Origin of the sequence: Streptococcus sp. 1171_SSPC (assembly GCF_001069335.1) — a bacterium.
Classification (GTDB): domain Bacteria; phylum Bacillota; class Bacilli; order Lactobacillales; family Streptococcaceae; genus Streptococcus; species Streptococcus xiaochunlingii.
The window spans coordinates 1-43,015 of record NZ_JWAK01000019.1; the positions used below are offsets into that span (position 1 = coordinate 1).

The 43,015-nt window shown below is 44.0% G+C and carries 33 protein-coding genes, 1 tRNA gene, 1 other RNA gene and 1 pseudogene; 29 read left to right on the plus strand and 7 right to left on the minus strand.

What is annotated here, in order from left to right; all coding sequences use genetic code 11:
* Positions 1-210: 210 nt before the first annotated feature.
* On the minus strand, positions 211-1,131 hold the full coding sequence (locus ADF75_RS03890; protein WP_048789216.1) for a KPN_02809 family neutral zinc metallopeptidase: 921 nt from the start codon (positions 1,129-1,131) through the stop codon (positions 211-213).
* 126 nt (positions 1,132-1,257) lie between these two features.
* Between ADF75_RS03890 and rpmG the strand changes: the two genes are divergently transcribed.
* The 3 genes from rpmG (at position 1,258) to nusG (ending at position 2,318) form a co-directional block, all read left to right on the plus strand.
* Positions 1,258-1,410, plus strand: coding sequence for a 50S ribosomal protein L33 (rpmG, locus tag ADF75_RS10165; RefSeq protein WP_006595433.1), 153 nt, complete (start codon positions 1,258-1,260; stop codon positions 1,408-1,410).
* 9 nt (positions 1,411-1,419) lie between these two features.
* Positions 1,420-1,596 (plus strand): preprotein translocase subunit SecE, encoded by a 177-nt coding sequence (secE, locus tag ADF75_RS03895; RefSeq protein ID WP_006595434.1) that lies wholly within the window; start codon positions 1,420-1,422, stop codon positions 1,594-1,596.
* Between the two features lie 185 nt (positions 1,597-1,781).
* On the plus strand, positions 1,782-2,318 hold the full coding sequence (gene nusG, locus ADF75_RS03900; protein WP_006595435.1) for a transcription termination/antitermination protein NusG: 537 nt from the start codon (positions 1,782-1,784) through the stop codon (positions 2,316-2,318).
* 156 nt (positions 2,319-2,474) lie between these two features.
* Here the strand turns inward: nusG and ADF75_RS03905 are convergent, their stop codons facing one another.
* Together ADF75_RS03905 and ADF75_RS03910 are read right to left on the minus strand one after the other, a co-directional pair.
* Positions 2,475-3,185, minus strand: a complete 711-nt coding sequence (locus tag ADF75_RS03905) for a hypothetical protein (protein WP_048789217.1) — start codon at positions 3,183-3,185, stop codon at positions 2,475-2,477.
* 121 nt (positions 3,186-3,306) lie between these two features.
* Positions 3,307-3,377 (minus strand) — tRNA-Cys (locus tag ADF75_RS03910).
* Between the two features lie 314 nt (positions 3,378-3,691).
* On the opposite strand from ADF75_RS03910, the gene rpsB reads away from it, so the two are divergent.
* Positions 3,692-4,474, plus strand: a complete 783-nt coding sequence (gene rpsB, locus ADF75_RS03915; protein WP_006597010.1) for a 30S ribosomal protein S2 — start codon at positions 3,692-3,694, stop codon at positions 4,472-4,474.
* Between the two features lie 78 nt (positions 4,475-4,552).
* Positions 4,553-5,593: a translation elongation factor Ts gene (gene tsf / locus ADF75_RS03920; protein ID WP_048789218.1), complete on the plus strand. Its 1,041-nt coding sequence runs from the start codon at positions 4,553-4,555 to the stop codon at positions 5,591-5,593.
* Positions 5,594-5,916: 323 nt separating this feature from the next.
* Here tsf and ADF75_RS03925 read toward each other — a convergent pair whose 3' ends face one another.
* On the minus strand, positions 5,917-6,387 hold the full coding sequence (locus tag ADF75_RS03925) for a COG2426 family protein (RefSeq protein ID WP_048789219.1): 471 nt from the start codon (positions 6,385-6,387) through the stop codon (positions 5,917-5,919).
* Positions 6,388-6,773: 386 nt separating this feature from the next.
* Here ADF75_RS03925 and ADF75_RS03930 point away from each other — a divergent pair, with 386 nt between their 5' ends.
* The 10 genes from ADF75_RS03930 (at position 6,774) to ADF75_RS03975 (ending at position 25,170) form a co-directional block, all read left to right on the plus strand.
* Positions 6,774-13,598 carry an Ig-like domain-containing protein gene (locus ADF75_RS03930; protein WP_048789220.1) on the plus strand — a complete coding sequence of 2,275 codons (6,825 nt, stop codon included), beginning with the start codon at positions 6,774-6,776 and terminating at the stop codon, positions 13,596-13,598.
* A 106-nt stretch (positions 13,599-13,704) separates the two neighbouring features.
* Positions 13,705-17,400: an alpha-L-fucosidase gene (locus ADF75_RS03935; protein ID WP_048789221.1), complete on the plus strand. Its 3,696-nt coding sequence runs from the start codon at positions 13,705-13,707 to the stop codon at positions 17,398-17,400.
* A gap of 229 nt (positions 17,401-17,629) precedes the next feature.
* Positions 17,630-18,088 carry a CtsR family transcriptional regulator gene (locus ADF75_RS03940; RefSeq protein WP_048789222.1) on the plus strand — a complete coding sequence of 153 codons (459 nt, stop codon included), beginning with the start codon at positions 17,630-17,632 and terminating at the stop codon, positions 18,086-18,088.
* 7 nt (positions 18,089-18,095) lie between these two features.
* Positions 18,096-20,525 carry an ATP-dependent Clp protease ATP-binding subunit gene (locus ADF75_RS03945; RefSeq protein ID WP_048789223.1) on the plus strand — a complete coding sequence of 810 codons (2,430 nt, stop codon included), beginning with the start codon at positions 18,096-18,098 and terminating at the stop codon, positions 20,523-20,525.
* Between the two features lie 11 nt (positions 20,526-20,536).
* Positions 20,537-21,025, plus strand: a complete 489-nt coding sequence (locus ADF75_RS03950; RefSeq protein WP_048789224.1) for a hypothetical protein — start codon at positions 20,537-20,539, stop codon at positions 21,023-21,025.
* Complete coding sequence (locus ADF75_RS03955) at positions 21,006-21,410, plus strand: DUF4430 domain-containing protein (protein WP_023024640.1); 405 nt, start codon at positions 21,006-21,008, stop codon at positions 21,408-21,410. Before ADF75_RS03950 ends, ADF75_RS03955 begins: the two co-directional genes overlap by 20 nt.
* A 162-nt stretch (positions 21,411-21,572) precedes the next feature.
* Positions 21,573-22,316, plus strand: coding sequence for a hypothetical protein (locus ADF75_RS03960; RefSeq protein WP_065426869.1), 744 nt, complete (start codon positions 21,573-21,575; stop codon positions 22,314-22,316).
* 202 nt (positions 22,317-22,518) lie between these two features.
* Positions 22,519-23,577 carry an AAA family ATPase gene (locus ADF75_RS03965; protein ID WP_048789226.1) on the plus strand — a complete coding sequence of 353 codons (1,059 nt, stop codon included), beginning with the start codon at positions 22,519-22,521 and terminating at the stop codon, positions 23,575-23,577.
* Positions 23,578-23,589: 12 nt separating this feature from the next.
* On the plus strand, positions 23,590-24,372 hold the full coding sequence (gene pnuC / locus ADF75_RS03970; protein ID WP_048789227.1) for a nicotinamide riboside transporter PnuC: 783 nt from the start codon (positions 23,590-23,592) through the stop codon (positions 24,370-24,372).
* On the plus strand, positions 24,373-25,170 hold the full coding sequence (locus tag ADF75_RS03975) for an NUDIX domain-containing protein (RefSeq protein ID WP_048789228.1): 798 nt from the start codon (positions 24,373-24,375) through the stop codon (positions 25,168-25,170).
* 317 nt (positions 25,171-25,487) lie between these two features.
* Here the strand turns inward: ADF75_RS03975 and dusB are convergent, their stop codons facing one another.
* Together dusB and hslO are read right to left on the minus strand one after the other, a co-directional pair.
* On the minus strand, positions 25,488-26,468 hold the full coding sequence (dusB, locus tag ADF75_RS03980) for a tRNA dihydrouridine synthase DusB (protein ID WP_048789229.1): 981 nt from the start codon (positions 26,466-26,468) through the stop codon (positions 25,488-25,490).
* A complete protein-coding gene (hslO, locus tag ADF75_RS03985) occupies positions 26,455-27,327 on the minus strand; it encodes an Hsp33 family molecular chaperone HslO (RefSeq protein ID WP_048789230.1) in 873 nt (290 codons plus the stop codon). The genes dusB and hslO overlap by 14 nt, the downstream gene beginning before the upstream one ends.
* A gap of 111 nt (positions 27,328-27,438) precedes the next feature.
* Here hslO and ADF75_RS10455 point away from each other — a divergent pair, with 111 nt between their 5' ends.
* Positions 27,439-27,567: a hypothetical protein gene (locus ADF75_RS10455; RefSeq protein ID WP_006595453.1), complete on the plus strand. Its 129-nt coding sequence runs from the start codon at positions 27,439-27,441 to the stop codon at positions 27,565-27,567.
* Positions 27,568-27,819: 252 nt separating this feature from the next.
* Here the strand turns inward: ADF75_RS10455 and gshAB are convergent, their stop codons facing one another.
* A complete protein-coding gene (gene gshAB / locus ADF75_RS03995) occupies positions 27,820-30,075 on the minus strand; it encodes a bifunctional glutamate--cysteine ligase GshA/glutathione synthetase GshB (RefSeq protein ID WP_048789231.1) in 2,256 nt (751 codons plus the stop codon).
* A 296-nt stretch (positions 30,076-30,371) separates the two neighbouring features.
* Between gshAB and ADF75_RS04000 the strand changes: the two genes are divergently transcribed.
* The 13 genes and pseudogenes from ADF75_RS04000 to ADF75_RS04055 all read left to right on the plus strand — a co-directional run bounded on the left by ADF75_RS04000 (position 30,372) and on the right by ADF75_RS04055 (position 42,879).
* A complete protein-coding gene (locus tag ADF75_RS04000; protein WP_048690732.1) occupies positions 30,372-31,664 on the plus strand; it encodes an adenylosuccinate synthase in 1,293 nt (430 codons plus the stop codon).
* 220 nt (positions 31,665-31,884) lie between these two features.
* Complete coding sequence (gene tadA / locus ADF75_RS04005; RefSeq protein WP_048789232.1) at positions 31,885-32,397, plus strand: tRNA adenosine(34) deaminase TadA; 513 nt, start codon at positions 31,885-31,887, stop codon at positions 32,395-32,397.
* A gap of 38 nt (positions 32,398-32,435) precedes the next feature.
* An RNA gene (gene ffs, locus ADF75_RS10035) (signal recognition particle sRNA small type) lies at positions 32,436-32,531 on the plus strand.
* Positions 32,532-33,016: 485 nt separating this feature from the next.
* Positions 33,017-34,366, plus strand: coding sequence for a glucose-6-phosphate isomerase (locus tag ADF75_RS04010; RefSeq protein ID WP_008808173.1), 1,350 nt, complete (start codon positions 33,017-33,019; stop codon positions 34,364-34,366).
* A 186-nt stretch (positions 34,367-34,552) separates the two neighbouring features.
* Positions 34,553-35,353: an SDR family oxidoreductase gene (locus ADF75_RS04015; RefSeq protein ID WP_001000837.1), complete on the plus strand. Its 801-nt coding sequence runs from the start codon at positions 34,553-34,555 to the stop codon at positions 35,351-35,353.
* A 62-nt stretch (positions 35,354-35,415) separates the two neighbouring features.
* A complete protein-coding gene (locus ADF75_RS04020) occupies positions 35,416-37,242 on the plus strand; it encodes a BglG family transcription antiterminator (protein WP_080713450.1) in 1,827 nt (608 codons plus the stop codon).
* Complete coding sequence (locus ADF75_RS04025) at positions 37,242-37,739, plus strand: transcriptional regulator GutM (RefSeq protein WP_001086645.1); 498 nt, start codon at positions 37,242-37,244, stop codon at positions 37,737-37,739. The genes ADF75_RS04020 and ADF75_RS04025 overlap by 1 nt, the downstream gene beginning before the upstream one ends.
* On the plus strand, positions 37,736-38,281 hold the full coding sequence (gene srlA, locus ADF75_RS04030; protein ID WP_001015684.1) for a PTS glucitol/sorbitol transporter subunit IIC: 546 nt from the start codon (positions 37,736-37,738) through the stop codon (positions 38,279-38,281). Before ADF75_RS04025 ends, srlA begins: the two co-directional genes overlap by 4 nt.
* A 13-nt stretch (positions 38,282-38,294) precedes the next feature.
* Positions 38,295-39,275, plus strand: coding sequence for a PTS glucitol/sorbitol transporter subunit IIB (srlE, locus tag ADF75_RS04035; protein ID WP_020992831.1), 981 nt, complete (start codon positions 38,295-38,297; stop codon positions 39,273-39,275).
* 98 nt (positions 39,276-39,373) lie between these two features.
* On the plus strand, positions 39,374-39,745 hold the full coding sequence (locus ADF75_RS04040; RefSeq protein WP_008808177.1) for a PTS glucitol/sorbitol transporter subunit IIA: 372 nt from the start codon (positions 39,374-39,376) through the stop codon (positions 39,743-39,745).
* A 439-nt stretch (positions 39,746-40,184) separates the two neighbouring features.
* Positions 40,185-40,661 (plus strand): annotated as a pseudogene (pgi, locus tag ADF75_RS04045) (glucose-6-phosphate isomerase); the annotation flags it as partial.
* Between the two features lie 184 nt (positions 40,662-40,845).
* Entirely contained in the window at positions 40,846-42,054 is a 1,209-nt protein-coding gene (locus ADF75_RS04050; RefSeq protein WP_048789233.1) for a hypothetical protein, read from the plus strand.
* Between the two features lie 21 nt (positions 42,055-42,075).
* A complete protein-coding gene (locus ADF75_RS04055) occupies positions 42,076-42,879 on the plus strand; it encodes a hypothetical protein (protein WP_048789234.1) in 804 nt (267 codons plus the stop codon).
* Positions 42,880-43,015: the final 136 nt, after the last annotated feature.

Here is a 43,015-nt window from a genome sequence, read left to right on the forward strand (position 1 = left end):
TGACTTTATCCGCAGACGCCCTTTGTATCTTAATAAGTCATGGAACTTCTTCGAAGTTCGCTGACGTCCGTACTCACCTAAGGAAAGTTTCTGAGAAGATGTTGAATGAAAAGAATTTTTTCAATACTTTTCGATGCTCAGACAGCTGTCGATAGGGTAACAAAAAAGCCTTTCAGATGATAATCTGAAAGGCTTTTGTTTTTAGTTTCATTACAAGTCTTCATCGGAGACGCTGAAGGTATCTCCGTGTTCAAAGTCGCCGTATTGGTAGCCCCGTTTGAACCAGCGCATGCGTTGTTCAGACGTCCCGTGGGTGAAGCTATCAGGGACGGAGTAGCCATAGGCTTGTTCTTGAAGGGTATCATCTCCCACGGCATGAGCAGCATTGAGCGCTTCTTCGATATCTCCCGTCTCCATGAGGCCTTGCTCTTCAATGTAGCGAGCCCACATACCCGCATAGTAGTCAGCTTGAAGTTCCAAACGGACATTGAGGGCATTTTTTTCTGTCTCGCTTTTCCCTCGGATGGCTTTTTGGTAACTCTGAAGAGTCCCTAATTCGTTTTGGATATGGTGGCCGACTTCGTGAGCGATGACATAAGCCATGGCAAAATCTCCGCTAGCCTTGTATTTGGTGGTCAACTCTTTGTAGAAGCTGATGTCTAAATAGATCTTTTGGTCTGTCGGACAATAGAAGGGACCTGCAGATGCTTGACCTACACCACAGCCAGTACGAGTTTGTCCGGTATAAAAAACCAGGGTTGGCTTGTGATAGGTCCGCCCGTCTTTTTGGAAGGTTTGCCCCCAGAAATCCTCAGTGGTTCCAAGGACTTGACTGACGAATTTGCTATCTCCATCACTCACCTGGGTATTACTTTGGCGCGTGACTTGTACTGAGTTGTAGTTCTGTGTGGTCTGACCCTGGTCAAAGAGCCCGCTCAATCCAGCTCCCCCGCTCAAAAAGATGAGAACGAGGATTAAGATTAATTTGCTCTTAAAGCTTCCAGGCGAGAGGAGGATCTGTAAAATACCACCCCCTAAATTCCCACCAGACCGGCCAGATGAGTAGCTCCCGCCACTTTGCCCGCGACGGTCTTCAATGTTTTTACTTTCTTTCAGATGATCGCTTTTCATAATTTCTCCTTTATCCTCTATATTGTATCAAATCATAGAGAAAAGCCAAATAAAATGCGCTCCCTTAGAGTAGAAGAGCTTGTCAAATAGTGGAAAACTTGCTATAATAGTGTGAATGGAGGCGTTATGGCATTAAAAAAAGCAAGTCTAGCGTGTACGGTTTGTGGGTCACGCAACTACTCAATTAAGTTGAGTGCGACGCCAAAACCAAAACGTCTAGAAGTTAATAAGTTTTGTAAACATTGTAGTAAATATACAATTCATAAAGAAACCAGATAGGAGAATGTTGTGAAATTTTTTAAAGATATTTTTGTCTTGCTTAAAAACACGACTTGGCCAAATCGCAAGGAAAGATGGAAAAATTTTATCTCAGTGATTGAGTACACCGCTTTTTTTGTAGCTTTGATTTATTTGTTTGACCAAGTAGTGGCTAAAGGTATTTTGAAGCTAATCGATATGTTCTAAAAAAGAAACAAATTTGCGTCCCCTGTGGATGCTTTTTTTCTTATCTTGCTGAAGAAAAACAAGAGAAACTGCTTTGTTTTCTCCGGTTTTATGTTATAATGGAGCTAGGAAAACAAGAGCCAGAAGGCTTTTTTTAGTATCGTGATGAAACGATGGACCTCTGGTAGATAAGAAAGGAAACAAAAATGGATAGTTTTGACAAAGGCTGGTTTGTCCTACAGACCTACTCAGGATATGAAAACAAAGTGAAGGAAAACCTTCTTCAACGCGCACAAACATATAACATGTTGGAAAACATCTTGCGTGTAGAAATCCCTACTCAAACTGTGCAAATCGAGAAGAACGGGAAAACAAAAGAAATCGAAGAAAATCGCTTCCCTGGTTATGTCTTAGTAGAAATGGTCATGACTGATGAAGCTTGGTTTGTTGTTCGGAATACACCAAACGTAACAGGATTTGTTGGATCACACGGGAACCGTTCAAAACCAACTCCACTTTTGGAAGACGAGATTCGTAACATCTTGATTTCGATGGGACAAACAGTTCAAGATTTCAACATTGATGTGAAGGTGGGAGATACTGTACGCATTATCGATGGTGCCTTTGCAGACTACACTGGTAAGATCACAGAAATCGATAACAACAAGGTGAAAATGATTATCACCATGTTTGGAAATGACACTGTGGCAGAAGTCAACCTCAATCAAATTGCAGAATTGTAAGGAATGAAAAAGGGGCCTTCCCCTTGATACAAAGAAATCCTCCAAGACGCTGGTCTTGGAGGATTTGTGTTTGTTGAGAAGGGATTCTATCCCATCAGTGTGAAAAGCAACTGAATGCTTGAATAGGATCAGAAATGATTCTCGAAAAGGGCAACTTTATGTAGGCTCAGAGATTTGGAAGACTGTCTCTTTGTCAAAACCAACTGAGTAGTCTTTTCCGTCTTCTCCCTTCCAACTAAAGATCGTCGCGTAGCCAAAGACGAAAACAGTTTCTGGACGGCCGTGTTTTTCGACGACTTCTTTAGCCGTCATTCCAGGTTGAATATCCTTGAGATTCGTAACCTTTTTAGCGTTAGGCAGGGTTGCAATTTTGTTAGATACCTGATTTTTTTCATTAAATCCAATCAAGATACTAAAGTTATCTCCATGCCAATAGAAATCATCAGCAGTATCAGTATCAGCAGATCCCAACTTTCTGAGGACTTCTTCTTTTGAAGTAGGAGTAAGGTTCTCATTGCCAATGAGGGCCTCCATTTTAATTTCTTTGAATGCAACCCATTTTGGCATTTCGGGGATATCTCCGATAGATTCAAGAGCTTCCCCTTGGTCCATCCAGCTCATTGTATAGTTAGGATCCTCGCGCGTGTTAGAATTTGAAGAACTAGAAGAACCATCGTCATCGAAGTCTGATGGAAATTCTTTTTTGCTGGTTGATTTTTTAGAGGATGAACTTCTAGAGCTCTTAGAGGTTTTTTTAGAACTGCTAACAAGGGGCTTTCTTTGGTGAGTCTCTGGTACAGCGGGTTGGCAAGCGGTAAGCATGGCAAAAGAGAGGATGCTGAGAGTATACAAGGTAACTTTTTTCATAATCATCTTTTCCTTTCATGAGTGGAGAACAGAATCGCTCGCAAAGGAGCGATGGTGCAGTCCAATCCAGTGATGGTATCAAAAAAAGCCCATTGCTGGGCTCATTGATATTTGTTTGTGAAGGCGGTAGACGGATTTGAACCGACGATCAAGCTTTTGCAGAGCCGTGCCTTACCACTTGGCTATACCGCCACAACATATTCTATTTTATCTTAAAAATCAGATAAGGTCAAGAAAAAATTTCGGACAAAAGGCTTATGAAAGGGAAAGAATGAGAATCGTGCAGAAAAACATAAAGGAAGGAGAAAAAAGACCTGAAGAAAAGCAGGAAAGTCTAGGAATTTCTCTCAAATGACTTGCAAAAAGCTTCTAAATCTGCTATACTGATAAAGTTGCGTAAAGCAATAAATACTCATCCTGGAACCATTGTGGCACCGTTGCCCTTGTGGTCGTGTTGCAAGCTGACGTCTGGGAGAGGAGAAAAAAACAAAAAGGAGAATTTACTCATGGCAGTAATTTCAATGAAACAACTTCTTGAGGCTGGTGTACACTTTGGTCACCAAACTCGTCGCTGGAACCCTAAGATGGCTAAGTACATCTTCACTGAGCGTAACGGAATCCACGTTATCGACTTGCAACAAACTGTAAAATATGCTGACCAAGCATATGACTTCATGCGTGATGCTGCTGCAAACGACGCAGTTGTATTGTTTGTTGGTACTAAGAAACAAGCTGCTGAAGCTGTTGCGGAAGAAGCTGTTCGTTCAGGTCAATACTTCATCAACCACCGTTGGTTGGGTGGTACCCTTACTAACTGGGGAACAATCCAAAAACGTATCGCTCGTTTGAAAGAAATCAAACGTATGGAAGAAGAAGGAATCTTCGACGTTCTTCCTAAGAAAGAAGTTGCACTTCTTAACAAACAACGCGCTCGTCTTGAAAAATTCTTGGGTGGTATCGAAGAAATGCCTCGTATCCCAGACGTAATGTACGTTGTTGACCCACACAAAGAGCAAATCGCTGTTAAAGAAGCTAAGAAATTGGGTATCCCAGTTGTAGCGATGGTCGACACAAACACTGACCCAGACGATATCGATGTAATCATCCCAGCGAACGATGATGCTATCCGCGCTGTTAAATTGATCACTGCGAAAATGGCTGACGCTGTTATCGAAGGACGTCAAGGTGAAGATGCAGTTGCTTCAGTTGAAGCTGAATTGGCAGCAACTGAAACTCAAGCAGATTCAATCGAAGAAATCGTTGAAGTTGTAGAAGGCGACAACGCTTAATTATCACAATCGTAATTACCTAGGAGGGCGGGGCTTAGCCCGGCTCTCCTATTTTTAAAAAAATATAGGAGAATCAAAATGGCAGAAATTACAGCTAAACTTGTTAAAGAGTTGCGTGAAAAATCTGGTGCTGGTGTTATGGACGCTAAGAAAGCCTTGGTTGAGGTTGATGGTGACATCGAAAAAGCAATCGAATTGCTTCGCGAAAAAGGTATGGCTAAGGCAGCTAAGAAAGCTGACCGTGTTGCCGCTGAAGGTTTGACTGGTGTTTATGTGAACGGTAACGTTGCAGCAGTAGTTGAAGTAAATGCTGAAACTGACTTCGTTGCGAAAAACGCTCAATTCGTTGAATTGGTAAACGCAACAGCGAAAGTCATCGCTGAAGGTAAACCAGCTAACAACGAAGAAGCTCTTGCTTTGACAATGCCTTCAGGTGAAACTCTTGAAGCAGCATACGTATCTGCAACAGCTACAATCGGAGAAAAAATCTCATTCCGTCGTTTTGCTTTGCTTGAAAAAACAGATGCACAACACTTCGGTGCATACCAACACAACGGTGGACGTATCGGTGTTATCTCTGTTGTCGAAGGTGGAGACGAAGCACTTGCTAAACAAATTTCAATGCACATCGCTGCAATGAAACCAACTGTTCTTTCATACAAAGAATTGGATGAGCAATTCGTAAAAGATGAGTTGGCACAATTGAACCACGTGATCGACCAAGACAACGAAAGCCGTGCAATGGTTGGTAAACCAGCTCTTCCACACTTGAAGTATGGTTCTAAAGCTCAATTGACTGACGAAGTGGTTGCTCAAGCTGAAGAAGATATCAAAGCTGAATTGGCAGCTGAAGGTAAACCAGAAAAAATCTGGGATAAAATCATCCCAGGTAAAATGGATCGCTTCTTCTTGGACAACACGAAAGTTGACCAAGCCTACACTCTTCTTGCACAAGTTTACATCATGGATGACAGCAAGACAGTGGAAGCTTACCTTGAATCAGTAAATGCTTCAGTTGTTGAATTCGTTCGCTTTGAAGTTGGTGAAGGTATTGAAAAAGCTTCAAATGACTTTGAAGCAGAAGTTGCAGCTACAATGGCAGCAGCTCTTAACAACTAAGAATAAAAAATAAGAGGTTTCGATGGAAACCTCTTTTTTGCAAGATAAAGTCATATAAATAACTTTCCTTAGGTGAGTACGGACGTCAGCGAACTTCTACGAAGTTCCATGACTTAGTTTTGAACCTAAAGTTTCAAAACTCCCGAGTGCCAAAAAAAATTGTATTTCAGGCACTTTTCTCACAGCGGAAAGTTTTTTAATCTGCTTCAGTGACCCAAAATAATAGAAGTTATATTTCTGAAAAATCATCTAGCTATTTTATGTAAAAACTAGTTGTCTACATTCTAAAAGGACTGAAACAGCTGTTTCAGTCCTTTTTGTGATTAATGCGCAAAGGTATCTAGTCCAAAGAGGAGCGAGAGAGATCCCATGATGAGACCTGCTAGGACAACTCCCAGCATGACAGCAAGGACGCTCCGTTTGAAGCCCCAGTCTAGAATAGAAGCGGCAAGGGTTCCAGTCCAGGCTCCAGTTCCTGGCAGGGGAATGCCGACGAAGAGGAGTAGTGCCCAAAAGATTCCCTTATCTCCTGCAGCTTCTTCCAATTTTTGACCTCCACGATGTCCCTTGTTGAGACACCAGGTAAAGAAATTCCCGATAATAGGCTTTTCTTTCCCCCACTCCAGGATATGGCGAGCGAAAAAGAAAATGATAGGGACAGGAAGCATGTTGCCAACGACCCCAATCAGGAGAGCTTGCCAAAGAGGAATTCCGCTAGAGATGGCGTAGGGAACGGCTCCACGAAGTTCTACCAGAGGAATCATGGAGATTAAAAAAGTAATAATGTAGTTCATGTGTCATCCTTTCAATTCATCCTTTTCATTCTACCTTATCTCCGCTGGAATGACAACTATTTCAAACAGGAGAATTCCTTTTGAAGGCATGGAAATAGAGGGAGCTCGAATCCTTTATATTAAATTGGGATCAACTCACGATTTGTTTCTCAAGTTCTCGTATATGAAAGAACTGTTATTATAGATTAATTCTCCAGACAAGGCTATTTTATGCTAATAAGAATCAGTTCGACAAAGTATAGTTCTTTTAGTACAAACTATATATTCTTAGCTAGCTCTCTTGTTTAAGCCCCAACTTTTGGTATAGTTAAAATGTAGAGTTTCTTTTTTTGCAAACGCATTTTAGAAAGCGCTTACATTATTAAAATCCCAAGAGGAGGTTAAATATGGGAAAGTCTTTTTTTGAAAAGCGCAGTGTATTTAGTATTCGCAAGCTCGCGGTTGGAGCTTGTTCTGTATTAATCGGTGTATCTTTTTTTGGAGCTCCATCTGTCTTAGCTGAAGAAGAAGGAAGAGCTGTAACAGAAGAGGAGATGACAACCACAAGGGAAGCGTCAGAGGTGACGAATGGAGAGGTTGTGACAAGTGATAAAGCTTCAACAACCATAGAGGCGCCTGCTGTCATTACTCCTGAAAGAAATGAGAGCGAAGTCGAACAGCCACAGGTGGAACCTCAAACAAGTGTACGTTCTGCTGGGGCTACTGAAGAGGCTACGAAAGACCAAAAACAGGTAGCGGAGGATATGGTGCAAGATCGCGAACGAGACTTTAACAAGGACTGGTATTTCAAGTTAAATGCAGCTCCTGGTGCAGAAGGTCGCCAGGTGGATGTTAAAAACTGGAAAAAATTAGATTTACCCCACGATTGGTCGATCTTCTTTGACTTCGATCACAACTCTCCGGCTCAAAATGAAGGGGGACAATTAAACGGTGGGGATGCTTGGTATCGCAAGACCTTCCGTTTGGAAGACAAGGACCTCGATAAGAAGGTGCGTTTGGAATTTGGTGGAGTTTACATGGATTCGAAAGTCTATGTAAATGGGCAATTTGTTGGTCATTATCCAAATGGCTACAATGCTTTTTCTTATGATATTACTCCTTATTTGAATGCGGATGGAAGTGAAAACACCATCGCGGTTCATGTGGTCAACCAACAACCAAGTAGTCGTTGGTATTCTGGAAGTGGGATCTATCGTGATGTCAAACTGAGTGTGACGGACAAGGTTCATGTGGCTAAGTATGGGACCACCATCACGAGTTCAAAATTAGAAGAACAACAGAATGGGGCAGTCGATACTCTTGTGAAGAGTCGTATTGTCAACCAAGATGATCAAGCCCACAGTATTTATGCAGAATACGAAATCGTCGATCAAAATGGTCAAGTGGTCAGTGAAAAGGTACGTAGTGAAGTTCAATCCGTTTTGGCTGGTCAAGAGATCAACCTGTCTCATACCCTTCATGTTGAAAAACCGACCCTCTGGGATGTGAAGACCAATAACCCAGCCCTCTATACGCTGTATACGCGGGTCTATCGGGATTCGCAGTTGGTCGATGTGCAAAAGGAACGCTTTGGCTACCGCTATCTGAACTGGACACCAGAAGGGGGCTTCTTCCTTAACGGAGTGGCTACCAAATTCCACGGTGTTTCCCTTCACCATGACCATGGGGCCCTCGGAGCTGAGGAAAATTACAAGGCTGAATACCGCCGCCTTAAACAGATGAAGGACATGGGAGTCAATGCCATCCGGACGACCCACAACCCAGCCAGTGAACAAACCTTGCGAATTGCGGCTGAGTTGGGCTTGATGGTCCAAGAAGAAGCTTTTGATACTTGGTATGGTGGTAAGAAGCAATACGATTACGGTCGATTCTTTGAAAAGGATGCAACGCATCCAGAAGCTCGAAAAGGGGATAAGTGGTCTGACTATGATCTTCGGACCATGGTAGAGCGAGGAAAGAACAATCCTTCTATTGTGATGTGGTCGATCGGTAACGAAGTTGGTGAAGCAGATGGATCTGATAAGTCTGTCGCAACCGTTCGTCGGTTGGTCAAGACCATCAAGGAAGTGGATGCAACCCGCTATGTCACCATGGGAGCTGACAAATTCCGCTTTGGTGATGGTTCGGGAGGCCATGAAAAGGTAGCGGCAGAGCTCGATGCAGTTGGATTTAACTATTCAGAGGCCAACTATGAAAGCCTACGAGCTAAACACCCAAACTGGCTCATTTATGGTTCTGAAACCTCTTCTGCGACGCGGACACGAGGCTCTTACTACCACCCTGAAAGAGAATGGGTCGGAAGCAACCAAGAAGATCGCCACTATGAACAATCAGACTACGGCAATGACCGGGTTGGTTGGGGTCGGACAGCGACAGCCTCTTGGACCTTTGACCGTGATCATGCCGGCTATGCAGGTCAATTTATCTGGACAGGTACAGACTATATTGGTGAGCCAACACCATGGCACAACCAAAATGATACACCTGTGAAAAGTTCTTATTTCGGTATCGTGGATACTGCCGGCCTTCCGAAGAATGATTTTTACCTTTACCAAAGTCAATGGTTGTCAGCTGAGAAACATCCAATGGTCCATCTCTTACCACATTGGAACTGGGACAATCCAGAATTAGCCAATCGTGTCATGGATGAAGCAGGTCGGATTCCTGTTCGTGCCTTCTCCAATGCCCACAGTGTGGAATTGATTGTCAATGGGGAATCACAAGGAGTGAAGACCTTTACTAAGAAGACCACAGCTGATGGCCGGACCTATCAGGAAGGGGCAAATCCGGATGAACTCTATCTAGAGTGGTTGGTTCCTTACGTGCCAGGTAAGGTGGAAGCCATTGCCCGCAACGAAGCAGGGGAAGTGATTGCCCGCGATCAGATTGAAACAGCTGGGAAGCCAGCCGGTGTTCGTCTGCTGAAAGAAGAACACGCTATTGCGGCAGACGGCAAGGATTTGACCTATATTACCTATGAAATCGTCGATGAAGCAGGTCGTGTCGTCCCAACTGCCAATAACTTGGTGCATTTCCATTTGCATGGCCAAGGCCAAATTGTCGGTGTCGACAACGGGGAACAAGCTAGCCGGGAACGCTACAAAGCACAGGAAGATGGCTCATGGCAACGTCGGGCCTTTAACGGCAAAGGGGTGGTCGTTGTCAAATCAACTGAGCAAGCAGGATCCTTTACTCTTTATGCAGACTCAGATCGCTTGCAATCAGACCAAGTCAGCCTCTTTACCGGCAAGAAGGACCAGGAAGAACGCTCTATCTTGGGAGTAGAACCGGTTCGGACACAAGTTTACCTAGGTGAGGTACCCGAGCTTCCAAGTCACGTATCTGTCGTCTATAGTGATGGCAAGGCTCAAGAAGAAGCCGTTGAATGGGAAAGAGCAGACTATAGTCGGACTGGCCAAGTTCGTGTGACAGGTCATGTTCAAGGACGCACGGTCGAAGCTCTGGTTGATGTGATCGGCGTAGAGCAAGTCCTTCCAGTTATCAAACAAATCCCGCAGGGAGCAGACCTAGCGACAGTGGATAAGACTGTGCAATTGGTCTTCACAGATGGCCGAACAGTTAGCTATGAAGTTGATCAATGGACCTTGGAAGCTGGTCAAGAGGAGCAATTGTCTACACCAGGTGCTCGCTTGAAAGCTACAGGACTCCTAGGCAATGGGGAAGCAGTCCAAGCGACGCTAGTGGTTGCAGGTGGAACAGTCAGCAAGGCTAAGAAACCAACGGTTCAGCTAGATGGGGTAGCCCTTCCAAAATTTGGTAGTGGCAACCATACTATTTTCCGCCCATTGGCTTATGGGCAAGAGCCTGGTCAAGTCACAGCAAGTGCAGAAAATGCCCAAGTGACGGTCCTACAAGCTAGTCGTGAAAATGGTTTGAAAGTTCAAATCTTTGTGACTGCTCAGGATACGGGAGCTGTTCAGACCTATGTGGTGCAATTCCAAGAAGAAAGTCCACAGATCCAGCGCCTAGAATTGCGTCTGCCAGAAGGGCAAGAACTCAAGGAAGACCAAACGGTAACGCTTGATGTCTTGGCTCATTACCAAGATGGCAGTGTGGCTAGCCTCCAAGCAGATCAAATCGATGTGGCAACAGTAGCCGGCAGTCAAGGAAAAGCAGTCGCAAGCAAGAAAGGTTTGGAACTACGGGAAGCAGGATTGGTTCATTTACAAGCTAGCTTCCAAGGAAAAACAGGGGAATTAACCTTTACCATCACGCCAAATCCAGAAGAAAAGACAGTTGTCAAGGTGCGTCCTGTACGGATCAGCACCGATCGAAACGTTTTGCCAGCTCTTCCAGAGACAGTCTTGGTCGAGTATGATAAGGGATTCCCGAAAGAAAAACGCGTGACCTGGGATGCCGTAACAGCAGATCAAGTCAAGGATTACCATAACTTTACAGTCACAGGTCAGGTAGAGGGGGTGGAGAAAGAAGCCCAAGCCCAAGTCACAGTTGAAGGCATTATCGCTGTAGAAGAAGTCAGCACCACAACTCCAGTCGGTGAAAAACCAGCACTTCCAGAAAGCGTGCGGACCTATCACTCTAATGGCAAGACCTATGCTGCTAAGGTAGCCTGGGATGCGGTCGATCCACAACTCTTGGCCCAAGAAGGAGAAGTTGTTATCTCCGGTCGTGTAGAAGGAACCAACCTTCCAACCCGTCTCCATATCCGTGTTTCCGCAAACACAGTCAAGGGAGCCAACGTAGCAGAACAATGGACAGGCTCAGTCTTGCCACTTGCCTTTGCAAGTGACTCTAACGATGCAGATCCAGTTGCTAAGGTCAATGATAAGGTCGTCTCCTTTACCGATGCTCCAGCTAACCGTTGGACCAACTGGGGCCGTGACAATGCGGAAGATTCTGTCGGTATCTTGTTTGGGGACTCTGGTATCTTGACCAAGCGTGCAGTGGATAACCTCCATGTTGGTTTCCACGAAGACCACGGTGTTGGGGCTCCAAGTGAATATGTGATTGAATACTATGTGGGTGAGCAAATCCCAGCAGTACCAAGCAATCCAAATCGCGTCAAAGACGAAACAGACCATCCATTTAACAACCCAGCTAACTGGAAAGAAGTCAGCAACCTAAGCGTTGACGAAGCAGTGACAGCTGGCAAGATGAATCATTTTAGTTTTGATAAAGTCGACACCTATGCCGTTCGGATCCGAATGAAGACACCAGAAGGTAAACGTGGAAGCTCTATTTCAGAGATTCAGGTATTTGCAAATAAGGTTGCGGCAGAAGAAAAGAGCCAGGTGACCATTCGTGTCAATGGTGAGGTATTGCCAGGTGTCAACCCAAGTGTGATAGATTACTACATCGATGCGCGTGATCGGGCTTATCCACAAGTGGAAGCAACAGCTAGCCATCACGGTCTTGCAACAGTTGTGCCAAGCGTCCATGAAGGTGAGCCAATCCGCGTCATCCACAAAGCAGAAGATGGCACCATCTTACAAGAATACCGCCTCCATCTCACAAGCGATGCAGAAAAACTGAAACAATCTGCTCCAGTAGCAGTCGAAGCAGGTAGCCGTTTTGTGAAGATTGGTCAAAATCTAGTTTTACCATCTACCGTAGGCGTCTACTTCAAAGGGGCTACAGGCTATGAACGCAAGGAACTGACGGTGAACTGGCAAGCTGTACCAGCTGATGCGCTTTCTCATGAAGGTAGCTTCACGCTAGAAGGAAAAGTCATTGGCTATGATCTGACGGCTCAGCTGACCGTCCGGGTGTCAGAAAAAACCGGAGAAATCCTCTCTGTGAACCCTGACTACAATGCAGAGGATACCAGAGCATTTGCCAGTGAAACCAACGATCTCGATCCAAATCAAATTGACTATATCGATTACATCAATGATGGTGGCTACAACGAGTACTATCGTTGGACCAACTGGAAGAGAGAACCAAATCAAACAGAAGTGTTTGCCGGTCTCATCTTCAAGAAAAATGGTCAAGTAACAGAGCGTTTAGTCAATAAAGTAGCAGTCGACTTCTTTGCAGATCAGGAAACAGGTCTGCCAACCAAGACGGTTCTTGAACGCTACGTTGGACCAGACTTTGATGTTCCGGATGATTATGGCAATCTAAAAAAACTTCCAGATCATCCATTTAACCAAGCCTCTAACTGGGAAGAAATTCCTTACAGCTTGGATTATGCCTTTGAGCCTGGTTATATCTCTAACCTCAGCTTCAATGAAACCAGAACCAAAGCCATCCGTTTAAGAATGGTTCGTGATGAAAATCTTAAAGGTATCGGAATCATTGAATTGAGCGCCTATGCCCCAACTGAAGAGGCTCAGGCGACAACAGACGTCACCATTCAAGTGAATGGCAAAGACCTAGAAGGATTTAACCCAGATGTGACAGATTATCATCTAGAGTATGAGGGAGAACGTCCAATCGTTTCAGCACTTGGCAAGAATGGGGTAGCTGTTACAGTTGTTGATGCTAAAGGTTCTGATACACCTGCTCTTGTCAAGGTTGTCTCAGAAGATGGCAAGCTAGAAAAAGTATATCAAATCTCACTCATAGCAAAAGCACCAACAGGAACAGCTATTCCTGAAGAAGGAGTTAAGAATCTGGTCCATACCAAGCCAGAGTTGGTGATTGAGCCAGAAGAGTTGGACTTTGAACGCCTAGAACGTCCAAATGCGGATCTTCCAAAAGGTGAGAAACGTGTGGTTCAAGTAGGTCAAAAAGGCCGCAAATTGCGCTTAGTGGAAGTCTCTCAAGAAAATGGAGTGGAAAGCCGGAAGGAACTGGATGCCTTTGTAGAGCAAGATCCAGTGGCAGAAATCACAGAGGTGGGCACGAAAGAAGTGCTTCCAGAAACTCCACAACCACAGCCGCAACCAGAGCCAGAGCTGCAGCCACAACTACAACCACAACCAGAGCCACAACCGCTTCCGAGCCCAGAACGTCCTCATGTCTCAGAAAGACCAGAGCCAGCAGAAACTTCTAAGTCATCTGTTGGAGTGGAACCTGTCAGTCAGAAAGGAATCGTTTCAGAAGGGAAGGCAGTTGAGAAAATAGCTCAGGCGCCAGCAGTTTCGAATGCTCCAGTTTCCGAAGGTACATTACCAAATACAGGATCAGAAGAAAGCGTCGCAAGCCTTGTTGCAGGTCTCCTAGCAGCAGGACTTGCTAGTGCTGTGCTGGATGATAAGAAAAAAAGAGCCGATAAGGCCAAGTAAAAAAACTGGATAAACCAGTAAACATACGGTGAAAAGTTCACAGGTAACAGAAAGAGGATGGGGGGAGTCTCCACCCTCTTTACCTGATGACAAAAAGGAATGGAATATGGGAAAAAGATTAGTTGATAAGAGAAATCGATTTGGTATTCGTAAACTCTCAGTAGGCGTCTGCTCTGTAGTCGTAGCGACTTGTTTTTTAGGAGTCACTACCAGTTACGCAGAGGAACAAGCTGAGAGGAGTGAGACTCGTGAAGAACGAGTCGACACAAGTGATGCCGAGCATCAAGGGGAGGAGGAAACAGCTGTGAAAGAGCACCAAGAAGAATCAGAACATTCCTCACCCGCAACGAGTGAGAAAGAAAGCCGAGCAGTCAGCCAAGGGACAGAAGCAACCCAACCAGGCACTTCTCTAGATGAGGAGCCTGAGATTGCGGATTACGGACCGCTTCCAAGTAAGGCACAAATGCAATACCACCGCGAAGAACTAGCAGCCTTCATCCACTTTGGGATGAATACCTACTACGATCGTGAGTGGGGAGATGGGCAAGAAGACCCTTATTATTTCTATCCAGAGCATCTGGATACCGATCAGTGGATCAAAACCCTGAAAGACGCGGGCTTCAAACGAACCATCATGGTCGTCAAGCACCACGATGGCTTCCTCTTGTACCCATCCAAATACACCGACCATACCATTGCTAAAAGCGGTTGGAAGGAAGGGAAAGGCGATATCCTAGCCGAGGTTTCTGCTTCTGCCAGCAAGTATGACATGGATATGGGGGTATACCTCTCCCCTTGGGATGCTCACAGCCCGCTCTACCATGTGGATACAGAGGACCAATACAACGAATACTATCTCAACCAGCTAAAAGAAATCCTTGAAAATCCAAAATATGGAAACAAGGGCAAGTTCGTGGAAGTCTGGATGGATGGAGCGCGTGGCGATGGGGCTCAAAAAGTCACCTATACCTTTGATAAGTGGTTTGATGCCATTCGTAAGGCCCAAGGAGATATTGCCATCTTCTCAGCTGAGCCAACCAATGTTCGTTGGATCGGAAATGAAAAGGGGATTGCTGGAGATCCAGTTTGGCATAAGGTCAATCCGGATAAGATTCGCAACAATCCATCCAACAGTTACCTCAATCACGGGGATCCGGAAGGGAAGCAATACTCAGTGGGAGAAGCTGATGTTTCTATTCGCTCCGGCTGGTTCTACCATGACAACCAAGAGCCTAAGTCCTTGCGCGAATTGATGGACATTTACTTCAAATCGGTCGGCCGTGGAACCCCGCTTTTGCTCAATATTCCACCGAATCAAGATGGGAAATTTGCGGATGCCGATGTAGCCCGTTTGAAAGAATTCCGCCAGACCTTGGATCAACTCTACAGCGTGGACTATGCGGCGGGCGCTTTGGTAGAAGCTGACTCGACACGGCGCAATTCTCATTACTCAGCCAGCCATTTGACGGATGGAGATGAGAAGACCAGTTGGGCACCTGCCGATGATGCCAAGACTGGATCTTTTGTCCTCGATCTTGGAAAAGAGCAACATTTTGATGTAGTAGAGCTCAAGGAAACGATTGAGAAAGGCCAACGGATTTCCGGTTTCACCATCGATGTAGCGGTGAATGGGCAATGGGTTCCTTTTGGGGCTGGGTCAACCGTGGGATACCGCCGTTTGATCAAGGGTCAACCAGTTGATAGTCGCTACCTCCGGGTGTCCATCACCGATGCCCAAGCCACTCCAATCTTGAACGGCGTCTCTGTCTATAAGACGCCAGCTAGCATTGAAGAAACGGATGGCTATCCGCTTGGTTTGGCCTATCATTCTGACCGGACTGCTGATCGGGCCAATAGCCAATGGAATGAAGAGGGAGAAGGCGTTCGAGGTACCTCTATGTGGACCAAGGAAAAGGGAGCTTCGGTGACCTATCAGTTTGAAGGCACCAAGGCCTATGTGGTCGCAACTGTGGACCCTGGTCATGGGGAAATGGATGTCTATGTCGATGGCCAAAAGCTAGCGACGGTCAATACCCAAAGCCCAAGCCGCAAACGGAGCCAAAAGGTTTATGAAACACCGGATTTGAAAGCAGGAGCCCATACTTTGACCTTGGTCAATAGCAAGGGAGATGCAATCGCAACGGAAGGGATTTATGCCCTCAATAACCAAGAAAAGGGTCTCTTTGAGTTTGCCCAGCCAACCCTAGCCGTTAAGAAAGGCGACCCAGCGCAAGTCGTCGTCAAGAGAAAAGGTGGCTCTAAAGGAAGTGCAAGTCTTAAATTAATCACAGAACCAGGAACAGGGGTTCATGGCAAGGTTTATAAAGATACCAATGTCACTCTCGAGTTTGCAGATGGAGAGACAGAAAAAACAGTCCAAGTCCCAACCCTTGATTTTGCAGGCAAGGCGACAGATGTCTATGACTTTAAGGTCAAATTGTTGCATCCGGATCAAGGAAGTCTGGTCGGCTTTATTCCAGAGCTGACAGTCCAAGTGATGAACGAGGACCTGCTTCCAGAAAATCGTAAAGAAGTGGATGACCAAGATCCAAAACTGCACTACAGCCAAGGCTGGCATCATGAGACAGATAATCAAAACTTCTCAAATGGAACAGAATCCTGGTCTAGCTTTAACCAAGTGACCGATGAGGAAGGCAAGAAACACATTGATGTGACCATCACCTTTAAGGGAACTGGAGTGGAGGTTCGAGGCGTGGTTGATCCAAGTCATGGTCTCTACAGCGTCACCCTAGACGGAAAAGAAATCGCCTTTGAAGAAGGGCGTGGTCATGATTATGAGATCGAAGGCGATCATTACTTCAGTGGCTACGGAGATCAACGCAAACTCGACCAGAGTTTGGTCAATCTGCAAGGCCTAGCAAAAGGATACCACCAGCTACGCTTGCACCTAGATCCAGCCCTCAATGATCCTCAGTCATCTAGAGCCATCCAGGTAGACCGGTTTGTCCTATCAGGAAAAGATAGTCAGTTGCTCAGTCAAGAAGAGCTACAACAGATTATCAAAGAAGGAGTAGAAAAGATCAAGGCTACTTCTCTCGATCGCTTGAAAGCAGACCTCAAACCGACTATTCAACATCAATTGACTGAATTGACTCAGTTGTTGAATCAAGAGCGACCAGATTTGGTTGCTGCAGCGAATCAAGTGGAAGCCCTTGAAACCATCTTAAAAGATGCTCACAATTATGAACCGCTGACGCAGACACGCCCAGAAGAAGGTGTGCGGGATTTGATTCTTGAAAAACCAGAACTTCTCATCGAAGCGGAGGAGATTCCATTTGAAAGTCAAACGCGTGAAAACAAGGACTTGGCCAAGGGCGAAAGCCGGATCCTTCAATCAGGGAAGGTTGGACGCCGGTTGAAGTTGATCGAGGTCCGACAAGAAGAAGGCAAAGAAATTCGGACAGAAGTCGATGCCTTTGTCGAAGTAGAAGCCCAGGACCAGATAACAGAAGTCGGAACAGGAGTGGTAAAAGAAAATCCAATTATTCCGGATGTGCCGCTACCAGCAAGTCCAAGTGAAGACTCACAAGAAACGAAACCGCTCCTTCCGCTAGAAGACAAAAAAGAAAGTGGAATTTCTCGGATATTGACACCGACGGCGCTAAATGCGACTCCTCTTTCTCCTGTGTTTACATCAGAAGCCGTAAATCCAGATGCTGTGCAGTCGGAAGAAAAACTGCCACAGACAGGATCAGAGAAGGCAAGTTTCTTAGCTTGGATCGGACTTCTCGGCTTAGGTTTCTTAGGCGGAAGAGCAAAATTCGCTCGTCGGAAATCCTAATGCCCCTTCTATAAGAGGTTAGCAATCACTAGCCTCTTTTTTGTTCCTTCTAACTACCAGTAAGGGGGCTTCAGATTCTATCTCGACGTAGTCTTTGCTTTATTTACAGGCGTAAAAATTGTATAATAGTCAGATAAGGTCAATAATGACATCGTGGATGATGAGACCATTTTTTACCCTCTGAAGAGCAGAGAGCTCATCTAGAATGAAGACGTCAGAAAGGAGCATCATGGCAAGTAAAAATACATCAGATAGCATTGAGGCCTATATCAAGTCGCTACTGGCCCAAGCAGGAATCGCAGAGCTCAAGAGAAGCGAATTAGCGGATGTTTTCCAAGTTGTTCCTAGTCAAATCAATTATGTGATCAAGACCCGCTTCACCGAAAGTCGAGGCTACATTGTAGAGAGCAAGCGTGGAGGTGGGGGGTATATCCGGATTGGCAAGATTCAATTTTCAGACCAACACCAGATGCTAAAAGAGCTAGGCGCAAGTATCGGAGAACAAATCAGTCAGACTGTCTTTTGCGATATCCTCCAGATGCTATTTGAAGAAAAACTCCTTACAAAGAGAGAGGCAGAGCTCTTGTCAGTGACGACAACAGACGAGGTTCTGGGAAGTGAAGCCCATCGCTTACGAGCCAATATCCTACGAAAAATTATCCAACAAGTCGATAGAAAGGGAATGTAATCTCCTTATGAACTATTCAAAAGCCCTATTAGAAACGATTGAAGCCGCTCAAATCTTGGCGGGTCATTTTGATTCCCAAACACTAGATACCTGGCATATCCTAGTGGCTCTAGCAAATAACCCCTATAGTGTAGCTGGTTCCGTCTTAAGTGACTATCCCATGCAGATTGATGATTTTCAAGATGCAGCAGAGCACATTACGGGTCAGGTCTACCAACGAGATGGCCGCTATGAGGTATTTCCTTTTTCTTTCCGTGTAGAAGAAATCATGAACCGTTCCCAAGAGATTGCCCAAGCAGTCCATGCCAAAAGTCTGGGAACAGAGCATGTCCTCTTGGCGCTTTTACTAGAGCGGGGAACCCTAGCTTCTCAAGTGTTGGAGTATGTTGGCTTCCGCTATGATGATCAGGAAGATGGCATAAAAATCGTCGAACTTCGTAAGAGTTTGGAACAGCGAGCAGGTTGGGACAAGGAAGCTGTCAAGGCTATCCGTTCTCTCTATCGGGCCCAGCAACCAAACCGTCAAACCATGGGAAATATGATGGGCATGCCTGCCTCTACCAGTGGTGGTTTGGAAGACTACACCCGAGATTTGACAGAAATGGCTCGCAATGGCAGTTTGGAACCGGTGATTGGCCGGGGGCAAGAAATCTCGCGGATGATTCAGATTTTGAGCCGCAAAACAAAAAACAATCCGGTCCTCGTTGGAGATGCGGGTGTCGGAAAGACTGCTCTAGCTTTGGGCTTGGCCCAACGGATTGCCAGTGGAGATGTCCCAACGGAGCTGGCTAAGATGCGTGTCTTAGAGTTGGACTTGATGAATGTTGTCGCAGGGACGCGGTTCCGTGGAGATTTTGAAGAGCGGATGAACAACATCATCAATGATATTGAAGAAGATGGACATGTCATTCTCTTCATCGATGAGCTCCATACCATTATGGGATCTGGATCAGGGATTGACTCCACCCTGGATGCTGCTAACATCCTGAAGCCAGCCTTGGCTCGTGGGACCTTACGGACCGTAGGAGCGACTACGCAAGAAGAATACCAAAAACACATCGAAAAAGACGCCGCTCTGTCACGCCGCTTTGCTAAGGTCTTGATTGAGCAACCATCTGTTGCGGATAGTATCGCGATTTTGCAAGGGCTCAAGAAGACCTATGAACGTCACCACCGTGTCCATATCACGGATGCAGCCATTGAGACAGCCGTTGTCTATGCCCATCGGTATTTGACCAGTCGCCTCTTGCCAGACTCCGCCATTGACCTCTTGGATGAAGCGGCAGCGACCGTGCAAAACAAGGGGCCTCAAGCCGGGCTTCAGTCCGATTTGACAGCTGCCGATCAAGCCTTGCTCAAGGGACAGTGGAAAAAAGTTGCTCAGCTACTAAAAGAAGACGCCAGTCCGAAAGGTTACCAGCTAGAAGTCAAGGAAGAGGATATCCTGAAGACGCTCAGTCAGCTTTCTGGCATTCCTGTGGAAAAACTAACCCAAACAGTGGCTAAGAAATACCTGGAATTAGAAGCGGAACTTCATAAGCGCGTGATTGGTCAGGATCAGGCAGTCTCAAGTATCAGCCGAGCGATTCGTCGCAATCAGTCTGGAATCCGGTCTCACAAGCGACCAATTGGTTCCTTCCTCTTCCTCGGTCCGACAGGAGTCGGGAAAACCGAGCTCGCGAAGGCCCTTGCAGAAGTTCTCTTTGATGACGAGTCCGCCTTGATCCGTTTTGACATGAGTGAGTACATGGAAAAATTCGCGGCCAGTCGTCTCAACGGAGCTCCTCCAGGATATGTCGGTTATGAAGAAGGGGGCGAGTTGACGGAAAAAGTCCGCAACAAACCTTATTCAGTCCTCTTGTTTGATGAGGTGGAAAAAGCCCATCCGGATATCTTTAACGTTCTCTTGCAAGTCTTGGATGACGGTGTCTTGACCGACAGCAAGGGACGCAAGGTAGATTTCTCCAATACGATTATTATCATGACCTCAAACTTGGGAGCTACCGCTTTACGAGATGATAAGACAGTTGGCTTTGGAGCCAAGGATATTCGCTTTGACCAAGCCAATATGGAGAAACGCATCTTTGAAGAGTTGAAGAAGACCTATCGCCCAGAATTTATCAACCGGATTGATGAAAAAGTCGTCTTCCATAGCTTAACCAGTGACCAAATGCACGAGATTGTCAAGATTATGGTGAAACCGTTGGTTCAATCCTTAAGAGAGAAGGGCATTACTCTGAAATTCCAAGCGTCTGCCCTTAAATGGTTAGCAACTCACGGATATGATCCAGAGATGGGCGCGCGTCCTTTGCGTCGGACCATCCAGACCCAGGTGGAAGACTACTTGGCAGAAATCCTCTTGAGAGGAGAAGTTGCAGAAGGTCAAACCCTCAAGGTAGGTGTCAAGTCTGGTCAGCTGAACTTCACGATTGACTAGGAGGATCTGCAGTGCCTCTCAAACGCTTGACCCGAATCACCCTCTTAGCAGCCCTCTGTGTGGTGCTGAGACAAGCTTTTGCCTTTCTACCCAATGTCCAACCCATTAGTGCCATCTTCTTTTTACTGGTGCTATTCGAAGACTGGGCATTCTCCTGTTTGGTGATGGCGGTCACCATGTTCACCTCGGCCTTTCTCTTGGGGATGAGTCCAGTGGTACTTGCTCAGATTCTAGTCTTTGCCCTCCTCTTGACTCTTTGGCGGGGGCTTTACCGCCATCTGTCTTTGCAAGTTCAGACTCTAGTGGTCGGCACCTTATCCTTTCTCTACGGGGTGCTGATTGACAGTCTTTATGCTGTTCTCTACCACATGCCTTGGTGGACCTATGCTCTGGTGAATGGCTTTAGCTTTAACTTGGCCCACGCCCTTTCCACCGCCTGTTTTTACCCTCTACTTTATGTAGTATTTAGGAGATTGTATCATGAAAAAAACACTTTATAGTTTCTTTGCTGTCCTAGCAGCTCTTGTATTGGTCAGTTGCGGACAAAGCAAATCATCGACTACGGAAAGCTCAGCTTCTAGCTCACAAGTAGCGAAAGAAAAACAAATTACCATTACGGTCAGTATCGCCCCTGAAGGGCAAGAAGCTCAAAGCAAGACCTTGAAGGTTGCTGAAAAAGCCAACCTGATGGAAGTCCTGAAAGCTAACTACAAGATTGAGGAGAAGAGTGGCCTCATCACCTCGATCGATGGCGTAGCCCAGGACGAAAGCAAGGGACTCTATTGGATGTACAAGATCAATGGAGAGATGGCACCAAAAGGGGCAGCAGAAACAACTGTCCAAGATGGAGATACCATCGAATTTTATCAAGAAGTTTATCAATAAGAAAAAGAGTGAATGCTTGGAGTAGAGCTCCAATCATTCACTCTTTTTTTGAAACTAGTTTCTATTTTTTATAAGTATCGGAAATCCTCTTGACTTCCCTATAGATAAATGTTACAATCGTATTACAAAATGTAACAAATGTTACAAAGGAGAGGTATTGCCATGAAAATGAAAGGAACCTTATTTAGTCTGTCAACCCTTGCTTTAACAGCTGCTCTTTTATTAAGTGGCTGTGGATCAGAAAAGAAAAAGGAAACCAGTCCATCTTCAACTAGTAAAATTGAGCAAGTGAAACAAAGCTCTACGAGTAAAAAAGAAGAGAAAAAGGCTACAGGCAAAACCACACAAAGCCAACAAAGCGCAGAAGTGGCAAAAACTCCTGCCATCGCTTCGAGTGAAACACAAGCGAGCCAAGAGAGTCCGTCAACTCCGGTGACACCAAGAGTTCCAGAAGTCAGACAAGGCCTGGCCCCAACTCCTTCCAAAGAAACACATCCAGCAGTGACTCCAGCACCTGAAAAACCAAAACGTCCTAGCTTGGAAGAAGGTCGCACGACTGCAAAAGAGCAAGCCTCTAAGACAGAGAACCCACGCTATAAAGGTGTATTAGCTTATGCCTTAGGGGATTATTCTGGAGCAATAGGTAGTTGGACCGACGGTCGCGATACAGCTGTAACGATCGGGCAAGGAGGCCAAGTGACCATACAAACTCCAGGTGGCGATGCAGTGGGCTATACGATTGGAAGCTATGAATACAACTTGGATCAAGGTCATTATCATGCTGGCTTGATTTCCGCCCAAGATGGATCTGCAGCTAGCTTGGATATAGTCGTTGGTCAAGATGGCCAACTGGCAAGTGTTCAAGTGACAGAAAATGGCCATACGCATGCCTTGGTTCGGGAATAATGGCTCGCCACTGAGAAAATTAAAAAAATGATTGAAATCAGAGATTCAATTCTGTATAATAACATACAGAGTTGAATCTTTTTAATTTTCGTTTTACAAAATTATATTTTTTTATAAAAAGGTATTGACAGATTGAAATTATAGTTTATAATAAAATCATAAGCAAAACATGTTTTGACATTATGATAAAGGAGCCAGTTAGATGAAAGAAAGAGTGGCAGTGGTATTTGGAACGTTTGCCCCCCTTCATCAAGGGCATATTGATTTAATTCAACGGGCAAAACGCCAATGTGACCGCGTTTGTGTGATTGTCTCTGGTTACAAAGGTGACCGAGGAGAAGAAGTTGGCCTTCCTTTGCAAAAACGTTTTCGCTATATTCGAGAAGGTTTTTCAAATGATGAACTCACTCAGATTTATAAACTCGATGAGACAGAACTTCCTCGCTATCCCTTGGGATGGGAACCTTGGTTGAAAACCGCCTTAGAAACGATTCAATATGATTCTAAGAGAGAAGATTTAGTCTTCTTTGTTGGAGAGAAGACTTACCAAGAAGAACTTGAAGCGCGAGGATTTCAAGCTCACCTACAAGAACGTCAGTTTGGCATCTCAGGGACCCTCATCAGAGAGAACCCGAGTAAGTATTGGAAATACATTGCCCAACCCTTCCGTCGTCAGTTTACCAAAAAAGTCCTCATCATGGGGAGTGCCAGTAATGGGAAAACGACCTTGGCAAAAGATTTGGCCCGCTTCTATGATGCACCAGTGAGCTTAGAATATGCTCGCGAGTACCAGATTAGAAATAATGTACGGGATGATGAGCTGACACCAAAAGATTACTATTACCTCTTGTTGGGGCAATACGATCAGACTTCTAAATTGATTGATAGTAGCGCCAATCGAGGGCTAGTGATTGCGGATACGAATTCTCTGGTGACGAAGGGCTATTACGACTACTATATGGAAGTAGAAGGCCCAGAGACCAGTATGACGGATACTTTTGACAACCTCTTCGTCAGTATCCTAGCTAAGGAAAAATGGGATCTAATTTTATTTGTTCAACCCATTGGATCCTATGTCAATGATGGCTTCCGTGATATGACCATGGCAGATGATGAAATTCGCAACAGTTTTTCAAATCACCTGGATCAGCTCCGCCACCAATACCTCTCGGATATCCCTACAGCTTATCTCGGGCAAGACTACTTGGGGAATTACGAAGAAGCGAAGCGTGTCATCGATACGATTTATCAAGCTGATTAAAGGAGAAGCAGCATGAAACGACTACAAGAAAAAATTCAAACATTTGGGGAGCATTTAAAAAATGTCCATCGAGAAGCTGGCAAACGTGGCTTCGTAGGGATTATGAAACTCCTTTGGAAAGACCTATTCGCTGGTCGCACTTTGACACAATGGCTCTATTTGCTTGCTTTATCTAGCGTGCCCTTTGTCCTAGAGTTTACCAATCAGGAAGCAAGTCACGATTGGTTAGGGCTCTTTGCCTCCTGGACAGGAATCGTTTGTGTTATACTAGTAGCAGAAGGTCGGGCTAGTAACTATCTCTTTGGAGCAGTAAACTCAGCGATTTACCTCGTCCTAGCCTTGAACAAAAACTTCTATGGAGAAGTTCTGACAACCCTGTACTTCTTCGTGATGCAACCAATCGGCCTCTATGTCTGGTTGTCGAATCGGATCAATGACCAAGGAGGGACAGAAGAATCTCACTTTGAGGCCAAGAAATTAACCTTAATGGAATGGATCAAGTATTTGGTCCTAACCGCTCTCATTTGGATCGGGATGGGCTACGCCTATAAAAGCATCCACAGTGCTCGCCCTTTCCGTGATAGTATAACAGATGCGACCAATGGTGTCGGACAGCTTCTCATGACCGGTCTCTATCGCGAACAATGGATTTTCTGGATTGCGACCAACCTCTTCAGTATCTACCTCTGGTGGGGAAAGAGCATCCATATTCAAGGCATGTACTGGGTCTATACCCTTAACAGTCTTGTCGGTTGGTATCAGTGGAGTAAAGCAGTAAAAAAGGAGGTTGCTTAGATGGCAACAATCAGCATTCCGGAAGGGATGAACGAAAAGGAATACTACGAGACGGTCGTCAGCGAGGAAGAATTCCTCCGTTGGTATAAGGAGCAGGATCATCCTACCTATGAAAATCCAAGCGTAACTGCCGATATGGTGGCCTACTGCTTTGTGGAGGGGCGTTTGAAGCTCTTGGTGATTCGCCGAAAAACCCACCCTTGTCAGCATCGGGTCGCCTTGGTTGGAGGATTCTTGCAAAAGCACGAAGATGCTATCCAGGCTTGTATCCGTGAAGTCCAGGAAGAAGTTGGACTAGAATTGACCCCTCAAAAGGTCGAGCAACTAATGACAGTTTCTACTCCTGGTCGGGACCCTCGGGGTTGGGTCATTACCATTGCTCACTTGGTTTATTTGCCAGGTGAAGCAGTAGATATGGTCCGAGCTGGAGATGATGCCAAAGAAGTTCTCTTTCTCGATGTGGACTTCAAACATGGGGAATGTTCCCTAGATGGACGTGTCTTGACGGCTGAAGATTTTGCCTTTGACCACTATGAGATTGTCCAAGAATCCATCAAGCGGATCCAAGGGCGCTTGGCCTGGAATCCAACCTTCCTCCATCTCCTAGAAGAGCCTTTCACCGTATACGAAGCAACCGAGTTGGTGAATTTGATCCATCCAGATAAAGAAATTTTGACCAATAATTTCCTTGTAACCTATGGCTCTTACGTTGAAGAAGTGGGTGTCAAGCGGGTACCTAAGAAAAAACCACGCAAGACCTATCGCTGGAAAGAAAGCGAGTCTCAAGCGGATCAATAAGATACAAAAACAGCATCAAAAAGTTGATGCTGTCAAATGAAGATAAGTTCTTCTAAAAACTTTCCTTAAGTGAGTACGGACGTCAGCGAACTTCTTCGAAGTTCCATGACTAATTATTGAGCCTAAGATCTCAATAATTCCGAGTGCCTGAAACATTTGTGTTTCAGGCGCTTTTCTCACAGCGGAAAGTTTTAGATTTACATAACTGACTAAAAAAATAAGTCAGTTTTTTTGAAAAACCAGCTAGCTATTTTATGTTAAAAATAGTTAGTACATATTTTAAACAGCATCAATATTTCGATGCTGTTTTTTTGTCATTAAGCTTTTTCTAATTGAAGAAGTTCTTCAATCTCAGCTAGAGTGCTAGCTTGCGAGATGGCTCCGCGGAGTTTGGCTGCGCCAGATGTTCCACGAAGGTAGTGAGGGGCTAAGCCGCGGAATTCGCGAACGGCAATGTGCTCACCCTTGAGATCGATCAAGCGCTTCAAGTGCTCATAAGCAATCTTCATCTTGTCTTCAAAGGTCAAATCGGGCAGGATTTCTCCTGTTTCAAAGTAGTGATTGATTTGATTGAAGAGGTAAGGATTGCCCATGGCTGCACGGCCGATCATGACCGCATCTGCACCAACTTCTTCGATGCGTTGCTTAGCGTCTTGAACTGTACGGATGTCACCATTGGCGATAAATGGAATCTTGGTCAGAGCTTGTGCAACCTTATGAAGGGTCTCAAGGTCTGCATGACCAGTGTACATTTGCTCCCGGGTCCGTCCGTGCATAGCAAGGGCAGAAACACCTGCAGCTTCTGCAGCAAGGGCATTCTCAACTGCTAGAGAAGGGTCAGACCAACCTGTCCGCATTTTAACAGTGAGGGGGATATCAAGGACGGATTGAACCTTGTTAATGATAGAGTAGATCTTGTCTGGGTCCTTGAGCCACATGGCACCCGCCTCGTTCTTGACGATTTTATTAACTGGGCAGCCCATGTTGATATCGACGATATCGGTCTTGGTATTTTCTTGGATAAATTCAGCTGCGCGTGCCAGGCTGTCCTCATCGCTACCAAAGAGCTGAATCGATACAGGATTTTCACCTTCATCAATATGGAGCATATGCAGGGTCTTTTCGTTATTGTATTGGATTCCTTTATCAGAGACCATTTCCATGACTACAAGCCCTGCCCCGAGTTCTTTAGCAATCGTGCGGAAGGCTGAGTTGGTCACACCGGCCATAGGTGCAAGGACCGTCCGGTTTGGGATCTCGACATTCCCAATCATAAAAGGTGTATTAAGATTTGTCACGAATGAGTTCCTCCAAGTCGTTTTTATCAAAGTGATAAGCCGTCTGACAGAATCGGCAAACAATTTCTGCTCCCTGGTCCTCGTCCTTCATTTCTTGAAGGTCTTTGGCTGGCAAGCTAGCCAAGGCATCCATGAAGCGTTCCTTGCTACAGTCACATTGGAAGCGGATCTCTTCTTCAGAGAGACGTTTGTAGTGATCTTCGCCATAGATGGCAGTAAGAAGGGCTTCAATATGGTCGTCAGAGGCTAAAAGGGTAGAAATGGCCGGCATTTCTTGGATCCGTTTTTCAAAGCGGGCAATTTCTTCTTCCTTGGCATTTGGCAAGACCTGCACCAAGAAACCACCGGCAACCTTGACCTTGTCTTCTTCATCAAGAAGGACATTGAGCCCCACTGCAGATGGAGTTTGTTGGCTTTCAGTCAAGTAATAAGCTAGGTCTTCACCGATTTCTCCAGTGACGAGAGGTGTCATGGAATGATAAGGATTGCCTGTGCCGTAGTCGGTAATCACTAGGAATTCCCCGTTTCCGACAAATGGTCCGACCACGACTTCACCGGTCGCTGTTTTCTTGATATCCACACCAGGATTTTGCACGTAGCCTTTGACGTTTCCTTGAGTATCTGCCACAGTGATGATAGCACCAAGTGAGCTAGTACCGAGGATTTTCACCGTTATCTTGGTGTTTCCCTTTTCATTGGCGGCGAGAATTTGACTTGCGATCAGGGTCCGACCGAGGGCCACAGTTGAGCTTGCTTGTGTCTGATGGTATTCTTGGGCTGCTCGCACGGTCTCTGTACTGTCTAGTACAAAGGCACGGAAGGAGCCACTTTCTGAGATAGTTTTAATAATTTTGTCCATAGCTTCTATTTTAGCATAAAATAGAAAAACAAGCGCGGGCCTGCGCTTGTTTTTGGGGATTAGGAAGAATTTTAAGACCAAAAATAGTATAATAAAACAAAGGAGGCTAGCATGAACCAATCTTTGAAAACGGCAGTCTATGGTTTGGCGGTAGCTGATGCATTAGGGGTTCCGTATGAATTTTTAACCCGAGGCAGTTTTAAAGCGGTTGAGATGGTGGGCTATGGAAGCCAACAGTAACTGGCTGGAACTTGTTCAGATGATACTAGCCTTGTATTCGCGACCTATGATTCTTTTTAGGAAAAAGGGAAGATTTCCTCTGCTATATGCAGGAGAGGTTTGAAATTTGCTTGTTAGAGGATGATTTTACAGCAAATGACTTGCTATTTTAAACTTGTAGGAGGACCATGCTTAATCTTTTTAGGTTATCATCTAAAACTCTACCTCGGTTACAAAACAAAAACGCAGAGACATCTTCTGCGTTTTCTTACTTTATAGGTCCATTTCTGGGAAAAGTTTAGCTAGTATTTTCGGAGTAATGCTTTGTCCCGGCCCCTCAGCACAATAGGTGTGCATATACATAGAAGGATTGAAGTTGAGCTCGATGCAGGTACAGTTGGGATTTTCCTTTGTGGAAATAGCAGAGCTGTCAGGGATGATGAGATCAACGCCACAGGCCCAGGCTCCCATAGCCTTTGCCATGTCCGCAGCGAGTTCCTTATAAGATGGGTGCATGCTGTCTGTGACATCAATCGAGTCTCCGCCAGTAGAAATGTTGGAATTGCGCCGCAAGTCAACCTTGACTCCAGCAGGCAGGATATCATCTGGTCCATAGCCTTGCTGGTCCAGCATGAGCAGTTCAATGTCCCCCAGTTCAATGATTTCAAGCGGTGAACGATGATCTCGGCCCCGCAGAGGATTGTCATTTTTGATGGCAATCAATTCTCTCACGGTATGCTGACCGTCTCCGACGACATTGGCCGCCACTCGCAAGAGGACTGCTTGGCATTGTCCGTCTAAGACAAAGAAGCGGTACTCCGTTCCAGCGATAAATTCCTCCACTAAGACGGCGACATCTTCTGAAAAAGCAATCTCCAGAGCCTTGTGATAAGCTTCCAGGCTAGCTGGCTCTTGGAAGATAGAGATGCCCAGTCCGAAGTTAGTTGACTTGGGTTTGACAACAATTTCTCGGTTCTTAATCAAAGGGTAGTAGGCCAGTCCCTCTTCTAGAGAAGAAAATTCTGCTCCAGCCGGAACGGGAAAGTCAGCTGCTGCCAAAATCTTTTTGGTGACTGTTTTATTGGCCATGGCCAAAGGGATGACATAGTTATCCTTGGAGGTCATATTGCCGTTCTTGACATATTCTACATGACTACCATGCCAAAGCTTGAGAAATTGGTCCTTTTCATCTAAAATTTCGACATTTAGCCCCTTTTGAATAGCATCAAAGAGTAGCATCTGGGTGGACAGTTCCATATTTTCGTAGCCTTTGAGGGCATAAGGAGCAGTCCAGGCATAGCGGTGGTATTCTTCTGCTTTTTCTAGACCAAAAGCTGTTAAGGAATCTTGCTGGATATGGGGCAGGAGCTGTCCTGACAGTGTCAGCTGAGGATGTAAGAGAGCCTCTCTCATCTGGTCCAGCAAAGTTTGATAGTAAGTTGGCAGTTCAAAATGCTGGATGAGCTCTTCCATGGCTTGGAGAAGGGCTGAGCTGTCTGCCTCATCTGGCAGGGCAGTCAGCGGGTGGCTACAAGCAATTTTCTGGTTCAAATCATGGGCAGCTTTTAATACTGCATCAACATTTTCTACATCATCTAGCCAGAGCAGGCCCAGTAAAAAGAGATGGACAGTATCTAAGGTCTCTTGGCTAATGCCCAAATGGTCAAAAGGATTGAGATCGAAGCAGCGGAATTCCAGATAGGTGATACCCTGCTCCAGATAGGCGCGATTGTGCTTCTGTCCACGGAAGCGAACGGCTGAGTAAAATTCTTTTTCAGCACTGAGCTCGCCAGACTGAACGTAGTTTTCAATATCGGTTACATATTGCTCCAAAGAAGTGTAGGACACCTGAATATTCTCGTCATTGACATAGCCATAGTCGCTGTTGCGAAAAGAGCGGATAGGCTGCGGGTATTCCTGACTGTAGAAGCCGGCTTCTGCCAGAGGAGCAGCACCGTAGAGATAGGTTAAGAGCCATCGGAAACGCAGAAAGTTTCGAGCCAGTTTGAGATAGAGGTCATTTTTAAAGTCCTTGAGTAAATGATAGGAGCTGACTTGAAAGAGAGCAGCGACCAGATCTTTCCCTAGCTCCATGTTGTAGTGGATGCCAGAGATGGCCTGTAGTTTTTTGCCATATTTTTTCGCTAAACCCTCTCGGTAGTAGCGTTCGTATTCGTTTTCCAGACGGGCGATGATAATATCTTCTTCAGTCAGCTGCGGTGGCATGGACAGAGGCCACAGGCATTCACTCTGGTCAATTGAGCGGCCTGCCACATCGCTGATAGCTCCCAGTAAGCGCCGCGCTTCCTTAGTAGAGTGAGCAATAGGTGTAATTAGTTCCAGTTGTTGTTCGCTGAAGTCTGTTTGGATGGTCGGGTGGAAATTGCGGGAACCAAGCTGACTCGGATGAGCAGTTTGAGCTAAGTGTCCATCAGTTGTCACTCGCAGATTTTCCCTCTCCAGACCAAAGGTCGCTTTGAGAATAGGGCTTGATGTATCCAGTTTCTGCAGTAATTGATTAATCGTCATCGTTTCACCGTCCTATGGTAGTTATTTTAGTCTATTACAAACGGAAAAAGAAAGCAAATTTCCGCTACGATTTTACAAAAATTCCGAACTTTTATTTTAAATTAAGTACTAAAATTCAGAAAATACATATTTTGTAAAAATGTAATTCGTCTACATAAGAGAAAAAACAAATGAAATGATGAACCCTCCTTGAAAAATTGTCAAATTTTTCATATAATGAGGTATAAAACATAATCGCAGGTGAGATTCCTGCCTGCTTTTCAAGAAAGGACGAGCTATATAGCTCAGACAAAGATATGACATCAGTAGTTGTTGTAGGAACCCAGTGGGGAGATGAAGGAAAAGGGAAGATTACAGACTTCCTATCAGCCAATGCAGAAGTCATTGCTCGCTACCAAGGTGGGGACAATGCCGGTCACACCATCGTGATTGATGGCAAAAAGTTCAAGTTGCACTTGATTCCTTCTGGTATCTTCTTCCCTGAAAAGATCTCTGTGATTGGAAATGGGGTGGTTGTCAACCCGAAATCATTGGTCAAAGAGTTGGCTTATCTCCATGAAGAAGGGGTATCAACAGACAGCCTTCGCATTTCTGACCGTGCCCATGTCATCCTTCCTTACCACATCGAATTGGACCGTCTCCAAGAAGAGTCAAAAGGGGACAACAAAATCGGAACGACCATCAAAGGGATTGGACCAGCTTACATGGACAAGGCTGCGCGTGTGGGAATCCGGATTGCGGATCTTTTGGACCGTGACGTCTTTGCGGAACGCCTTCGCATCAACTTGGAAGAAAAGAACCGTCAATTTACCAAACTCTATGAAGCAGAGGCTCTTTCCTTTGACGATATCTTCGAAGAATACTATGAATATGGTCAACAAATCAAGCAATATGTAACCGATACTTCTGTTATCTTGAACGATGCTTTGGATAACGGCAAGCGCGTGCTCTTTGAAGGAGCACAAGGGGTTATGTTGGATATCGACCAAGGAACTTATCCATTTGTAACCTCTTCAAACCCTGTTGCAGGTGGGGTGACCATCGGATCAGGTGTCGGTCCAAGCAAGATCGATAAGGTTGTCGGTGTATGTAAAGCCTATACCAGCCGTGTTGGAGATGGCCCATTCCCTACGGAGCTCTTTGATGAAGTGGGTGATCGGATCCGTGAAGTCGGTCATGAGTATGGGACAACAACTGGTCGTCCCCGTCGTGTCGGTTGGTTTGACTCAGTTGTCATGCGCCATAGCCGTCGCGTTTCAGGAATTACCAACCTTAGCTTGAACTCAATCGACGTTTTGTCAGGTTTGGATACAGTGAAAATCTGTGTAGCCTACGACTTGGATGGAGAACGCATCGATTACTACCCAGCAAGCTTGGAGCAACTCAAACGTTGCAAACCAATCTATGAAGAATTGCCAGGTTGGTCAGAAGACATCACCGGTGTGCGTCACTTGGATGAGCTTCCAGAAAACGCCCGCAACTATGTTCGCCGGATCGGTGAGTTGGTTGGTGTGCGCATTTCAACCTTCTCAGTCGGACCAGATCGTGACCAAACCAATATCCTTGAAAGTGTCTGGTCAAGTAAATAATTCAATAAAAGTTGGGAGTCTCTCTCAACTTTTTTGAGTCTTAAGCTTACTTTAAGACACAAGGTCTATACTAAGACCATAAACAAAGACCTCCCAACTTTGTTTAGAAACCAAACTTTTTTTCATAAACATCTCCCTATAAGAAGTCACCCATTGGTGGCTTTTTTTGTAGCTTCATCATATAATAGAACAAGAACATAAAAAGTAAGTGAGTGTACAAGTGAGAGACTATACCCTAGAAGAGAAAGAAGCTTTTATGCGAGAGGCCTTAAAAGAGGCAGAAATCGCCTTGGCCCATGAGGAAATTCCTATTGGCTGTGTCATTGTCAAAGACGGCGTGATCATTGGACGTGGCCACAACGCGCGAGAAGAACTACAACGAGCGGTCATGCATGCGGAGGTAATGGCGATTGAAGAAGCCAATCAGCACGAAGAGAGCTGGCGCTTGCTAGATACGACTCTTTTTGTGACCATTGAACCCTGTGTCATGTGTAGTGGTGCCATTGGACTGGCCCGGATCCCTCAGGTAGTCTACGGTGCGACCAATCAGAAGTTTGGTGGAGCAGGTAGTCTCTACGACATTTTGGCAGATGAACGCCTCAATCACCGAGTCGAAGTAGAAACAGGAATCTTGGAAGCAGAATGTGCAGCCATCATGCAGACCTTCTTCCGCCAAGGTCGAGAACGAAAAAAACAAGCCAAACTCGCAGCCAAGGCCGAAACACAAGAATAAAAACCGGACCTTTGCAAATCGAACAAATTATGATATAATACCTATCGGAGCAACAGTTCTGCGTGAAGCGGGTCAGGGGAGGAATCCAGCAGCCCTAAGCGAAGTGAACTGTGTGCTCTTTTCTATTGCTCTTGATGCGTCAAGTCCAAGGGACGCAGACGAATCCTAGAGCAATGGATGCAGTTTTTCCCGTTAGGGAAAAAGCTGTAAACCTATGATAGCCCTTAGTGAATCAAGTCCAACGGACGCGGATGAACTTAGGTGCATTGACGCAGTTCGAACAAAGTGAGAACTAGGTTCCGAAGTATAATGAATCAAGCCTAAAAGGTGCAGATGAATATTGGAGCAGCGAATCTAGTTTGAACGGACCTGAAATGAATTCAGCTGACATCCAATCTTAAGAAGCGTATTTGTTTTCTTGTCAATCAAAATTGTTCTTCTCAATAGGCCTAAAATTTGTTGACTTACGCAAACGAGTGCTCTCGGTTATGTCCTAAGGTTAGCTTATTTAGAAAAATAGTATAGAATATAAAATGTAAACGTTTTAAAATAGTGAAAGCACTTGCTTATTTTTTCTTAAAGCGTTATCATAAAAGAAAAGAACAATTGGAGGATAAACATGTCACATATTAAATTTGACTACTCAAAGGTGTTAGATAAATTTGTAGCACCACATGAACTAGATTATATGCAGCCTCAAGTGACTGCTGCAGATTCTGCTCTGCGAAATGGTACAGGTCCTGGGGCAGAAATGACTGGTTGGTTGAACTTGCCTGAAGAATATGACAAAGATGAATTTGCTCGTATTCAAAAGGCTGCTGCTAAAATCCAATCTGATAGTGAGGTATTGATCGTAATCGGTATTGGTGGTTCCTATTTAGGAGCTCGTGCAGCTATTGATTTCTTGAATAATTCTTTTGTAAATCTACAAAGCAAGGAAGAACGCAAGGCACCTCAAATCCTCTATGCTGGAAATTCTATTTCTTCAAGCTATTTGGCTGATTTGGTAGACTATGTATCAGACAAAGATTTCTCTGTCAACGTTATTTCTAAGTCAGGAACGACTACAGAGCCTGCTATTGCTTTCCGTGTCTTCAAAGAACTCTTGGTTAAGAAGTATGGTCAGGAAGAAGCAAATAAACGGATTTATGCAACTACAGACCGCGCTAAAGGTGCAGTTAAGGTTGAAGCAGATGCTAATGGCTGGGATACTTTTGTAGTGCCTGATAGTGTAGGTGGTCGTTTTACAGTATTGACAGCAGTGGGACTCTTGCCAATCGCAGCTGCAGGGGCTGATATCAGCAAGTTAATGGAAGGAGCAAATGCTGCTCGCAAGGCTTATGCTTCTGATAAGTTGGCTGAAAATGAAGCATATCAATATGCAGTTGTACGCAATATCTTGTACCGTAAAGGTTATCTGACAGAAGTTCTAGCTAACTATGAACCATCTCTGCAATACTTCTCTGAGTGGTGGAAGCAACTGGCTGGTGAGTCAGAAGGGAAAGACCAAAAAGGGATTTACCCAACTTCAGCCAACTTCTCAACAGACTTGCACTCTCTGGGACAATTTATCCAGGAAGGTACCCGTATCCTCTTTGAAACAGTTGTACGTGTAGATAAACCTCGCAAAAATGTGCTGATTCCTGAATTGGCAGAAGACTTGGACGGTCTTGGCTACTTGCAAGGAAAAGATGTTGACTTTGTCAATAAAAAAGCTACAGATGGAGTGCTGTTAGCACACACTGATGGTGGAGTTCCAAATATGTTTGTGACACTGCCTGAGCAAGATGAGTTCACTTTGGGCTACACTATTTACTTCTTTGAGTTGGCTATTGCTCTTTCTGGCTACCTGAATGGTATCAATCCATTTGACCAGCCTGGAGTTGAGGCTTATAAGAAAAACATGTTTGCCCTTCTTGGAAAACCAGGCTTTGAAGAGCTGGGTGCTGAGTTGAATGCACGCCTTTGATTCTTATATGCCTTGAGTTCATTTAGAGTATAAAAAGAGATCCACAAGTTCATTTCTTGTGGATTTTTTACTACAAGCCTCATAATTAGTTTATTATTTTTTTGAACAGTATAAAAAAGAGTGTCTTAATTCTTTTATGAAAGCGCTGTATAATTGCCTTGTAAATAAAATTTGAGAGGTATCAAAATGAATGATTGGTTAAACATAAAAGGCAAAACAGTTCTTGTGACTGGCGCGTCATCTGGGATCGGTAAGGCAATCGTTGAAGAATTGCTGGAATTAGGTGTCAATGTAGCGAATTTCGATCTTAGCGACAACGATTTGCGTCATCCAAATCTATTATTTGTGAAAGTTGATGTAACTTCTCGCTCTGAAGTAGAAGAGGGTGTTGCCAAAATAGTTGAAAGATTTGGCAATATTGATGCAGTGGTCAATAATGCAGGGATTAATATCCCTAGATTATTAATCGATGCAGAAAATCCTAAAGGTCCTTACGAATTGGACGATGAGACGTTCGAAAAAGTAACGATGATTAATCAAAAAGGTTTGTATCTGGTTAGTCAGGCAGTGGGACGTATTTTAGTGAAAAATGGAAAAGGTGTAATTGTGAACATGGCTTCAGAAGCAGGCTTGGAAGGTTCTGAAGGACAAAGTGCCTATGCTGCCACAAAAGCAGCAGTCTATAGTTACACTCGTTCATGGGCAAAAGAGCTGGGTAAGCATGGTGTACGTGTGGTTGGAATTGCTCCAGGAATTATGGAAGCTACGGGACTTCGAACTCTTTCTTATGAGGAAGCTCTTGCTTATACCCGTGGAAAGACGGTAGAAGATATTCGAGCTGGTTATGCTTCAACTTCAACAACTCCTTTGGGACGAAGTGGTAAACTACGGGAAGTAGCTGACCTTGTAGCATTCTATATTTCAGACCGTTCTAGCTATATAACTGGAGTCACTACAAATATTGCCGGAGGGAAAACTCGCGGTTAAAAAAATGAAGGTGAGGAAGAGAGTTGACCATAGTAAATCGATGGTATAACATTTTAGAAAAAATGGTCTCACAGCCAACTTATTCCTTAGTAGATATGCGCTCAGAGCTGGATATTAGTATGCAAACCTTGCAAAAGAGTATCCAACAATTAAATGATGTTTTGGCTCCGAGTATCCAGATTATCTCACAAGATGATAAGTTAATGTTAGAGGTGTATGACTATACTGAGTTGGAAGGGATTTTATCTGGTAGTTTAAAACGGGAGAGTGACTTCAATTCTTCCAGTAAAAGAATTGCCTATTTACTAAAACGTTTAATTAAGTCAACCTCCCCTCTTCTTATTGACGACTTGGCTGAGGAAGCAGGTGTTAGTAGAAGTACCCTTAATAAGGATTTAAAACAAGTAAAATCTTTGGCAGAGAGTTACTCTATCACTATTTCAGGAAAGCCCAACCGTGGGCTGGAGGTCTTGGGGTCCGAGCTGAATTTGCGCTTGCTCTATATTCACCAAGTGGCCCCTTACTTTGAAGGAAAGACACTCACCGAGGCAACATCTTCTTTTCTGGAGACGCTACTCCAGGAGTATAAAATCCCGAAAGAAACAAAGGAACTCCTTCGAAAGACAATTTCAATTATGGTGGAGCGTATTCATGCATCTAGGGTGTTGAGTTGCCCTATTCCTTACTATAGGAATGATTTAACAGAGACACCTTTGGTTGAAAAATTAATCTATCATATTGAGATGACTTATAAGATTTCCCTCAGTCAGTTTGAAATAGACTTTTTGTGTTTTCCGTTTAATATCCGTTTTATTGACACTTTAAGCAAGCCGTCTTATCAATCTGAACAGCTTGCAAACATTTTTCAAGGGATTGTCAAGAAAGTCAAAGAAACAATGTTGGTTAACTTTGATGATGAAGAATTATTTGAAGAAATCAAGTCTCATCTAGGCCCCTTAATCAATCGACTGATTTTCCATGTGCAAGCTAATGATATATTCCATGGCGAGGTTCAAACTCAATATCCTTTTGCTTTTGAAATGGCGAAAATTGCTGGAGAAGAACTATCTGCAATTTTTGGTTCTGAATTGGAATTATCTGAAATCGGATATCTGGCTTTGTATTTTGAAATGATTTTAAGAAAGCAAAACTCTGTTGTAAATGGTTCTCGCAAGCAGATAGCTGTAGTTTGCACAACAGGAAGAGGAACTGCTGCGATGATTATTCAGCAACTCAGACGAATCCTTGGAAATGATGTAGACATTACTCAGTATTCTGAAGAAGATTTTAATCTGGATTTGAATCAGGACTATTTCGCGATTTTTACGACAGTTCCTCTAAAATATAAAGATTCTAAATCTCCAGTCATTCAAGTTAATCATCTTTTTGATGATCAATGGCTGCAGGAAGAATGGCAGAGGGTCAATGCTTTTCATCAAAAAAATCTAGAAACAGTCAGCTTACGTTTTCTTCGGTTGAGTCCCCAAAAAACCTATCAGCAATACTTGCTAAATATGGTTGCAGAGTTAGAGAAACTTCAGATGATTGATGAAGGTTTTAGAAATCGGATAATTGATAGGGAGAAAAAACAATCAACCATTTTTGGTGGAGGAATTGCCTTCCCCCATACAATTAACCAGGGTTATGCAAAGACTATTTTAATGTTTGGAAAGCTAGAAGAGCCTTATCAAAAAGGAGATGATTGGATTGAATTTATCTTTCTAGTCGCCATTCCCTCAGAAATTGAAAGCAAAATGGAGAGTGAATTGCTGGAATTGTATGACGACATTTTTCGAATTGCAGGAGAGCCTTCTCTAAAAGAAGCATTGAGGGCTGTAGAAACAGAGACAGAGTTTCTATCATTTTCTAAGAGCAAAGGAGTATTTTAATGAATTCGCTAATAATTTTCGCTGTATTTGTCATGGCAGCTTATATATTTCAAATGTTCCTCGGCTGGCAGCAACTCAAAGACTTCAATAAGACCTATACGATGCTCCGAAGACTGGGGCGCGTAGCGATTGGCAGGAAGTCCGGAAGAATCAAATCCGGTACGATTGTCATGTTCGCGGTTGATGAAAACGGTCGGGTTCTTAAAGCTAGCAAAATGCAAGGAGTCACAATCTTAGCACGTTTTCAAAATATGGACGATTATGTTGGAGAAGACATCCATTATTTTGACAAGTATAATCCTCTTGTGAGAAAAGAAAATAAGTTGATGCAATCAGCCATAGAAGATGCTAGAAAAGTCTATCTTTGGCATGAGGCAGGTATTGAGAAAGAGACAAGTTCATCTGATTCTTTTCTGGGATTCGGCTTTTATGCGAATTACTTACAATTATCTATTAAACAGTTATTTAAAAAAAATAAGAAAGGGAGTTCCTTATGAATCACATTACAAATTTTGCAGAGAGTTTTATGAAACTCTTCCAATTAGGTGGAGAAACCTTTATTAGCTGGATGACAAATATTGTACCACTTGTCTTAATGCTATTGATTGCAATGAATACCCTTATCGCTTTCTTGGGAGAAGAGAAGGTCAATTCCCTGGCTAAGATTTCTGCTAAAAATCCTGTTAGCCGGTATATGATTTTACCTTTCATTTCAGCCTTTATGCTGGGGAATCCGATGGCAATCAGTATGGGACGTTTCTTACCAGAATATTATAAACCTAGTTTTGTAGCAGCTCAGATGCAGTTCTGCCATACTTCAAATGGTGTATTTCCGCATATCAATCCTGGGGAATTGTTTGTATGGATGGGAATTGCAACAGGAATTCAAACTTTAGGTTTAAGTCAAATGGACTTAGCCATTCGTTACATGCTTGTTGGGCTTGTCATGAACTTTGTAGGCGGTTGGGTGACCGATTTTACAACTGCTTATGTAGCAAAACAGCAAGGTGTTACCTTGAGTAAAACATTTGATTTATAGAAAGAGTGAAATTATGTCATATAAGAGTATAAAAGTTGTTAAAGGAAATGGCGGTTTCGGAGGACCTTTGGTCATTACACCTAGTGAAGCTAAGCATAAATTCATCTATATCACTGGCGGAGGAGAAAAGCCAGATATTGTGGATAAAATTGCTGATTTGACCGGTATGGAAGCTGTTAATGGGTTTAAAACTTCTATCCCAGATGAGGAAATTGCTTTAGCAATCGTGGATTGTGGCGGTACTCTTCGCTGTGGTATTTATCCTAAAAAGGGGATCCCTACAATAAATATTGTCGCTACAGGGAAAAGTGGGCCTCTAGCTCAATATATAACCGAGGAAATCTATGTGTCAGCAGTTGGCCTTAATCAAATTTCTGCTGCTAATGAAGACGAAAAAGCGACAACTGTGGTAACAGAAAAGCCAACTTACGATACTAGTAAAAAAATTACAGAGCAAAAAGCTGAAACAAGTATTGTAGCAAGAATTGGGATGGGCGCTGGGAAGGTCGTTGCGACTTTCAACCAGGCTGCTCGTGAAGCCATCCAAACAATGCTCAACACGATCATTCCTTTCATGGCCTTTGTTTCCTTGCTGATTGGGGTTATTCAAGGTTCAGGTGTTGGAAATTGGCTGGCAAAATTAATGGTTCCCCTAGCTGGGAACATCTGGGGACTCATTTTGATTGGCTTTATCTGTTCCTTGCCATTCCTATCTCCTTTGTTAGGCCCCGGAGCTGTTATCAGTCAGATTATTGGAACCTTAATTGGAGTTGAAATCGGCAAAGGGAATATTCCGCCCCAAATGGCTCTGCCAGCTATATTTGCTATCAACACTCAAAACGGTTGTGATTTCATTCCTGTAGCACTCGGTCTATCTGAAGCCAAGGCTGAAACAGTTGAGGTTGGTGTCCCTTCTGTGCTTTATTCACGCTTTCTCAATGGTGTTCCGCGGGTGCTAGTAGCTTGGATAGCTAGTATTGGCCTTTATCAGTAAACCTTTGATAGATGCACGTAAACATAGCAACTATTATGTTAAACTTATCTATAAGCATAAGTTTATGACAGATTTGAGAAAGGATGAATAGGAATTAGATGAAGAAAATTTTTGAAGCTAAAGTAATTCAAGTGGGGCCTGAAGCTCAGAATATGATTCAAGATGCCAATATGCTCATTTTGTTTGGAGAAGAAGCTCCGGAAGACTTAGCAGAGTATTGTTTTAAAATCGATAACAAAAATCTTCTAGGTGCAATACTAGAAGGTGGAAAGCTGGTGGTAGATAGTCAGGAATATTCGATTACTGCCGTAGGAAATGTAGTAGAAAAAAATTTAACTGGACTGGGCCATATCACGATTTCTTTTGATGGTTCAAAAGAGGGCAGCCTGCCGGGCACTCTCCATGTTGCAGCAGACCAAGCAGTAGTAATTGAAAAGGACTCTACCATTCAGATTTTCGAAACTGCTTGACCATAACAAAATTTAAAATCAAGCAATTTAGAAAAATAAAAGTCTAAAAAATTGATTCAGAGCTTGGACAAAAAGTCCAGGCTTCTGGGTCTAAATTAGAAAAAATAGATGACGCGGTGGTTGATTGGCATCTTCCTTCGCTTTTTAAGCCCCAAAGATTGCCTGATCAACTGTGGGGGGTGGGAAGATGAACTTTTTAACTTGTTTGAAGTTCTTTCCCACTCCCTTTTTGATAGGGAAAATAATTTATGTTTTAATATTGTAAAATTTGTCATTGTTTTTCAATGTTTTCGCAATATGACAAATCAACAAAATTTATAAGGATAAAAGCATGCCAGAAAAAGACGGTCAAGGTCAAGCGCAAAGAGCTTGAAGTCAATCAAACTAGCCAGCCAGTGCAAGGGAATTTCCAGCAGATGCATCCATAAGGTGTGCCTGAACAGAAGGAAAAGACCAAAAAGGGATCTACCCAACTTCAGCTAACTTCTCAACAGACTTGCACTCATTGGGTCAGTTTATCCAAGAAGGAACTCGTATCATGTTTGAAACAGTTGTCCGTGTGGACAAACCACGTAAGAACGTGATCATCCCTACATTGGAAGAAGACCTTGATGGACTTGGTTACCTCCAAGGAAAAGACGTTGACTTCGTAAACAAAAAAGCAACTGACGGTGTTCTTCTTGCCCACACTGACGGTGACGTGCCAAACATGTACGTAACTCTTCCTGAGCAAGATGCCTTCACTCTTGGTTATGCCATCTACTTCTTCGAATTGGCCATCGCCCTTTCAGGTTACTTGAACGCTATCAACCCATTTGACCAACCAGGTGTTGAAGCTTACAAACGTAACATGTTTGCCCTTCTTGGTAAACCAGGATTTGAAGAATTGAGCAAAGAACTCAACGCTCGTCTTTAATAGACAGACAAAACGATCTCGAAAGAGGTCGTTTTTTAATCGCTTTCCATATCTCAGAATGAGGTGGAAAAATAGACTGTTTTATGATATAGTAGAACTACTATATTTATACTTTGCATGTCAAACTATGATCACAAAAAAGTAGAAAGAACGATGAGCGAAGGTTGTTAGTAAAGGAGAGATTATGACAACAGAAGACAAGACACCTTTTGGAACACAAGAGGGACAAACTGTTCAAGAGCCTTTTGGAACACAAGAGGGACAAACTGTTCAAGAACCTTTTGGAGCACAAAACGAACAAACTGTTCAACCACCTCTTGAAGCCCAAACGGGTCAAACCGTCCAAGACCCTTTTGGAGCACAAGGGGGGCAGGCTGCTCAAGAACCTCTTGAAGATTCAATGGGCCAAAACTTCCAAGACCCTTTTGGAGTACAAAATGGCCAAACAGCTTATGAGCCATTTGGTGCACCAGGAGCGCAAGGCTTCCAACAGTCTTCTCCAGTAGAAGGACCACAAACTGGAGGACAGGAACAATTTTTCCAAAATCAAGCGCCACAGGTAGAAAACAATCCTTTCTACCAACAAGGGAACCCTCAAGCCTTTCAATCACAATGGAATGTTCAGCCAAAACCGAAGAGTGGACGGACTAACTTTATCGTCTTTTCTATTCTTGCCCTCTTTCTTGGTGGCTTGATCGGTGGCGGAGCTGGCTATTTCTGGGGACATTCATCTAAGCCTCAAGCAGATGCCAAACGTACCAAACGATTAGACCGTGCTAGTGAAGAAGCTAAGAAAACAAAGACAGGCTTTATTACAGAAAAGGATGAGGTTATCTTTACTTGGACCCTAAAAGACCTTGCTGCATTAAGTTATAGCAACAAGGACGGTTATGGCTTGACTGCTGATCAGATTGTTGAAACTTATGGATTGGCTACCAGTGTCGATTATGAAAAGAAAGGCATGACTCTTACTTGGGATCGTGCAAAGAACGCCTCTCACCAGAATGTTTATTTCAAATTTGAAAAAGTGGATGGCAACTATTATTTGAAATCTGTAGAAGCCTTTAACTTGGAAGAAGTCTATGCGAGTGAAGACGACGAAGATGAAGATACTTCTACAGATCGTGAGATGAGCACGAAAGAATTCAAAGATCTGAAAAAAGGAGATAAGAAAACTGGTAAAGGTGGAACCTCCTTATTGGAAGTTTTGAAGAAACATAAACAAAATGTTCAAATAGGTACAGAGACAAAAATCACTGCTGATGGAGAAGAGTATGACTCTACTCGAGTGGTTGCAAAGATCAACCTTAAAGTGGGAGACGATTATAAGACATTACGCTTCTTAGCACAACCAGATGGGGACTTCTTATACATTGGTCCAGAACGTTTTTAATATAGAGGAGATAGATGAAAGATGAATACGAATCAATCACAGGCACCATTTGGTGTGCCAGAAACTGGTGATCAAAAGAAGCCAGGGAAAGGTCTGTTAATTGCTTGTATTAGTGGCTTTGCGGTCTTAGGAGTCATTATCGGTCTCTTCCTCGGTCATTCTATGGGTGCAGCAAATAGTGCTAAAAGTTCCTCGCCTGTCCTTCATCCGAAAGCTGATGCAGGGGAATCAAAACGCGATCAGGCTGGAAAATATATTGATCCAGACGATACTGATTTTTCTTGGAACATTACAGATTTGGCTAACCTCGAGCTTGGCACATACTCAACTTCAAATTTGGGAACATCCATTGAAGATGTTGTGGATGAGCACGGAAAAGCTTTGCAAGGTTCGTTTAGAAGAGATCTCATTGATTTAGAGTGGGGCGAGTTAAAAGAAGATCAGGATGATACCTATAGTCAATTCCATACCGTTCGTGATATGAGACTGACTTTTAAGAAAGAGGGGGATACCTATTATTTACAGGACCTCTATTATTCAGGGGATTATAACGAAGCTGAGGACAATTTCATGACCTCTTCTTACTATGACAAGCTTAAAGTCGGAGATTCCAAAACTGGTAAGGATGGCGTTTCTTACAAGGAAGTTTTGAAGGATAATACCATTTATTCTCTTTCTTTGTCTGCAGATGAAGACTACAAAACTAATGATATTGTGACTACCATGACAATCCGTTTTAAATCCTCAACGACAGACCAATATAAGTTAACGTTTGTGAAACAATCAGATGGAGATTTCCTTCTTGCTAAAAAAGGCGATGACTAAGATCGGTCACTTTTCTGCCTCACAATGGTAGGGGAAGAGAAAAAATCAACTTTCCTAATGCTAGAAAAAGAGAGTGGGACAGAAATCGGTAATTGGTTAGAATTCGATTTCGTCGTCCCACCTCCGCACAGTTGAG

Bases quoted from the DNA above. Each gene is read 5' to 3' on its own strand.
- ADF75_RS03890 (WP_048789216.1), bottom strand. From the start codon at position 1,131: ATGAAAAGCGATCATCTGAAAGAAAGTAAAAACATTGAAGACCGTCGC.
- rpmG (WP_006595433.1), top strand. From the start codon at position 1,258: ATGGCATTAAAAAAAGCAAGTCTAGCGTGTACGGTTTGTGGGTCACGC.
- nusG (WP_006595435.1), top strand. From the start codon at position 1,782: ATGGATAGTTTTGACAAAGGCTGGTTTGTCCTACAGACCTACTCAGGA.
- ADF75_RS03905 (WP_048789217.1), bottom strand. From the start codon at position 3,185: ATGAAAAAAGTTACCTTGTATACTCTCAGCATCCTCTCTTTTGCCATG.
- rpsB (WP_006597010.1), top strand. From the start codon at position 3,692: ATGGCAGTAATTTCAATGAAACAACTTCTTGAGGCTGGTGTACACTTT.
- tsf (WP_048789218.1), top strand. From the start codon at position 4,553: ATGGCAGAAATTACAGCTAAACTTGTTAAAGAGTTGCGTGAAAAATCT.
- ADF75_RS03925 (WP_048789219.1), bottom strand. From the start codon at position 6,387: ATGAACTACATTATTACTTTTTTAATCTCCATGATTCCTCTGGTAGAA.
- ADF75_RS03930 (WP_048789220.1), top strand. From the start codon at position 6,774: ATGGGAAAGTCTTTTTTTGAAAAGCGCAGTGTATTTAGTATTCGCAAG.
- ADF75_RS03935 (WP_048789221.1), top strand. From the start codon at position 13,705: ATGGGAAAAAGATTAGTTGATAAGAGAAATCGATTTGGTATTCGTAAA.
- ADF75_RS03940 (WP_048789222.1), top strand. From the start codon at position 17,630: ATGGCAAGTAAAAATACATCAGATAGCATTGAGGCCTATATCAAGTCG.
- ADF75_RS03945 (WP_048789223.1), top strand. From the start codon at position 18,096: ATGAACTATTCAAAAGCCCTATTAGAAACGATTGAAGCCGCTCAAATC.
- ADF75_RS03955 (WP_023024640.1), top strand. From the start codon at position 21,006: ATGAAAAAAACACTTTATAGTTTCTTTGCTGTCCTAGCAGCTCTTGTA.
- ADF75_RS03960 (WP_065426869.1), top strand. From the start codon at position 21,573: ATGAAAATGAAAGGAACCTTATTTAGTCTGTCAACCCTTGCTTTAACA.
- ADF75_RS03965 (WP_048789226.1), top strand. From the start codon at position 22,519: ATGAAAGAAAGAGTGGCAGTGGTATTTGGAACGTTTGCCCCCCTTCAT.
- pnuC (WP_048789227.1), top strand. From the start codon at position 23,590: ATGAAACGACTACAAGAAAAAATTCAAACATTTGGGGAGCATTTAAAA.
- ADF75_RS03975 (WP_048789228.1), top strand. From the start codon at position 24,373: ATGGCAACAATCAGCATTCCGGAAGGGATGAACGAAAAGGAATACTAC.
- hslO (WP_048789230.1), bottom strand. From the start codon at position 27,327: ATGGACAAAATTATTAAAACTATCTCAGAAAGTGGCTCCTTCCGTGCC.
- ADF75_RS10455 (WP_006595453.1), top strand. From the start codon at position 27,439: ATGAACCAATCTTTGAAAACGGCAGTCTATGGTTTGGCGGTAGCTGAT.
- gshAB (WP_048789231.1), bottom strand. From the start codon at position 30,075: ATGACGATTAATCAATTACTGCAGAAACTGGATACATCAAGCCCTATT.
- ADF75_RS04000 (WP_048690732.1), top strand. From the start codon at position 30,372: ATGACATCAGTAGTTGTTGTAGGAACCCAGTGGGGAGATGAAGGAAAA.
- ADF75_RS04010 (WP_008808173.1), top strand. From the start codon at position 33,017: ATGTCACATATTAAATTTGACTACTCAAAGGTGTTAGATAAATTTGTA.
- ADF75_RS04015 (WP_001000837.1), top strand. From the start codon at position 34,553: ATGAATGATTGGTTAAACATAAAAGGCAAAACAGTTCTTGTGACTGGC.
- ADF75_RS04020 (WP_080713450.1), top strand. From the start codon at position 35,416: ATGGTCTCACAGCCAACTTATTCCTTAGTAGATATGCGCTCAGAGCTG.
- ADF75_RS04025 (WP_001086645.1), top strand. From the start codon at position 37,242: ATGAATTCGCTAATAATTTTCGCTGTATTTGTCATGGCAGCTTATATA.
- srlA (WP_001015684.1), top strand. From the start codon at position 37,736: ATGAATCACATTACAAATTTTGCAGAGAGTTTTATGAAACTCTTCCAA.
- srlE (WP_020992831.1), top strand. From the start codon at position 38,295: ATGTCATATAAGAGTATAAAAGTTGTTAAAGGAAATGGCGGTTTCGGA.
- ADF75_RS04040 (WP_008808177.1), top strand. From the start codon at position 39,374: ATGAAGAAAATTTTTGAAGCTAAAGTAATTCAAGTGGGGCCTGAAGCT.
- ADF75_RS04050 (WP_048789233.1), top strand. From the start codon at position 40,846: ATGACAACAGAAGACAAGACACCTTTTGGAACACAAGAGGGACAAACT.
- ADF75_RS04055 (WP_048789234.1), top strand. From the start codon at position 42,076: ATGAATACGAATCAATCACAGGCACCATTTGGTGTGCCAGAAACTGGT.